This window comes from Shewanella sp. 30m-14 (genome assembly GCF_052977125.1).
The window spans coordinates 57,672-115,342 of the sequence record NZ_JBRILW010000012.1 but is presented as its reverse complement, the minus strand read 5'-3'; the positions used below and the strand labels follow the sequence as shown (position 1 = coordinate 115,342).

Sequence of the window (57,671 nt, the reverse complement as noted above, 5' to 3'; positions counted from 1 at the left end):
TATTGGTAGCCGTACTCTTGAAACTCTTGGGTGAGATCTTTGTCATCACGTACAAAGTATTGCGTACCTCCACCGAGCATAAGATCGGCCACGGGCCATTTATCTATAAGGTTACTCAAGTAACTGTCGGCTATCTGGTCGTAGTTACGGCGGCTTTCATTATGAGCGAGAAAACTTGCTGGAGTGGCGTGATTAATTTGCGAGGTGACCACTACCGCAGTGGTTTTCCCTTGGGATTTTGCCATTTCTAGCAGAGTAGGGAAATGGCTGTGTTGCTGGTCAACCGAAATCGCACCGTTGTAGGTTTTGTAGCTGGTTGCGAGCGCCGTCGCAGCCGCTGCAGAGTCGGTGACAACAGTGTCATCGTCAGGATAAGTGCTCGACATGCCAACTAACAGTTGGTCGAAAATAGTCTTCTCGACTCTTTGGGTTTGAGGGTTGTCGTTATAGTAACGGTAGGCTGTGGTATACGCAGGTCCCATACCATCACCAATCAGGTAGATAATATTCTTGGGTAAGTACTCTGCGGCTATGACAGGAGCAAATGGGTCATCGGTTTGTGCCATTGTGACTGAACTAAACAGGGCGCCATAAATGACGCTTGAACAAATTGCCGATATTCGTAGAGCGGTATCTAAACAAGTCATAGTCTGCTTATCCTAAAAAAGAGAAGACGTGGCTAAATATATTGCTGCATTGAAGTCCCACTCAACGCCTTGATAGACAGCAAGACTTTGAGTGGTTAACAAGGGTTTGTTTATTAGCCAATCGGTATGGGCTGCTCGGCTTAATAAGCCGAGCAATTAACCCTATCTTTATCGTGAGTCCGTGTTTGAGTCAGTAACTACAAATGAGTCAAACTCGGGTGGCTTAATGAAACGTAACGTGTGTTGGAGCGGGCTTGGCCTTGTTAAAGGCTTCACTGCCCCTGACAAGCTCGGTTGTTTTAAGGTGTTGCTCAAGCCAACTCTCTTGCTCCCAAAGCATGTGCATGATCGACTCCTTGGCCTTATAACTATGACTTTCATAAGGCAGAGTCACTAATCGTGCTTGGCCACCGAGTCCTCTGATCGCTTTAAATAGTCTTGCCGATTGCATTGGGTAGGTGCCAGAGTTTGAGTCCATTTCACCATGCATCAATAGCAGTGGTTCATCGATTTTATCTGCATGGGTAAAAGGTGATATTTGTTGATATAGGCTAGGGGCTTCCCAGAAATTACGTTTCTCATGTTGAAAGCCAAATGGCGTTAAGGTGCGATTATAGGCACCACTTCGAGCGATACCAGCAGCAAATAAATCTGAATGCGCAAGCAGGTTTGCGACCATAAAGGCGCCGTAAGAGTGTCCGCCGATAGCCACCCGTTCTCTGTCAGCTACTCCCATCTCGACCAAGGTATCAATGGCGGCGCTAGCGTTGGCGACTAATTGATGACGGAAACTGTCATTAGGTTTTTCATTCCCCTCACCGACTATCGGCATGGCAACCTTATCGAAAACCGCAAAACCCTTAGCCACGAAAGGCACTGGGCCTTTAGGGCTAATCTGGTTATATTGATTGGGCGAGTAGTTGATCTGGCTGGCGACCTCTGCATTTTTGTATTCACGTGGGTAAGCCCACATGAGTACCGGCAAAGGACCGTCATCTTTGCTATAGCCAGCAGGGAGATAAAGTACGCCAGATAAGGGGAGGCCGTCTTCACGATGGTAATTAATCAGTTGCCTGCTCATGCCTTGGTAGGCGTTTAGTTTATTTTGATTTTGGTACAGTAGCTGCTCGCGCCCCGAGTCGACATTAAGCATTACTAGGTGGGACGGCGTATCAGCGGTTTGCCTGCTAATGATAAGTGTTAGTGGTTTGAGGTTGACAATATATTTGATGCTTTCTAGCTGTAGAGGTGATGACTGCCACAGCGTTGTTGAATCATTGATTGCCAATGATGTTTTATCAATAACGAGGGGGGATGACTTTAAAAATGGCTGGTAACCCTCAGGGGATGCCCCTAAACCATAATGTAGCAGTCCGTTATTATGCAGCTTGATAACTCGGCCTAAGCTTTGACCATTGAGTTTTGCAGTCTGTCGATACAATTGGCCTGGGTCTTTATAAGTGTCGCGAATTGCCTTTTGGTACCAAAGCGCGAGTGAGTTATCACTGGCTTTTGAGGTATCTAAAAGACTTACTCGCATCTGTTTTTTATCTGATTGGCGCTCTGTGATAAGTGCCATGTTTTGCTCTGCCCACTGTATCTTACTTATGCGCCATGGCGTTTTAGTTAATGCTATTGCTGGTTGAGTAAAGGGCGCCTCAAGCTGCAGCAGCTCATCACGATAAGCGGTTTTTATGCGGCTATCACCTTTATCTAAGGCTTTAACAAAGGCGAGACTGCTGGGTTTATCGCTGCGCCAATGGATCATGCGTAGCCCTTTTCGCACTGAGTCACTGCCCGGTGGTCGATATTCACTGCTCTCTAATTTGGCAAGGGTTTGCAGTTGTTCTCCTGCGCGATTAAACAGCTCAACCGTTTGCGCAAAATCGTAATATTTCACCATATAGGAGAAAGGTGCAGAAATCCGCTTCACGATCAGGTATTGATCATCAGGCGACAAGCTATAGCTAATATTGATGGCGGGTTTGCCGATTGGAGTGATCTTGCCATCAAGGGCGATAAAACTCAGTTGGCTGGTGGTTAATGCTGAGAACTCTGCCTCATCCTGAGGGTTTTGCAATAGATCTTGATAGGTTCTACGAGGCGCTTTTTGCCCAGAGGTTTCGCTTATGTTGGGCGCGATAGGCGTGTGTTCTGATTCTAACAAGGAGGCTGTGACAGCTAAGTTAGTAAACACTCCCTTACTGTCATTTTGCCAGATGTACTTAAGCCCTAAAGTGGCATTGAGGCGCTGACTCGTTAGTTTGTGGCTGTGGCCATTTTTGATGTCGTAAACATAGATATTCGCGCCGGCTTGAGTAAGGCCAATGTAGCTTAAGTAGCGGCTATCTGGCGAAAAGTTCACACTGGCAGCTTGCATCCCCTTGGGTAAATGAATCTTAATAGGTTTTATTGCGGCGCCTTGCTTAGCAATATTGATAAGCGATATAGCGATATAGCTATATTTAACTCGGCTAGGTGTGAGTTGAGCCGTAGACACTCTAAGGCCTGCGAGTTTTCGCTCGCTGCGCGACAGTGCTTGAATTGATAAATGTTTTCTTGGGGTCAGTACCGCCAGCCATTGTTTGTCTTGAGATAAGCGAGTACTTACATTTTTAGTTTGCTCAACCACATTTTGCAGTGCCTGACTCGGTAATTGATAGCTATTGCTCAACGCATTTGAACTGAATAATAGCAGGCTGCAAATGGCTATCAGGGCATTCATTAAGAGCGGGTTTAGAGACATTCTTATCTCCTGATAATAGGGATAGTGACGATGTTCGTGGCGATAAAGATAAGCGCCCAACATTGGGCGCTTATTTCTCGTCATAAAAGGGAGATTTACGTCCAAACAACCTGAAGACACAACTTCAAGTCGTTTGGGTAACTACTTGTTTATATATCTACGAGATTAAAACTTCTGTGAATAACCAATAAACAGACTACGGCCAACGTTTGAGTAGCTGCTGTTGTCATCTTCATAGAAAGGCCAGTCATTATGCTTGTCGTTACGCTCATCGTACAAAGGTGGCATTTCATCGGTTAGGTTTTTAACACCTGCCGTGAATCGACCTCTCCAAGGTGCGTCGTAGCTCAAGGTAATGTTGACGATTTGATAAGCATCTAAGGTGTCAGTTTCCATTGACTCAACATCGTCACCGTTTTCATCCAGGTACTCGAACAGATCGACGCCTTGTGCTTCACCAGTGTAGTAGTAAGCAACCGTTGCGCTAAAGTCTTCATAATTCCAACTTAGGCTCGCATTACCTTTCCATTTAGGGAAGTAATCGGTCTCAGTTTGCTCTTCAATTTCACTATCGACGCGCTCTTGGTACTCTTTCTTAATTAAGTAAGAGGCTGCTAGCTTAAATTTAAACTCACCAGCGACCGTTTCAGGGAACCGATAATTGAAGCTAGTATCAATACCTTCAGACGCTTCATATGCACTGTTGATTGGGCCTTTACGCATACAAGCGATGTTTTCGATACCATCATCATCGTATTCTGTTAGGTAACCGACAACATCCATTTGGTCACAACTAGTGTAATTACCTGTTTGTTTATACTGCGCTTCATCAGCTAACATCTCATCGGTTGAGATCGTTTTTACCGCGCCATCAAGCTTGATGTTCCACCAGTCAACCGTGATGTCTGCGTTGTCGGTAATATTAGCGACCACACCAAGGTTCCAGAACTCACCCTTTTCTTCTTCAAGATTCAAGTTACCTTCACTGAGTGAGATGTAATCATCTTCGTAAATTTCATCAGGAATAGTTGGGTGTGGGTATTCAGTACCACCGAAACCGATAGTGCGGCCCGCGTAAAGGCGGTGCATATCTGGCGCTCTAAAGCTCTTACCCCAGTTAGCACGAACCATGACTTCATCAATCGGACGGTATGATAGGCCTACTTGTGGCGTGGTTGCGCCGCCTACATCTGAATCATCTAAATATTGGTCGTATCGCAGTGCTGCAGAAAGGTCTAGAGACCTAACCCCCGGCATATTAGCCAGTAGTGGGATCTGTAACTCACCCGCTACAGCGACGCGGTCACGGTCGCCCTTACCACCGGTACCACCCATACCGATATAACCGCCGCTTGAAGTCACTTCATCTAGGGTATCTTCATAGCTTTCACGTGCCCACTCGGCTGTAGTTGCAAAGCCTGCGGTTCCGGCCGGTAACTCCATTAAGTCTCCGGCAAACACTGCCTGGAACTGGTGCATACTAGAGTCTGAATTTTTAGTCGAATCACCAATAAGCATATTCGCTTGCTCGGTCGTAAGCTGATTATTTGGGTACCACTTAGCAGCATCTGTGTCATTTGGGTCGAAAGTGACAATGTCTAGCAGTGCATCCGCTTTCACCATATGATGATTTTGCTTCTCGTACTTGTTGTAGCTGCTTGACCAGGAGATATCTAACTCATAATCACCAATATTACCGTCAGCGCCAAATGAGACCGATGCCTTAGTATTTTGGGTATCGTAAGTACGTGGACCGTCAAACTCCTCCATACGGCGACGCATCTGGAATTTGTTGTAATCGTCAAATTCGTACTTGTCGTAGCTCATTGCACCAGTGGCTTCGTCTTCATATATGTATGCACCGAAACCTTTTTCATCTTTGTACTTGGTGGCTTCTTTGTATGATGCGTTGATCATGCCGTAAAGCTGCCAATCATCATTTAAGTCGTAAGTAGAGTTTAAAACTAAGTTTACGCGGTCATAAGCAGATTGCAGGCCGCGGTCAGCATATTTGTCATAGTAACAATCGTAAGAACCCGCTGGAGTGTAGATGCCTTTATCACCAAATAGGTTGGTGCATTGTGCTTCATCGACAGGGCTATATTTGTCGCTGGTATACACTTTACCGTAGTCACGAACCCATGAAGCCCAGCTAGATGCTGAAGCGTCACCATATGGGCCAGCGCCCCAGCGAAGGTCACCGTCTTCATCTTCATAGTAAGCTGGGCTGTAAAGATCATCACGTTGGTAGGTTTGAATTGACTCTACTTTCTTGTATTCAAGAATTAATAGCGTCTGGCTCTTATCGGTATTAAAGCCCTGCAGGTAAGACAGATCGAGTTGCTCACCACCGCCTTGAGTTGGATCATTATATTTAGCTGAAACTTTCGCGCCTTCGTACTCTTTTTTCAGAATAATATTGACTACACCACCAACGGCATCTGAACCATAAATTGCCGATGCACCACCGGTTAGAATTTCGATGCGTTCTACTGCTGCTGTAGGAATGTCTGATACATCAACAAAGTTTGAGGTGCCACCTGCAGCGCTTGGGAAAGAGGCTTGACGGCGGCTATTGATAAGAACCAAGGTTCTGTTGGCGCCCATACCACGTAGGTTAACTGAGCTAGCACTGTCTGTGAAACCATCGCTCTCACCATTAAGTGAACCACCCGTGTTAGCGACAGATGATTGCAGTACTTCTGAAATAGAGTTAAGACCGCTGTTGGCAATGTCGTCGGCTGTAATAACAGTAACAGGCAGGACACCTTCGAAGTCGGCACGTTTAATACGTGAGCCTGTCACCTCAATTTTTTCCATCTCTTGATCTGCTGCTTTCTTATCTGCGGCTTCAGCCGCGAATAAAGTTGATGGTGTTAGCGCGGCCATACTGATGGCCAGGCTTAATGCTGAAAGTTTCATCTTAGGTTTCATCTTCGATTTCATTGATTGCAGTCCTTATTTTTATAATTTTCCCAAACACGTTAATCATTTTTTGTAAAAATCTCAGATGATTTAAACGCGTCATTCCAGGGATGAATACTGTCGATTTTCCAATTTATCTACTGCTGGTTATCAACTGTAATCATTTGTAATTAATTTGTAAGTGAACGGCAATCGATGTTGGGTCGTTTATTTGTTGTTTATATGTCTATTTAATCTCTATTGTTTTTACTTTCACTGGCTTAGCGTGTATTTTGGTGCTGTTGTTAACGCAATATCTATGTTGAATAGATGTGAGTTTTAGGTCAGGTTTGAGATTGTGGATGACAGAAATATGAGCGGTAGCAGGAGTATTAATGAGAGAAATAAAAAAAGAGGCCATTTTTAGATTAGGACTTTGTGAGGTTAACCCTAGCGATAACAGTCTTAATTTTTTTGATGCTGCATTGACTGACGAACCTTCAAACAAAGTCTCCATTCAGCCAAAATTCATTGAAGTATTAAGCTATCTTGCCCGGCAATACCCTAAAGTGGTTACTCGAGAAGAGCTAATAGACAATATTTGGGAAGGTAATAGCTATGTTGGCAGTAAAGCATTAACTAATGCTATCTGGCATCTACGAAAACAGCTTAATCAAGGCAGTGTTCAAAGCAGTGATAGTGAGCAAGTTATCGAGACTGTACGTAAGATGGGCTACCGTTTGTTGCTTGAGCCCCAGTTTAGCGATGCTGACTTAGTCGATGAGCCAGACCTGTTTTTACAGGCTCAATTGAAGATTAGCCGTTTAACCCAGTTTAATCAAAGCTTGGCATTTGCTGGTGGGCTAGTTTTAGCTTTAATAGCAATATCTTGGGGCTATCATTTATATCAAGACAGTATTCGATACGTGCCGACAGTTAAGCAAAATTTAACCTCTGCTGCGGGATCTGAGCTTTACCCTGCGGTTTCCCCCGATGGTCGTTGGCTAGTGTATGGCAGTCGTGGTAATAACAAATACGCCAGCCTTTATCTTAAAGATCTGCAAAATCCTACCGAAACGCCAAAACGACTGACTTCAACAAAAACAGCAGAAATTAGAGCTGTTTGGAGTGCTACTGGCAGCGCGCTGTATTATGGTTCAGAGCATCGCAGTGAGGATAAGTGTTATTTGACTCAGCTTGACTTAGACAGTAATGAAGCTCGTAAACTCGGTGATTGTTACACCTATAGTTCGGCTATCGATATTGCTCCAGACGGTGGTCGCCTAGTGTATATCTGGGACGGGGGAGAGGGATTTGGTTCGGGTCTTTATGAGTTGTCTCTACTCACCCAAGGCGAAGAGCCTAAACGCTTATCTTGTACTGAGAATTGCAGCTACCGAGACCGAGATGTGGCCTTTAGTCCCGATGGCAGTTGGCTCGCTGTTGCGCGCCGATTTGGTAACATTTCGGAAGATATCTTTATACTACATACCCAAACAGGCGAGGAGCAACGCTTAACTTATGGCTTGGAAGATATTCGTGGCCTGAGTTGGCATCAAGATAGTGAGCGCCTGATTTTTAGCACAGAAAATTCAGGGGTCAGAAATGGCTATATAGTGGGCATTGATAATAAACAGATCTTGCCGTTAGATGTGGAAGGTATGAGCTACCCGCGCTCAATCCCTCATAGTGATGAGCTGGTCTACTCCAACTATATGCGCGACTATCAGGTGGCTTCGTTTGCACTAGAACAATCGATTCCCACAGCAACCTTTCCACTGTTACAAGTTGAATACAGCTATCGAAATCCAGATTACTCCTCGGTCACTAAGCGAATTGTCTATGTGTCCAACGAAACTGGGTTTAATGAGATCTGGAGCAGTGATGCAACAGGTCAGCAAAGGCGTCAGCATACTGACCTTAAGCGCCGCGTGGCTTATCCAAGCTGGTCCCATGATGGCACTAAGGTGGCCTTTTTAGCACCGGATGATAAAAATGAGGGCAATAAAATTCATGTGTTAGATATGAATACCTCTAATATCAGCATTCTTGCGACGCCGTACCTTGATCATAACCGTCCAAGTTGGGGCTGGAATGATGATATGGTGCTGGCAAGCAGTAAAGATGGCATCACTGAGTTCTATCTTGATAACCGTTTACCTCAGGTGATAAGCCCAATCGATATGCGTTTAGGCAAGATGATAGCAGAAGATAAATTAGTCTTTACCCAGCTTGGTAAAAACGGCCTGTGGATGCTGTCGCTGACAAATCCTGGTGAGTTAAACGAGCTGATCAGTGCCAATCATTTCGGAGAAGGCTATAACTGGGTCGCAACCGATAAAGGGGTTTATTTTAGAAAGAGTCGTAGTGGATTTCAGCTCATTAATTTTTGGCGATTCAATACTGGGCTTATCACGCCTATTTTGAAGTTACCATCGGGCAGTATTCCACGCTCAGGAGCGATGACTTATATCAGCAGTAATAACAGCTTGCTGATGACCTTATCGCAAAACTACAAGCGTGATGTGATAAAGCTACAGCATAAGTTACTGTATTAAATTGAATTGCAGGCAGATTAAAAATAACATTAAGTCGTTTTTTTGCAGTAAGGATAGCCAGTACAGATGAGCGTACTGGCTAATTGTATAGACTAATTCTATTCGCTAACTTTATAGGATAATAGATTAATCTGCAGGGTGGAAAGAGCCTAGTATTGCTTCTCTAGAGGCGCCGGTCACCGCAGGTAAGTTGCCCGGTAAACCATTGTGGTGTCTCATCGCCAGCCAAGCAAAAGCAATGGCTTCAACCCATTGTGGGTCCATACCTAGCTCTGCGGTCGTGACCACCTTGTAATTGGGGAGCAGCTTGCGTAAGCGGTGCATTAACTCGCAATTATAGGCTCCGCCGCCACAGACATAGAGCTCAGCATTATCTGATAACAATAAAGCGTCATTGGCGATGCTGTAACAGGTTAAATCAAGCAGGGTAGATTGAATATCGGCTTCAGTTAAATGACCAAATTCAGATAATTGCTGTTCGGCCCAGGCTTGGTTAAATAGCTCTCGCCCGGTACTTTTAGGCGCTGCAAGCGCAAAGTAGGGGTGTGACAGTAGATGCTGCAGCATCTGTTGATCCGTGGTTCCTGACTTTGCCCACTCGCCATCTTTATCAAAGGGTTGTCCAAGCTGATGCTGGATCCAGGCATCACTTAAGCCATTACCCGGGCCTGTATCAAAACCGGTGACATCTTGAGTGTTACCCGGCAAGAACGTCACATTAGCAATGCCGCCGATATTGAGGATAATGCGTGGGTGGTTTGGGCTAGCAAACACGTGTTGATGAAAAGCGGGCACTAAAGGTGCCCCCTGGCCACCAAGAGCCACATCTTTACGCCTAAAGTCAGCAATCACATTTATGCCAGTTTCAACAGCAATAGTATTAGGATCGGCGATCTGTAGGGTGAAGCCCATTTCAAGATTAGGCATGTGGCGTACGGTTTGCCCATGGCTACCGATGGCAATGACCTGCGACTTATCGACGTTGGCTTTTTCAAGCAATGCATTGACGGCCTTGGCGAATAGTTTTCCCATCGTGCGGTCGAGGTGACCAAGGCGGTTTATTTCATCGTTACCCGGTAGGCAAAGCTTTTGTAGGCTACTGAGTAAAGCACGGGGTAACTCTTCTGTATGAGTTGCAATAAGGCTTGGCTGGTCATGGTCAAAGTTCACTAGAACCGCATCAACGCCGTCCATACTGGTGCCCGACATCAAGCCTATGTAATAACTGTTATTCATCGTATTGGACCTATAAACCTAATGGGTACTTGTTGCCAGCAACGAAAAAACGCTGGCAGTGTTAAAGAGAACAGCAGCGCTAATGCGCTGCAATCTGTACCTGTTTGTTATGTTCAAGCTCTGCCATCATTGTCTTACTAAGCGTAGCAAATTGGGCCTTTTCTTTCTTTGCGATAGGCTCAGATTTAGGCAACTTAATGGTGCGAGGATTGCGGTGAACGCCGTTAACGATAAATTCATAGTGAAGATGTGGGCCTGTTACCCGGCCTGTGGAGCCAAGGGTACCAATAATCTGCCCCTGCTTAACTGATTGTCCGGTTTTTACATTACGCTTGGTCAGATGAAGATACTTGGTGGTATAGGTATCGTTATGCTTAATAAACACATAGTTACCATTGTATTTATTATAACTAGACTTAATAACTCGGCCGTTACCCGCCGCTTTAATCGGAGTTCCAACAGCGGCAACGTAATCAACACCTCGGTGGGCCTTAACCTGGCCCGTTACTGGATGCAGTCTACGGGGGTTGAAGCTTGAGCTGACATATTTAAAGTCCACCGGGGAGCGCAAGAAGGCTTTACGCATGCTGCGGCCCTCTTCTGAGTAGTAGGTACCGTCTTTATACCTAACCGCGGTATAGCGATCGCCTTGGTTGGTAAATTCGGCCGCCAGAATATTACCGTTTTTTAAGAACTCGCCATCGGCATACTCTTCTTCAAAGATCATCGCAAACTGATCGCCTTTACGAAGATCTAAGGCAAAATCGACATCCCAGCCGAAAATGGTGGCTAGCTGCATGATTTGATTTGGCGTCAGTCCTGCGTTAACTCCTGCATTCCAGAAGTTATTCTCAATGGTCGCACTGGCAAATTTAGAGCGCGCTTCAACCTTTTTAGTGACAATGTGCTCTTGATAACCGCTTGGGGCATTATCAACGATTAGGGTGGTGATTTTGTCGAGATGATACCTAAGTTGAACCAGTTTGCCGTCTTCACTTTTAGCAATAACTAAATTATCGCCAGGCATGATTTTCAGTAGATTTTTTTTAGCTTTAGGGAGCTGGGTGACATCATAAACATCTTTTGCCGTTAAGCCTGCACGAGTAAACAGTGCTGCTAGAGTATCGCCACTTTTAACTTGGAAACGTTTTTCGTTTAATGTTGGCGTAACAGCAATGGCAGCAAGGGGCTTCTCAGACGCTTGAGCGAGTGGCTGCTTATTGGTTTGTTCGAGACCGTTCTCTATGTGAGTGGCTATACGGGTGTTATTGCGCTCAGTCGGGGTCGACTCGCTCATCGCTGCCGATGGTGGTGTTGGTTTTCTAAAAGCCAGCGGCACGTCATAACGGGTATTAACGTCATATTCGCCATTTGCTGATGGCGTTTGCTTGGACGCTTGCACATCATCGGACGGCAAAAAAATAATGATTAGCGTGACAAAAACTAAACCGCACAAGAGCATTTGATGTAATTTTGGCAGTAATTTAAATAAAGTTATAACCTTTCCCATTGACCTTGATACCAAATTCACTCTTTCTTATTGATCCCTTTAGTGTACACACTTTCATTTGTGCTTGCTAACAAGTAACATGAGTGCCCATATTTTTTTGATTAGGCTCCCAGGAGTAAGCGCCGATATGGCTGATTTAGAGCAAGCATTAGCAGAAATAAAACGTGGCACCGACGAGATATTACTCGAAGCGGATCTACTGGAGAAGTTGAAAGAAGGTCGCCCGTTAAAAATTAAACTCGGTGCCGACCCAACCGCTCCTGATATTCATCTTGGCCACACGGTTATTTTGAACAAGATGCGTACCTTCCAAGAGCTAGGTCATGAAGTGATCTTTTTGATTGGTGACTTCACTGGTATGGTCGGTGACCCAAGTGGTAAGAACAGCACTCGCCCACCATTAACCCGTGAGCAAGTGCTTGCCAATGCTGAGACTTATAAGCAACAGGTTTATAAGATCTTAGATCCAGCTAAAACCCGTATCGAGTTTAACTCTACTTGGTTAGAGCCGCTTGGTGCTGCCGGTATGATCCGTCTTGCTTCACAGCAAACGGTTGCCCGCATGATGGAACGTGACGACTTTAAAAAGCGTTATGGTTCAGGTCAGTCAATTGCGATCCACGAATTCATGTATCCATTGCTACAGGGTTATGACTCGGTTGCACTAGAGGCTGATGTTGAGCTCGGTGGTACTGATCAGAAGTTTAACCTGCTGATGGGCCGTGAATTACAAAAATCTGCGGGTCAAAAGCCACAGACTGTGATCATGATGCCACTGCTTGAAGGTTTAGACGGCGTTAAGAAGATGTCTAAGTCAGCACACAACTATATTGGTGTGAGCGAGCCTGCAGGTGAGATGTTCGGTAAGATCATGTCGATTTCAGACGTGTTGATGTGGCGCTACTTTGAGCTACTGTCTTTCCGTCCGTTGACTGAGATTGAGCAGTTTAAAGCAGACGTAGAAGCGGGTGCTAACCCACGTGATGTGAAGATTGCACTGGCTAAAGAGATCATTGCACGCTTCCACGACGAAGCGGCAGCTGAAGCTGCGCATCAAGAGTTTATTAGTCGCTTCCAAAAAGGCAATATCCCTGATGATATCGAAGAGTTAGAGATTGCTGCTGGTGACGGTATTGCGATTGCTAACTTGCTAAAAGAAGCTGGGCTTGTCAGCTCGACTTCTGATGCAATGCGGATGATTAAGCAAGGTGCAGCTAAGATTGATGGCGATAAGATTGAAGATACTCGTCTTCAACTTAATGCCGGTACCTCAGCGGTATTCCAAGTGGGCAAGCGTAAGTTTGCTAAAATCACTCTGGTGTAGAAGCATTAAATCAGAGGGCTGCGCTGCGAAACCTATAAACATGTTTAGATAGTGTGCCCCTGTTTAAAAAGCTAAAACCATTAACTTGTCGTTAATGGTTCTGTGAACAGCGGTCTGTGCCAAAATGCAGGCCGTTTTTACATTGCCAAGTTAACCTTGCCGCATCTAAAACCCATTTATCTTTGTGTTTTTCCATCGAAATAATCAATAACATCTTAGGGTGTTCGCCTTTTGCCGCGCTGACGTTATACGTCACCACTTTGCCCTGGTATTGTTTAACTTTAGCGAGCAGGAAGTTAGTCCCTGCATAGTGAGCCGAAATCGATTCTGGTTGCGTGCTCCAGCTGCGTTTTTGGTGCTGGGCGATCTCAAGTTTTTGATTAAACTTAACGATAGGTTGGTCCGCAAAAGACACCACTATGGGCTGCTCTAGCGCAAAGGCGGAACCACATAGCAGTGGAAGCAAGATAATAATAGCTCGAAAAGCATTGATGACACTCATAACAACCTACGAAATACAAAGTACCTAATACTTTGACAGGTGAACGCAGAAAAGTTTCCACGTTGCGAGTAAATTGTGAGCTGAGTCGGTAAGTTATTGCGAGTTAAAACGGCTGTGAGGTTTAAGGGTTACTGAACAGAGAGTTGATCCGACATGGTTTGATAGTCCATCAAATCTTGATGCTCTTTTACCCGCTCATGAGTCATGTCTAAGCTTAGCGTTGTAACACCTGGAATGGCGATATTAATGATGCGCCCAGGCTTTCCAAATTGCTCGCCAGGGCCCTTGTAACGGTAATTACCTATCAAGACCACGAGTGAGCCGGAGTTAAACATATGCTCAATGTTAAAGTCATATTCAAGTACGCCGCTGTGGGCTCGTTTTAAAAATTGTAGAATGTGGCGTTTGCCAGTGTATTTACGTCCGGCCGTTTTATCGTTAAACACGCTATCACGATTGTAAAAAGCGCTCAGGCTAGAATAATCTTGATGAGTCAGCGCCTGAATATACTTGATCGCCAACTGCTGCTCTTTTGGCATGTCGCCAACATTAGCGAAAGCCGGAAAGCTAAACAGTACAAATACAAAACTCAAAAAAGCTAATCTCATTATTGTGGTGTCTTTAAATCAAAAGCAGGTAATGAAAGGTGCCAACGGATTGCCGCTAATCTAATCACGAGTGCGGTACTCATTGCAAATAATAAAGCAAACATATCGGCGGCTCCCCAATGTAGGCTAATGGTATAGCAGATCCCGCCCATTATCGATGCGGTTGCATAAATCTCAGTGCGAAGCACCATAGGAACTTGCTGACAAAGCAGGTCGCGAATAATACCACCGCCTACACCAGTGATTAAACCCATGATCACGGCAGTCATACCGCTGAGTTCTAAATTTAGTGCTTTCTCTACACCAATTACAGTAAATAGCGCCAATCCGAGCGCATCGGCAACAGGTAAAATATAGCGTGGTACTCGTTTAGGCTTACGTACAAAAATAAAGGTCAGTATCACGGTAATTAAAATCACCGTAATGTAGTTAGGGTCCTGGATCCAAAAGACGGGGGTGGCGCCCAACAGGGCGTCACGAATACTGCCACCGCCAATGGCGGTTACCGACGCAAGTACCAGTACGCCAAAGGGGTCCATTTTGTGCCTACCGGCAGCGAGTGCACCTGATAATGCAAATACTGCTGTACCGCAAAGGTCAAAAAAATAGATCCAATCGATCATTTATCCAACTCTTGTAGATGAATATTAAGTGCATCGACAGAGATACGAATTTCAATCACTGAAAGCAGTAGTGAATACAAGAGTAAGAATAGACTACAACCAAAGATAAACGCGCCGACTTTGTTAAAGCCAACGTAGATAAAAATCATGCACAGCACACACAGAGCGAAGCTTAATGCTCCAGACTCTTGCATACGCTTAATGATGCTAATTCGCTGACGAAGGTTTTTTAATTGGCTATGGTTTATGGGCTTGCCATCAGCGCTCAAATTACGGATAAGTGCCGCTAACGAAAAGAAACGGTTGGTATACGCCAGCAATAGCAAAGAGATGGCAGGAAAGAGTAAAGCAGGCGTGGTTAGCGAAACATGAATATTATCAAACAATGGATTCAGCCCTAAAATGAGTCAACACAACAAGTTTAAAGGATGATACCAACGCCAACAATTTATACAAGATGATTACAATCCGCAGGCTAAATAAACAGCGGTAAAGTGGGGTAATTAAATAAAATTCAATGCTTAGGTTTATAAGCCAGCGAAATCACCCCTGCATTACCCGTAACAGTGCCCATATTCCCGGCAAGACGACAATAGCCAAAGCCCAAAGGCTAAAGGCGATTGAGTTGAGTTTAATCGCGCGAACTAGATCATTTTCATCGGGGAGAGAACCGTAAGACACCTTCGGGGTATCTACCCTAAGTTCTTTAAATTTAATTGGTCCGCCAAGTTCAATCGCTAATGCACAGGCGACAACTTCGCAGGTTTGATATTCATTTAATGGGGTCGTATTCATTTTTGGGCGAAACAGGGTCGCAAGGCTTTTTGGGCCACCTTGAATGGCAAGGCTTAGGCTCCATAGTTTGGCTGGAATATAGTGGACTATAGTACTGAGTATATATATAGGCATACCAAAGAAGCGGTAAAGTGGATTATAAACCGGCCAGCAAAACTCAAGCTGTTTAATCATTCTTGCCACAATGAGCAGTGGGATGCCGCCAATAGCATAAAACAAGATGGCTGAAACAGTACCGTAGATTGAAGTGGTCGAGAGTCGTTCGATAGCGGCCTTACACAGACCAACGCTAGAAAGAGAATAGGTGCTGCGATTTAGCCAAGGCTCTAAAAGGCCACGGGCGCGAACTTTATTGTCCCCTTTAATCGAGATCATCACTTCATTGGCAATATAGCGAAAATGATCGTCCTGCAAGCACAGGTAAATCACCACGGCTTCAAAGAACCAGGGGAACTCAGCGAGTTCTATCAGAAAACTTATCACTGCCCAAAAAGGAACGATTAACAGTAACATGGCTAGGGAGCCGGCGATTAACTGCTGTGACGGGGCGCGGTCGACATGGTTAACTTTAGTGCTTAAGTTTTTAGCCACTTGAGATAACCATTCAAGTGGCTGCAGATTGCGCGGAAGAGGGGCAATTCGTGCCAACAAAATTGACACTAATAACACTAAGGCTCCAGTGTAAAGCTGACTATCTTGAGAAAAGATTTTAGTAAACTCTGGCACCATATCGCTGCGCTATCCTTATATTTTAGAGCTTTGCGTTACGCAGCTTATTAAAGCTGCTCAAGCAGAGCGATAACCATCAATGCTGAGTGATGACCTGCTTTTACAATGTACTCGTCAAAATCCACAGGCGAGTCGTTGTTAGCATTGTCAGACAGTGAGCGGATAACCACAAACGGCACACCAAACTGATGGCAAACTTGTGCAATCGCCGCGCCTTCCATTTCACATGCTGCCATTGTTGGGAAGTTCTCAAGCATGGTCTTAGTGCGCAGCGGATCGCAAATAAAGCTATCGCCAGTACAAATCAGACCTTCAATCGCTTTTACTTCGCCAAGACTTGCCACGGCTTTTTGCGCTGCAGCAACCAATTTTGCATCAGGGATAAACGCTGCAGGTTGCTGCGCCATCTGGCCAATTTCATAACCAAACGCAGTCACATCAACATCATGGTGACGCACTTCAGATGAGATAACGATATCGCCAATGGCTAAATCATCAACAAAACCACCGGCTGAGCCCGTGTTAATAATGGCATCTGGCGCGTACTTTTCGATAAGTAGCGCAGTCGCAACACTTGCAGTGACTTTACCAATACCAGAGCGAGTGACGATTACGTCTTTACCCGCAAGTTGACCCGCAACAAACTCGATACCCGCAATGGTTGTAGAGCTTGGATTTTGCATCGACTCAACTAAGTGCGCAACTTCTGGCTCCATAGCGCCAATAATACCGATTTTCATGAAATGACCTTTTTACTACCTGAATGAATATGGGCGCTAATATACCACGGCGCTTTGCGTTAGTGAAAAAGCCTTGAAGGTAAGATGAGAGGTGGCGTGTAGATTGTTTCACTTTGGTCACAGTGGTAGGTTTATAATATTCATTACAGTCAATCATTCTTCATCTTGATTGAAAAAGGGATTTTAGCGAAATATGGTACCATTTCCGCAGTTAGAGACCGACAGGCTAATGTTAAATCAGCAAGTGCTTGCTGATTCAAAACTTATTTTACAGATGTTTTCAGACCCCGAAGTGATCCAGTTTTATGATTTAGATTTTAGTCATGAAGCGCAAGCCGTTGAGTTAATCAATAATGATACTAAGCGCTTTGAACAAGGCGAGGGTATTCGATGGGCCATTCGCGATAAAGTAACCCACAAGCTTTTGGGGGGATGTGGAATTAATCGCTTTGAATGCAGTAACCATGTTGCCGTTATTGGATATGAATTCTTTAAAGAGTATTGGGGCAAGGGTTATGCAACTGAGGCGATAGCTAAACTTATCGAGTTTTCATTTTCTGAGCAGTGCCCTGAGCATGTCAATAAAATCGAAGCCTATACCATGATTGGTAATCATGGCTCTGAAGCTGTCTTGAAAAAGTTAGGTTTTAAATGCGACGGTATTTTAAGAGAGCACGGTTATTGGAAGGGGGCTTACCACGATTTAAACGTATTCTCTTTGCTAAGATCTGATGCAGTTATAACCTGAATCATTTTGTTGATTACATAATCAGGGCTAAAAAGATTTTTTAACTAGTTTACAAGGAGGGCCAAGTGAACCTAAATCAAGTTACCTTGGCAGTAGACAATATGCCTCAGGCGGTACAATTTTATTTGACCTTAGGGTTTGAGCTGATTGTCGATACGCCGCACTATGCGCGTTTTGAGTGTCCAGAGGGGGAGGCAACATTTTCGTTGTCTTTGGAAGAGGGTGATTTCGGTAATAATAGAAAAGCCTGTGGAGCCATAATCTATTTCGAACATGAGAAGCTCGATGAGTGGGTTAGCGAGCTAAAGCAAACGGGCATTGAGTTTGCTCAAGAGCCAACGGATCAAGATTATTTGTGGCGTGAGGCGGTATTGCACGACCCATCAGGCAATAAAATTAAGCTCTACTGGGCGGGCGAGAACCGACTGAATCCGCCGTGGCGAATATGAACAGTTAGATAGAGATTGAGAGAAAAATGCAAATCAAACTAGGCTTATTACGTGACGAGCAGGTGCTGTCACTATTAAAAGAGCACCATCAAGATATGGCGTCTCACTCTCCGCCTGAAAGTGTTCATGCACTCGATGGTTCTGGGCTGGAAGCTGACGATGTCAGCTTCTGGAGCCTTTGGGCATCAGCTCAAGATAATAATGAGGGGGAGCAACTCGCAGGTTGCGGCGCTCTAAAACAACTGGATCGTACCCATGGTGAAATTAAGTCGATGCGCACATCCACTGATTTTTTACGTCAGGGTGTTGCACAACAATTATTAGCGCACATCATTGCAGAGGCGAGATTACGAGGTTACCAAAGACTCAGCCTTGAGACCGGCTCTATGGCAGCGTTTATACCCGCCAAGAGGTTGTATGAGCAATTTGGTTTTAGCGAGTGCGCGCCGTTTGCCGATTATAAGCAAGACCCTTACAGCAGCTTTATGACATTAAAGCTTACTTCACTTTAGATAAAGGTTAGAGCAGGCATCTGTTAAGTTTGTTCATCTGCCTGAATTTGGCCCACCAACAGCACTGGGGCGGCGTCGAGCTCTTCGGCGTCCATCATGGCGGCAATGCGCTCAACTGATGACAACAGTTGGCTTTGCTCCCACTGTTCAAGATTTTGATAGCGTGTAATAAAGTGCTCTTGTAATGGCTTAGGCGAGCTGCTCAGTAATGCTTTACCTGCCTCACTCAGTGATAGGATAACTTTGCGTTTATCGGTCTCGCTGCGGGTTCTAACGACGAGTTCACGGCTTTCTAGCCGATCAATAATGGTTGTCACAGTTGCAGGACTGAGTGCGACCTCTTTAGCGACGTCTTTTGCTAGCGGAGTTTCAAGCTGTTCAATACTTTGCATCACCATTAGCTGCGGACCCGTTAAGCCAGATTGCTTGTTGAGTTGGCGTGAATGGATATCAATAGCCCGGATCACTCGGCGCAGTGAAATCAATAATTGTTCGTACTTTTCCATCTGTTTTCCTTGGCCAAAAGGCCTTTGCCGGTATGCTTATACTGATAGGTATTAATGAGCGAATATGATTGTCTTTTATCGCTGTAATTAAAATAGTGCGGTACAACGACCAGCGTTATACCGCACTATTTATGCTAGGTGCAAGCTTCAGTGTGCGACGAGTCCTTTAGAAGTTAAAGGTTCTTGCAACCGATAACACGGCGCGAGTATCGGCTGTGTCTATGTCCATGCTGGTATCTTCAACGGCTAGGTTAAAGTCAAACCCTTTCCAGCTTGTCATGTATTCTGCGCGGTAATGGTTATAAGATTTATTGCCATCCCAAGACCACTTGTTCACATCCGTTGATGTTGAACGGTCAAAACTGATACGAATGTCGTGACCTTCGGCAATGCTAAATGTGTGCGCTGCCATCATGATGTAATGACCCGCATCTACACCAAAATAATCCCATGTGTACCAGAAGTTTAGCTCTGTTTGACCAACCGATGACCCATAGCCAAATTTAGTGTATACCTCTGGATACTGGTACTCATCTGAGAACGAGTCACCATGGTAAGTGTAATAAGCGATACCGGCATCGAGTGATACGCTTTCGCTGAGCTGGAAGAACATTCCGCCGTAAAAATCGAGTTCTAACCAGGTGTCATCGCCTGAACCGTAATCAACGTTCGATGCCCAAGTACCCACATACCAACCCGCATCGGCGGCGTAATCTAGGCTTGCCTGCAAAGCAGGGCCATTATCTGTTTGGCTTACACCGTTAAAGGTGTAGTCAGAAGTGGCATTAATCGTTGAGCTAACACCGGCTATAGCCGTTGTTGGCAATGCGATTAGACCCAGTAGCGCTAGATTTTTAATTGTTGTTTTCATCATTTATCTTTCTTTTCCTTTGTTTCTTTTTAGTTAGCTAATTCAATTTTGCTGAAATCAATTTTGTTTTCTGTAGGAGAGTGCTCAATTGCAGCCACTTTCTTATATTTTGTCGCCATGATGTATCCAAAACAGCCTAGGATAAGACCGATAGCAAGTGCGCCAACCCATTGGATCTCTAAGAAATTCAATTGGAACAGTAAGGTTAGGGCACTCATCAAGGCAAGGTTACCTATGATGTATTTAGTCTTGCCGAAGCGCTCAACGGTTAGGTTTAGGTTATCTGTGTAAAGACGGATCAAAGAGTCGAGTGAGTTAATCACAAAGGTGACACCGACCAAGACCATGGCGAGGTTATAAAAGCCTGTGGTGGCGATTTCATTGGCGCTGTAGTAGTACAAAACGGTAAACCATACGGCAATTGGCAAAGATGGAAATACCATCATGGCAATCAGTACTTGATAGGTCTTCATGCCACCGACAAAGCGTGACGTGAACTGACCAATCATGATGCTCCAAGCAAACCACCAGAATAGGTAGAACTCATGGTAATCATTCATCGGCAGTACGAAGTGGTGGATATTGCCAAAGTAGTCACCAATTAAGGCAAAGGTATTGACGAATTCGCCCGCACCGGACTCTTTTGACATAAACGCGCCAGCCCACATCAGTACGATTAAACCCAAGAATAACCAGGTGCTGGCTAAGCTAAGTAGGCGTACATAACGGATGCTGGTGCTTGAGTATACGGCGGCAGCGATAATCACAAAGACGATCAGATAGAAGCTACTGACAATTGACTCACCATCGCCCATCTCGGGCAGATACCAAGGTAGATTGGTCAATAGCAGATAAGCGGTAAAGGCACAGGTGCCGATAATCACTAGGTTGTTAATGAACTTAATCACTGGGATCTCGAAAAACTTAACTCGTGGCTCGATGACACAAAAGTAGAAACAAGTTAAGAAGTAAAATGCCCAGATTAAAAATGCCCAGAAACCAAATTCAATCGCCAGAGGGTTGGTAAAACCATATTCAGGACTCGCGCTTAAATCGGCGTAGCCTGCAAACTCTGTTAGCGGGAACATGATTAGACCAACGTCCAAACCTGAGGTAAACAGGATGGCGATAAAGGTAAATGTGCGCACCGGTGTGACACCAACACACTTGACGTTACCCCAGCGGTAGATCACAAAGGCAATGGCAGCGAATGTAAATAATATCCCTATAGTTAGCCAAGTGGTCATTATTGAACTCCTGACTTATTTGTATTAAACAACTCTTGATTAAAAAGCATGGTTATCCCTTGTTTTTATTATCGTTATGCCCGCTTTTAGCCAAATTTTGGCTGCAAAAATCCCTCAAGCCTTAATTGCCGCTTTTACGACAGTTAAGGTTTGATAAATTAAACGTGGCGATTAGTGCCATTTAGCCTCAGTGGCTTAGGCTGGCTACCTATACGTAAACAGTTTGAAGAGGCGGCAGAAGGATTGCCGAACATCTTCATCTCGTTTGTGGAGGGGCTTGGCTTAGCGCTAGTCGCGTCACAGTTACTGACGCGTCCTACTAAGCCGAAGCGATTATCTTGCTGGTGGCCTTTGTCTTTGCTGCTGTTGCCAGTTCTTGCTAATCACGACTTCTGCAGCACTTGGCGCTAATGGCGTATTGCCCAAAATCAGATCGGCAGCGCGCTCGGCTAACATGATCGTCGGCGAATTCAAATTGCCATTGGGGATGGTCGGGAAAATAGAGGAGTCAACCACTCTAAGATTCTGCAGCCCATGGACTCGTGTTTCAGAGTCGACAACCGCCATCGCATCTTCGCCCATTTTGCATGTGCAAGAGGGATGGTAAGCGCTCTCAACAGCGCTTCTTACAAAGCTGTCTATCTGCTCATCTGTCTGTACCTGAGTTCCCGGTTGAATTTCTTCACCGCGGTATTCATCGAGCGCAGGTTGATTGATGATTTCACGGGTTAGACGCACGCAGGCACGAAAACCTTCGATATCGTCTTGATGAGACAGGTAATTAAATAAAATGCTGGGTGCCTGCTTAGGATCATCTGAGATGAGTTTGACACTGCCGCGACTCTTGGGCTTATTGTGGCCAATGTGCACCTGAAAACCATGCCCGGCAAACGCTTCTTTGCCGTCATAGCGCATTGCGGCAGGTAGAAAGTGATATTGTAGATCTGGCCACTCTAGACCCGCTTTAGAGCGGATAAAGCCGCAAGACTCGAAGTGATTGGTCGCGCCTAAACCAGACTTGTTTAAGATCCAGCGGCTACCAATAAACAGTTTGTTAAGTGGGTCTAATTTGCCGTTAAGCGATATCGGCTTTAGGCACTTGAACTGGAAGTAAAACTCAAGATGGTCTTGCAGGTTTTCACCCACACCCGGCAGCTCATGTACTTGCTCGATGCCTGCCTTGGCTAAGGTATCAGCCGCCCCAACACCTGATAGTTGCAGGATATGCGGTGAGCCGATTGAGCCTGCGGACAGCACTACCTCTTTGCTGGCGTTCACATCAAGCATTTTTCCTTTACGCTCAAAGCGCACACCCACGGCTTTGTTCGTTTCACCTTGCTTGGTTGAAAACAGTACCTTGTGCACCTGAGCATGGGTGATAACCGTTAAGTTTTCACGCTTCATCGCAGGTCTTAAGTATGCATTGGCTGTTGACCAGCGCACGCCATTTTTAACCGTCATGTGCATTGGGCCAAAGCCCTCTTGCTGGGCGCCATTATAGTCATCAGTTGCCATGTAACCGGCATCAACACCCGCAGCAACAAATGCCTTGTATAGCGGGTTTTTCATGTTGTTGCCGTTGTTAACGCCGAGTGGACCATCAATGCTGCGATAATCATCGCCGCCAAATGCCCAGTCTTCCGCTTTTTTGAAATATGGCAGGCAATGGGCGTAATCCCAGTCTTTTGCACCGTGCTGTTGCCATTCATCAAAATCGCGAGCATGGCCACGTACATACACCATACCGTTAATCGATGATGAGCCACCTAGTACCTTACCGCGTGGGCAATGCATACGGCGATTATCGAGATGAGGCTCTGCATCAGTTTCAAACTGCCAAGCGTACTTTTTAGTATTCATGGGGATTGAAAGCGCAGTAGGCATCTGGATAAAGATGCTTCTGTCGCTACCGCCAGTTTCAAGCAGCAGCACACGATTATTGCTATTGGCTGATAGACGGTTGGCTAACACGCAGCCTGCACTGCCTGCGCCAACGATAATATAATCATATTGTGAATTATTCGTCGTCATATCAGCTCCTTAAAATGGACTTTCAAGAGGCTGCATACCAACGTATACGGCTTTTATTTGGGTATAGGCTTTTAGGGTCTCACTACCGTTTTCACGGCCAATCCCTGACATCTTATAACCCCCTACTGGCATTTCAGCAGGTGAGGCGCCATAGGCGTTGATCCAGCATATGCCAGCTTGCATCTGGTGAATAACGCGGTGCGCACGAGTAATGTCTTGGGTAAATACACCAGCGGCAAGTCCTAAACGGGTATCGTTAGCACGGCGAACCACTTCCTCTTCATCACTAAAGGGCAGCACTGACATTACAGGGCCAAAGATCTCTTCTTTACTGAGTGTCATCTCATCAAGGCACTGACCAAAGATGGTTGGCGCGACAAAATAGCCATTAGGGCTATTTTCTGGTGTTAGCGCATGGCCACCCGCTAATAACTCGGCACCCTCTTTTTTACCTATCTCGATATAGCTCAGTACTTTTTCTTGGTGGGCCTTTGAGATCAGCGCGCCAAAGTTAGTGGCTGGATCCATAGGATCGCCACAGATGATATTGTTTTGAGTGCGTGTTAGTAGCTTTTCAATAAACTGCGGGTAGATATCTTGTTGCACAAATACGCGCGTGCCGTTGGTACAGATCTCACCTTGGGTGTAGAAGTTGCCTAACATGGCTGCTGAAACGGCGTTATCGATGTCGGCGTCATTGAAGATAATTAGCGGTGATTTACCACCAAGCTCCATGGTGACTTCTTTGAGTGAACTTGCCGCTGCAGCCATCACTTTTTTACCTGTGCCCACTTCGCCAGTGAATGACACTTTGGCAATGTCATCATTGTTTGTGAGCCAAACGCCAACCCGACCATCGCCTTGAACAACGTTAAACACACCATCGGGGACACCTGCTTCGGTAAAGATTTCGGCTAGCTTTAGCGCTCCTAGCGGAGTTTCTTCCGATGGCTTAAAGATCATTACATTACCGCAGGCCAGCGCGGGAGCGGCTTTCCAGCAAGCGATTTGTAGCGGGTAGTTCCATGCACCAATGCCGGCGCAAATGCCCAGTGGCTCTCGGCGAGTGTAATAAAAGTCATCACCCACAGTTTGCTGATTGCCTTCAATACTGGGGGCAAGACCGGCAAAAAACTCAATGGAGTCTGCGCCTGTGACAACATCGACCACAGAGGCTTCTTGCCAAGGCTTGCCTGTATCTTGAACTTCGATGGCTGCTAACTCATCGTTGCGCTGTCGAAGCAGTGCTACGGCTTTAAGTAGAATGCGACTACGTTCTATGGCGGTCATTTTTGACCAGGTTTCAAAACCTGCTTTAGCGCTTTCAATCGCAGCTTGTTGGATTGTTTCATCGGCGACTTCGACTAAATAATTCACCTCTCCATTAGCTGGATTGATAACTTCGAAGGTTTCGCCTGTGGTATTTTTGAGAGCTTTGCCGTGAATATAATTGCGGTAAACGACTAGTGACATCGGTTTTCTCCGTACTGCATGATCACTGCCTCGATAAAGGCTTTAGATAGAATTTGGGCCTGCTGAAACTCTTTCTCTGGAGTAGGGCTTAGCGCACTACGTAGCCAAAAACCATCGATCATCGCGGCTGTCTGCTTGGCCGCGGAAATGGCGTTGGCTTTAGGGAGGAGTTGTTTAAAAGAGAACAGAAGGTTGCTGTATAAGCGCTGGCTATTAATGTGTTGTAGCCTAGCAAGGCCTGGCTCGTGCATGGCTTGTGACCAAAAGCTTAACCAGGTTTTTGTTGCGGGTTTTGAACGCTGCAGCTCAGTAAAGTTGGCTTCAACAATGGCGTGCAGTCGCTCTAGTGGTAATAGTGTTGTGCCTGCGGTACGGCTCAATAATGCTTGTTTTAGTTGATCTAGCAGATACTTTTGCGTTGCTTCAATCAGTCCTTGTTTACCGCCGAAGTAATGACTAATTAGCCCAGAAGATAAACCTGCCAAACCGCTGATAGTATTGATAGTCGTATTGTGCAACCCATGACGTTCTACAGAGACAAGAGTGGCTTCGATGAGCTGTTGTTGGCGGACGGTTTTCATTGGCGGACGGGGCATATAAAAGCAAATTCCTGAATTTAATTCTTATTGTTATTTTTTGTTTACTCTTGTGAAAAATTTGTGCTTTTGAATGTTGATTGAACGTTCAATTAATAACAACTCTAATGGTTAGAGCTATAACGATCAAGCTTTATCGGGAAATGAGATCTGCTTCACAGATTTAATTTAGTGAATTAAGCGTGTGGTTAATTCCTCTCAAGTTATTGTTTATATAGTGATAAATCACCAGCTTTAATTTTGCTTAAACAGGTCAGACGAGCTGAAAATTAATTTTGAATAAAAATTAGTTTTAGCTGTAATCGTTATTAAAGTCGCCTGGTTTGGGGCAAGTGGTGAAGCTGATAAATTTGACGCTTTGCTTTGATAGTGCTCTTTTCTGGTAGCTATTTAACGTATAAGGATTTTGGTGGGACTGGACGGGGCTGAGAGTGATAGAGATTAACAGACTGCTAAAAATAGCAGGCAAAAAAAGGCGCTCCACTGGGAGCGCACAATCATAAGCGCATAATTACAAGTAACTAGGTATACATCTCTTAAATACATGAGGCTTTTAAGCCATCATTTTTAAAGATGATTTAGCTTTTTAAGTAATTTACTCTTCTAAGTAATAGTGCTCTTCTAGATATTTAGTCTTCTAAGTAATTTAAAATGCCCATGGCGGCATCACGGCCCTCTGCGATAGCTGTAACGACCAAGTCAGAACCGCGCACCATGTCGCCCCCAGCAAACACCTTAGGGTTACTGGTTTGAAATGGATTATCGGCGACTTTTGGCGCTTTGACTAAGCCCCAGTCATTAAGCTCAATGTTGTAGTCATCAAGCCATTTTGCTGGGCTCGGTTGGAAACCAAAGGCGATAATGATGGCATCGGCATCAAGCACCTGTTCACTGCCTGCTATAGGCTCTGGGCGGCGACGTCCACTGTCATCGGCTTCACCGAGCAGGGTCTCGATAAATTCGATCCCCACCACATTACCGTCGATGGTTTTAATTTCACAGGGTTGACGATTAAACAGAAAATCAACACCCTCTTCGCGAGCATTTTGCACTTCACGCCGAGAACCGGGCATATTCTCCTCATCTCGGCGATAGGCACAGATGACTTGCGTTGCACCTTGACGTACTGCAGTGCGTACACAGTCCATTGCTGTATCACCACCTCCTAGCACGACGACGCGTTTGTCTTTTAGGCTGAGGTAGGGATTATCTAAGCATTCAGTCCCCATGACATTATGGGTATTACCAATTAAGTAAGGCAGTGCCTGATGTACGCCACTTGCATCTTCCCCGACAAGATTGGCTTTCATGGCGGTGTAGGTACCCATGCCAAGAAATACGGCGTCGTACTGTTCAATTAATTGCTTAAAGTCGATATCTTTGCCTACAGTGACACCTAATTTAAACTCGATGCCCATACCCTCAAGTACATTGCGGCGAATTTGCATCACCTCTTTATCGAGCTTAAATGACGGAATTCCATAAGTGAGTAGGCCGCCAATCTGCACGTTTTTATCAAACACTACAGCTTGAATACCGTTGCGAGCTAAAATATCGGCGCAGCCAAGACCCGCAGGTCCTGCGCCGACAATTGCCACTCGCTCTTTACGTGGCGTAACCATTGACATATCGGGGCGCCAGCCTTGTGAGATGGCCGTATCGGTAATGTACTTTTCAACATTACCGATAGTCACAGCCCCAAACTCTTCGTTAAGGGTACAAGCCCCTTCACAGAGCCTGTCTTGTGGGCACACTCGGCCGCAGATCTCGGGCAGGGTGTTGGTCTCGTGGACCAAATCAGCCGCTTCCATAATACGTCCCTGTTTGGCCAGTTGCAGCCAGTTGGGAATGTAGTTATGCAGTGGGCATTTCCATTCACAATAGGGGTTACCGCAATCTAAACAGCGGTCAGCTTGCTCTTTCACCTGTGGTTGGGCAAAGGGCTGGTAAATCTCAATAAACTGCGTTGCACGTTGTTTAGCTGCATGTTTAGTTGGGTCTTTACGTCCAACTTCAAGAAACTGAAAATCATTGCTCATGTTATTTACCCCGCTCTGACTGCAAGTGCAGGTTCTGATTGCGCTAACTTTAATAGATCATCTAGTGCAACACTTTTTGGTTTCACTAAAATGAAGCAATCTAGCCAGTTTTCGAAATCGCTCAAGATCATCTTGGCATGATCGCTATTGGTTTCTGTTACATGCTGCTCTATCAAATCGCGTAGATGCTGCTGATGTATTGGCGATTGTACTTTGTGTGTATCGACCATCTCGGTATTGACTCGGCGGTTAAAGTGACCATATTGGTCAAATACATAGGCAAACCCACCGGTCATACCTGCACCGAAGTTAACGCCGGTTCTACCGAGCACAACAACAATGCCGCCAGTCATGTATTCACAACCGTTATCACCCAAGCCTTCGACAACGGCAATGGCACCTGAGTTACGCACCGCAAAACGCTCGCCAGCTTTACCTGACGCGAATAACTTGCCGCCAGAGGCCCCGTACAAACAGGTATTCCCTAAAATCGCCGAACGCTCGCTCTTGAATGGGCTTCCCAGTGGTGGATAGACACAAATTTTACCGCCAGACATGCCTTTACCGACGTAATCATTGGCATCACCGCATAGCATTAGCTCAAGACCCGGTGCGTTCCATACTCCAAAGCTTTGGCCTGCGCTGCCGTTAAATTTCAGGGTGATAGGGGCTTTCGCGCCGCTTTTACCAATGTGGGTTGCGATATAGCCTGACAAGCTCGCTCCTACAGAACGGTCGGTATTGTTGATGCTGAACATCTCACAAATGGATATACCGGCTAATACGGCCTCTTTACAATCTGCGACCAGACGTTGGTTTAATTGACCTTTGTCTGATGGAGGATTGATTTCGCGCCATGTAACCGCTGAGTTTTCTGGCACCTTAGGGCGATATAGGATCGGTGCTAAATCGAGATGTTGTTGTTTAGCCGTATCGCCCTCAATGGCTGCTAACCAGTCGCTGCGCCCTACCATCTCTTCAAACTCTGTTACACCCAGTGCCGCCATGTACTCACGGATCTCCTGTGCCACAAACTCAAAATAGGTCATGACGCGTTCTGGTAATCCATGGTAATGCTCATTGCGCAGTTTTGGATTTTGGGTAGCGACACCCGTCGCGCAGTTGTTGAGGTGGCAAATACGTAGGTATTTACAACCTAGAGCAATCATAGGCACAGTTCCAAAACCAAAGCTTTCAGCGCCGAGCAGTGCTGCTTTGATAACGTCCTTGCCAGTTTTTAAGCCGCCATCCACCTGTAAGCGGATTTTATGACGCAGACCGTTTGCGATCAGAGACTGATGTACCTCGGCAAGACCAAGCTCCCATGGGCTTCCGGCATACTTTACTGAGGTGATAGGGCTGGCACCAGTACCACCGTCGTACCCTGAAATGGTAATCATATCGGCGTAGGCTTTAGCGACACCGGTGGCAATGGTGCCGACACCGGGCTCAGATACCAGTTTGACTGATACTAGCGCTTTGGGATTGATTTGTTTCAAATCAAAAATCAGCTGAGCTAAGTCTTCAATCGAGTAGATGTCATGATGCGGTGGTGGTGAAATCAGTGTCACACCTGGGCGAGCATTACGTAGCGCGGCAATCTCAACGCTGACTTTATCGCCAGGAAGTTGTCCGCCTTCGCCTGGTTTTGCACCTTGAGCAACCTTGATTTGTAATACTTCAGCATTGACTAAATAATGTGCCGTTACGCCAAATCGACCCGACGCAATCTGCTTAATTGCCGAGTTACCTTCGGTATTGAAGCGGCGTGGATCTTCTCCACCTTCACCGGAGTTTGAGCGACCGCCTAAGCGGTTCATCGCAACGGCTAGTGCCTCATGAGCTTCAGGGCTTAGGGCTCCGATACTCATTGCGGCGCTGTCAAAGCGTGGGTATAGGGTTTTAGCTGCTTCTACTTGTTCAATTTTAACGGGGGCAAGTTCACCTTTGACTTCAATTAAGTCACGCAATGTTGCAATTGGGCGATTATCGACAAGTTCAGTGAAACGTTTATAACTTGGGTAATCTTGATCTCTCAAGCTTGCTTGTAAGGTGTTAACCACATCAGGGTTAAAACAATGGTATTCGCCACCCTCAACATATTTGAGCAATCCGCCTTGGGTCAACGGCTGGTGCGCTCTAAATGCATTTTTGTGTAGCAGTTGCTGATCTTGTTCGATTAAATCGAACGTCGCTCCTTGAATTCGGCTAATCACGCCATTAAAACACAGCTCGACGACTTCATCTGCAAGACCGACTGCTTCAAATTGTTTACTACAGCGGTAAGAGGCGACGGTACTAATGCCCATCTTAGACATGATCTTACGCAGCCCCTTGTCTATGCCATGACGGAAGTTAAGCATCAAGTCACGGGTATTTTCAACACCGTTACGCTTAGCGAGATCAGAGATGCACTCATACACAAGGTAGGGGTAAACAGCCGTAGCGCCAAAGCCTAGCAGCACTGCAAAGTGATGAGGATCGCGGGCTGATGCGGTTTCAACAATGATGTTGGTGTCACAGCGAAGGCTATTATCAACCAGCACTTGCTGTACTGCTCCAACCGCCATAGCAGCTGGGATCACTTGCTTAGATTTAGCGGTTGCACGATCTGAAAGCACTAATAAGGTGGTACCCGATCGCGCTAAACGTTCAGCTTCATCACAGATACGTTTAACGGCAGCTTCTAAACCTTCACTGAGGTCATAGTTTAAATCGACGGTATTGGCACGGTAGTAGGTGCTATCGAGTGCCATTAGCTGGTTGAAGTCGCTATATAGCAACACTGGCGAGTTAAACATCACACGGTAGGCATGACCTGTGGTCTCGTTGAATAGGTTTTGCTCACGACCCGCGCAAGTGGTTAACGACATCACGTGCTTTTCACGTAGCGGGTCAATAGGTGGGTTGGTTACCTGGGCAAACTTTTGGCGAAAATAGTCATAAAGGGTACGTGATTTTTTCGACAACACTGCCATCGGCGTGTCATCGCCCATAGAGCCTGTGGCTTCTTCACCTTTTTGAGCTAGCACCCAAATAACTTGCTCTAACTCTTCACGAGAATAGCCAAAGTGTTTTTGATATTGCAGCAGCTGGGCATCATCAAATTCACGTCTACCTTGATCGTTCGGTCCAAAATCTTCTGCAGGTTTAAGCACTTTACTATTTTTAGCCATCCACTCTTTGTATGGGTGGCGACGCTTTAAGTCGTTATCAATTTCAAACGATGAATAAAGTTGCCCATTAAGGGTGTCGAGTACTAACAACTCACCGGGTCCTACGCGACCTTTCTCGATCACTTCATCTGCAGCGTAATCCCAAATGCCGACTTCAGAGGCTAAGGTTAGTATACGGTCTTTAGTGATGACATAACGCGAAGGGCGCAAGCCATTTCGGTCAACGGCACAGGCCGCGTGACGGCCGTTAGTCATTACGATACCGGCAGGACCATCCCAAGGCTCCATATGCATCGAGTTAAAGTCATAGAAGGCCTTTAACTCTGCATCCATTTCAGGGTTACTTTGCCATGCTGGTGGGATCAATAGACGCATTGCGCGATATAAATCCATACCGCCAGCAAGTAGCATCTCTAACATGTTGTCCAGAGATGATGAATCAGAACCCGTTTCATTTACGAAAGGTGCTGCCTGCTGTAAATCAGGTAGTAATGGTGCGTGAAACTTATAAGCACGCGCTCTTGCCCATTGACGGTTACCGGTAATGGTGTTGATTTCGCCATTGTGAGCTAAATATCTAAATGGCTGAGCCAGCGGCCATTTAGGTGATGTATTGGTTGAAAAGCGCTGGTGGAATAAGCAGATTGCACTTTGGAGGCGGATATCTGCCAAGTCACTATAAAAAGCAGGCAGGTCGGCAGGCATCATCAGACCTTTATAGACGATGACCTGGCCTGAAAGACTCGCTACATAGAAGTCTTTATCGTGAGTAAGCTGTTGCTCTACACGCCGCCTTGCCATATATAAGCGTCGTTCTAAGTCTTTTTCTCGCCAGCCAATGGGGGCGTTAATCAATACTTGAACTATCTGTGGTTGACTCGCTTTACCAATTGGTCCAAGTACGTCGGCATTAACTGGCACATTTCGCCACCCTGCAACACTTAAGGTTTCCTTTTGGAGTTCTTGTTCAAGTAGCTGCTTGGTTTGCGAAGCTAAGATAGTATCTTGACTAAGGAAAAGCATGCCAACGGCGAAACGACGGCTTAAATGCCATTCATTTTCTTCGGCTATCGCTTTAAAGAAGTTAATTGGTAATTGCATTAATAGACCACAGCCGTCGCCAGTGCGGCCATCAGCAGCAATACCGCCACGATGCTTCATTCGGTCTAGGCCATGGATCGCGGTACGTACAATACGGTGGCTTGCTTCACCGTCCATCTGGGCTATTAACCCAAATCCACAATTGTCCCGCTCAAAACTTGGATGATATAAGCTCATTACTACACTCCCTAACCTCAACTGATACAACTCGGGAGATAAAGCAAAAAATCTCTATAGATATGCACCCGAATCAATCAAATTAACCTCAAGCGGGTTAAAGGTCAAACCAAATTATTGCATAAAAAGTAACTTGCAATTGATGTTTAATACACCTGTATTAATCGGTTTACCTTAACGTAAACTGCAGATCTTCACGTATAACGTTATGAATAAAAAGGATTTTGAAATTTACGGTTTTTTCTAGTCGCCTATTTGTAACTAAAATGTTGATTATATCTGTTTTCGGTAAAGTGATTTTTATTGCACATACAGTGAAATGATAACCACTCTTACTTGTGAGTATTTATGCATAAATAAACATGAGTGTAGTAAAGGTTAGTCGTTAGTAACGTAAAGAAATCATTAATAGTAAAGCGTGGTCTTTACGGTTATTTGAGCTAGCGCTAATTAATGAATTGTGGAACTGGTTAAAATAGCGCAAATTTTTTCGCAAGGTGATAGAGCAGTTGGGACTGGATAGTTACGTTAATACCTTCGGTGGTGTATGCAAACAAAAATATGGTGAGCGGATCCGTAAGCTGACTATTGATGCTAAGTTCACTTGTCCAAATCGTGACGGCACTTTGGGTAAGGGCGGTTGTACCTATTGTAATGTGGCTTCGTTTAGTCATGAACATAAAACAGAGCTTTCTATTCAAGAGCAACTTAATCAGGGGCGTGAGCGCTTATCATCTAAGTCATCGAAATATATTGCATATTTTCAAGCCTATACCAGTACTTATGATGAGTACCTAGTATTAAAGCAAAAGTACGATGAAGCGATACAAGATAGTGATATTGTTGGGCTCTGTGTCGGCACTCGGCCTGACTGCGTTCCTGATGACGTACTGGAGCTATTAGTTGGCTATCAAAATGATGGCGTTGATGTATGGCTAGAATTAGGCCTGCAATCGGCTAATGACAACACCCTAAAGAAAATTAACCGCGGACACGACTTCGCTGCCTATGAAGATACAGTTAAGCGCGCGCGTCATTTAGGCATTAAGGTATGTACTCATTTGATTTTGGGGCTGCCAGGTGAAAGCCATAAAGACTATCTTGAAACCTTAAATAAGGTGTTAGCCGTCGGCGTTGATGGCATTAAGCTGCACCCGCTGCATATTGTGGAAGGCAGCACCATGGCCAAAGCATGGCGTAACGACAAGATGAGTTTACTTGAGCTTGAAACCTATGCTTTTAGCGTGGGAGAACTGATACGCTGGACCCCCAAAGAGGTGATCTTCCATCGAGTTACCGCTTACGCCAAAAAACCTATGTTGTTAGCACCAGACTGGTGTGCCTATCGTTGGAATGGTCTTGTGGCAATTGTTGATGATCTGAAGGCAAAAGGCGGTCAAGGTACCTATTTGAAAAATAGCGTTTAAACTGTTAGGGGCTTTGTGCGAAAAACGTTCAAGTATCAGATTGGCAAGGTAGCCGCAAGGTTACTTTATTTAATGATAGGTTGGTAAAGTGTTAAAATCGGTGTAAATTTAACCTCGTGTGACAGTAGTTGTTGCACCGGTGATTTTAGCGGGTATTATGTGGTAAATTCGTATTTTTGTATACATGGCAATATTTTGAGAGGTGCCTAAATGGCAACGGCTGAATTAGAATCAATTCTGGATCTTAATACACTGGAGCAATACTGCAGTGCAATTGGTGCAGGTACGCTACTTAAAAGCGTCGTCTTGTTTGAACAACTGATGCCAGAGTACGTTGGCAACCTAGTCAGTGCACAAGAAGCTAACGATAAAGATACGCTTTGTAGCGAAGCGCATAAGTTCAAAGGCGCAGCGGGTTCAGTTGGCCTTAAACGTATTCAGCAATATGCCCAGCTATTACAACATGGCGAAGAAGCATCTTGGGAACAAGAGCACCAAGCATGGTTGAATGAAATTGTTGCATACGCTTCAAAAGACTTGCAGCAATTAAAAGAATACTTGGAGTCTAAGGCTTAAATTAACCTAGCTTCAATATTAATAGCGCAGTTTGGATTATCCACTGCGCTATTTTTTTATCTGTCGTTAAACAGTATCAATAGATTATCTTGTACATTTTTGATTCAGTTCACAGTCTAACCGCTCTAAATCAGAGTTGGCTTAGCGTTTTATGGTAGAGTTAGATTGAACGATTAGATAAATAATGTCACTGGTAATCTATTTTATGAAACATCTACCAAGTTTAAAGAATCTGTTCTATCTGGTGAATCTACACCAAGAACAGAACTTCAACAGAGCCGCTAAAATATGCCATGTCAGCCAATCGACCTTGTCTAGCGGCATTCAAAACCTTGAAGAGCAGTTAGGTCACCAGCTTATTGAGCGTGACCATAAGTCATTTATCTTTACCGCGATAGGTGAAGAGGTGGTGATGCGCTCTCGTAAGCTGTTGACTGATGTTGATGATTTGGTCGAACTGGTTAAGCATCAAGGTGAGCCTATGACTGGTGAGATCCGCTTAGGTTGTATTCCTACTATTGCGCCTTTTTTGTTGAGTAATGTGGTTCAACATTGCAAGCAGGCTTACCCAGACTTAACGCTATTCTTAAAAGAAGACACAACCGATCGTCTGATCGACGCGTTAGGTAAAGGTGAGCTCGATCTGTTGTTGCTGGCTCTTCCGGTCGATACGAGTGGCTTTCATAGCATGAAGGTTGGTATTGATCCCTTCAAAATGGTAGTGCATAAAGATTTGAGCGATGAGATCCATGAACCCATCGACTATCAAGATTTACCGGATGAAAGTATTTTTTTACTGCAAGCAGAGCACTGTATTACAGGCCATGCCATTTCGGCTTGTCAATTAGGTGAGAGTATTAAAATCAACCCATTTGCAGCGACGAGCCTGCACACGTTAGTACAGATGGTGAACTGTAAACTAGGCACAACATTCTTACCGCAGATGGCAATCGATGCGGGGATTTTGAATAACACAGACTTAACGACGATGGCCCCGCCTGGTGAGACGCCTTACCGCGACATCGGATTAGTTTGGCGCCAAACATCAAGCCGAATTTTGACCTTTAGAACGATAGGATTAGAGATCCAAAAGTTATTAGAGCAAGCTGATAAATAGGTCGTTGGTATAAATAATAAAGCCGATAAAATTATCGGCTTTTTTATTGCTAAGAGTTAGCGAGTTTAGGTGTGACACCAAAGACTTCGATGGAGTGTTGCTTACCTTTTAACTTGATTGGTCCTAAGCTATTTAGGTTGTACTGTGAGTCGCTATATTCAAGACGTGATTGTAGCGAGCCAGAGATCAGCATTCGCTGACCCAGTGGGTTACATTGGTCTTGTAACCGAGCTAAGGTATTAAGTACATCGCTAAAGAAGCTAATCTCTTGCTTCTGCACACCTACAACGGCAGCAACAACTTGACCGCAATGGGCCGCAGCCTTAAATTTAGGCACAAAGCCATATTGTTCTTCAAAGTAGCGTCTTTGCCAGCTGAGTTGCTGACTAAACTCATGATAAATATTAAAGCATCGATCTTCTTTAATACCGTCTTTTAATGGCCAGTGGATAAGAACTGCATCCCCCATATAACGATAAATTTCAGCCTCGTTATTGGTTACCGTATCGGCTAATAAACTAAAACTGTCTTGGATTAAGCGGCTAAAACGATAGTCTCCAAGTGATTCAGCATGAGTGGTTGATGCCACCATATCTAAATACAAAAATAAGCGCTGTTCATATCTTGGCTTATGATATTTACCTAAACCAATATTAAGTAGCACTCTTGGGCCAACTAATAGTGCCATCTGCTCAATAAATGCTAGGCCGACACGCACCACAACGAGATAGACAATCAATGCCTGGAATGAAGGACTATAAAGAATGTGCGCTGTTAACATTTGGCGCAATGTAGTCATATGGTTTTCAATGGCCCACATGTTGAGGTATTGGGTGATATAGGCCAAAGTTGTTGCGCCGAGCAATAAAAACAGGCCTTTAAAAACAACTGAAAAAACATATGGTAAGCGATTGATAGCACTGAAATCTGCAATTAAGTTCGACATCCAGTGAAGGCTGCCGAAAATCAGGCCCATATAAATTGAAAGCGTGGCTAAATCAGCGGAGCCAATGGCCCACTGTGGAAGTTCTGGAGTTTGCGCGTATCTAAAAAATACGAAAGCCGCCATGGCCAAAGTCCAAGCGAATATAGCAAAGGCTAATTTTTTCGCTTGTATATGTGCTTTCACTATTAAGGGGGTATCCAAATACTACACGATTTTAGGAGGCGCTATTTTATAGAATATTCCCCTACTTTGACTAGTAGTATTTGTGATCTAGGTCAAATGAGTGTGAGTTTTGGCCAAAAAAAGACTTAAAGCAGCTGTGAAAGTATTTTTTGGGTAAATTGGGTCTTTAAATAAAAGCCTCTAGGGTTGGTTTGGGTGAGTTGTCCATCACGGCCAATGCTATCTGTAACGACCTGACTATTCGCGGCTTTAGGGCGTAGCTGTAGCACTTCTCCATGTCGAGCTGTGACTTTGTCGACTTGGCCCATTGCTATTAACTCCATGATCTCCTCCCAGTCTTGTTTTAGGAGTTCACTCTCTTCACTAGATGGTTGCCATAAAATAGGTGAGCCTATCTGGCGCTCGGCTAAGGGGATCTCTCGGTCACCTTGAACAGGGATCCACAATACCTGTTGGAGCTTATGGCAAACCACGCTATTTTCCCACATTAACCCTTGTATATTGGTCAGTGGCGCTACCGTTACATAAGTCGTTTCGAGCACTTTTCCTTGTCGGTTGACTGGAATCGTCTTGAGCTCTACGCCTAAATGAACAAAGTCTTGTTCAGGCCTTGAGCCCGCTAAGGCACCTAACTCTAATTCAATTAGTTGTCCGACCCAGCCTTTATGACGTTTTAAGTCATTCGGCATCTCAATATCGTGATAATTTGCAAGCTGGCCTAAGGTTAAACCTGCCATGGCTTCGGCGCGTTGCATCAGTTCTTCGATGCTTTCTGGGGAGCTAAGTGATTTCTTCATAGGCATAATTTTACCTAAATAGTCAGTTATATCAAATAAGAGTGAAAAACGAACAGCTAGTTAAACACTGGGCGCTAACGGTAGAAATTATACCTAAGTAAGTGAATTGCATGGGGAACTTTATTGTTGTTCATATCTGGACTTGAGTTTTTACTAAGTTACACCACTGCTTTCCCTGTTTTTCCAACATAGTTATCCACAGAATTGTTGGATAACTTATATTTATTCAATAACTACTGCAATCAAAGTGATCTGTCAATCTATTAAAAGGCGGTTTTTTTGCTTTTTTTAAACGGAAAATGGTTGCACTTGTGAATAACACCTTTCGGCTATCTAGCGATTCAAGCTATTTAAATGCGCTGGTTAAAAAGTGACCGCTTTTGGCTTTCGCCAGTGTTTTGGTTTTTATACCTCAGTGTAAGTCTTTGTTATTGTGTGTCTTGTTGTTTGCTTTTCTCCTAAGGTAAAATTAATAAACCAATAGTAAATGCGCAAGTTATTAGACTTTAATTGAGTTTCCAACAGAGATATCCACAGTTTTTGTGGATATCATGAGTTATTCATTTGGCTCTCTGTTGATAAGGTTGATAGAAAAGTCATTTTATCCAACGATTGGCGTGTAACAGATATTTGCCGCCGGACACGCTTTGTGAAACAATCAAAAGATTAATAGTTAATAGTTCGGAGTCCATGTGATTGATAGTGACGGCTTTCGCGCAAATGTGGGCATCATTATCTGTAATCGCTTTGGGCAGGTTATGTGGGCAAGACGTTTTGGCCAACATTCCTGGCAATTTCCTCAGGGTGGCGTTGACGATGGAGAGTCAGCAGAAGAAGCCATGTATCGTGAGTTATACGAAGAAGTAGGATTAAAGCCAGAACATGTGCAAATTCTAACATCTACGCGATCATGGTTACGCTACCGATTACCTAAGCGGTTAATCAGACAAGATAGTAAACCCGTGTGTATAGGGCAGAAACAGAAATGGTTTTTGCTACAATTGAAAAGTGCCGAAAGTGCTATTGACCTAAATGCCAGTGGTCACCCAGAGTTTGATGATTGGCGTTGGGTCAGTTATTGGTACCCAGTAAGACAAGTCGTTTCTTTTAAAAGAGATGTTTACCGAAAAGTCATGAAAGAGTTTGCTGTGACCACTTTACCTTTGCAGGTTAAAGAGTCGAACAATAGAAGACGAGGTATGCGTAGAAGCTAAATAGGGAGGTTTGCAGTAGTGCTAAAAACACTGAGAGATATAACACAGGCGGTTGCGTCAGCTCGCGACCTTCAAAACGCGTTAGATCTGCTTGTTACGCAAACCAAGCAAGCTATGGCTACAGAGTGTTGTTCTATCTATATATTAGAAGAACAACAACTCGTACTTTCTGCAACTGATGGCCTAGAGCCCACAGCTGTTAATCGCGTAAAAATTCCCATTACACAAGGTCTCGTTGGTTTAGTTACTCAGCGAGAAGAGGCTATTAACTTAGCCGATGCCTCATCTCATCCAAGATTTAAATTACTCCCAGAAGTCTCAGAAGAAGCTTATAGCGCCTTTCTCGCTGTGCCGATCGTTTATCAAAAGTCGGTTATTGGCGTTATCGTGGTTCAGCAAGTGCAGGCTCGTCAATTTAGTGAAGGAGAAGAAGCCTTCTTGATGACACTAGCTGCTCAGTTAGCCGTTGCAATTAAGGGGGTCACTCATAGAGTTAAATCTGCCACTAACTTGCAGCAGCGTTACTACACTGGCACTCAGGCTTCCAAAGGTATTGCGATAGCTCAAGCTTTGGTGCTTGGTGGACAGATTTCATTTGATCTTGTTGAGCGGCAGGCCAAATCAATTGATGAGGAGGAGAGGCGCCTTCAAGATGCAATGAACCGGTGCAAAGATCTGCTTGTTGGGCTATCTCAACGCTTCGATAGAGAAAAAGATGAAGAAGCTGCCTCGATTTTTAGGGCATTACTGCTATTGCTTGAAAAAGCGAGTTTAGGCGGAGAATACATAAAAGAAGTTAGAGCCGGCTGGAGCGCGGAAACGGCAGTTTGTCTGGTTTCCAAGCGTTACATCGTACACTTCGGCTCGATGACAGACCTCTACCTTAAAGAACGCGCTAATGATATTAGAGATCTCGGCCAACGTGTGCTGAGGCAGTTAATTGAACCGGATAAGATTTTTTTAGAGCCTCAAACGCCAGTGATCTTGATTACTCGTGAAGCCACTACCACCTTATTAGCGGAGTTTCCCAGACAAAAATTAGCAGGGATCGTCACCGAGCTTGGCGGTGCTAACTCTCATGCGGCCATTTTAGCGAGGGCTATGGGAGTACCTGCGATTATAGGTGTTGAAGGCATATTAAGCGCCAATATAGAAAAGTCGCAGATTATTATTAACGCCAATCGTGGTCAGGTCATTATTGAGCCATCAGGAATCGTACTGTCTGAATATCGAAGCTTAATAGCGGCGCAAGAGGAGCAGCAAAGACAATACGCGCAAGAACTCTCTCATAAAGCGGTGACAATTGATGGTAAGCGTATTTATCTTTACATCAATAGCGGGTTGTTAAGTAGCGTTGATTCAGAAACTGGCGCCGACTCAGATGGTATCGGACTGTATCGCACTGAGATCCTGTTTATGATCAAACAGTGCTTTCCTGGTGAAATAGAGCAGTTAGAAATTTATCGCAAGGTGCTAAAGGCGGCCGGTAATAAGCCTGTGGTGATGCGAACATTGGATGTGGGTGGCGATAAGCCGCTAGATTACTTCCCAATTATTGAGGATAACCCGTTTTTAGGGTGGCGCGGTATTCGATTATCGCTGGATCATCCTGAGTTATTCCTAGTTCAATTAAGAGCGATGCTACAGGCGGCAATTGATACTGAGCAGCTACATATCTTGCTGCCAATGGTCAGTAATCTTGAAGAGATTGATTTAGCTTTGATCTATTTAGAACAGGCTTGCCAGGAGCTGACTTCAGAACTTGGTAAGCAGATCACTATGCCGAAAGTGGGCATCATGCTTGAAGTTCCAGTGTTGCTATATCAGTTAGATGAAGTGGCTAAACGGGTAGATTTTGTTTCAGTAGGCTCCAATGACTTAACGCAGTATCTATTAGCAGTCGATCGTAATAACCCTAGTGTTAGCCCATTATTTGATAGTTATCACCCGGGCGTTCTCAGAGCGCTCAAATTTGCAGTCGAACGCTGTAATGAGCTCGAACTGCCAATTAGTGTTTGCGGCGAGCTTGCGGGTGAACCTATTGGTGCTATCTTGCTGGTTGCTATGGGATATGAGCAATTAAGTATGAATCAGGCTAGTTTAGCGCGAATTAATTACTTATTAAGACGTGTTTCACAGCAAGAGTTAAGCTTATTATTAGCAAAAGTATTATGCCTAAATAGTGGCGATGAAGTGAGAAAACGAGTCAGTGATTATTGTGAGCAACGCGGTCTTTTATCGGTGATAAGTTAAAAAGCCTCAATAACTTGTTATTCCGTTAGTGAATAATTTAAGCTTAATCAATAATAATAACGAAAGGTCGTACTTGTGGAAAGCTGGCTATATATATTGTGTATTTGCTTAGTGCTAGGTGCAGGCATTGGTTTTATGGCTGGGCTGCTCGGGATCGGCGGTGGACTGATTGCTGTTCCTGCGTTACTGCATATTTTACCCCAAGTTGGTATTACACCTGAAAAGTTACCCCATGTCGCGATTGCAACCTCTTTGGCGGCCATCATCCTTACCTCGCTTTCATCTGCCCGTGCGCATCATAAAAGGGGTAATATTCCTTGGCCGTTATTTAAGTCTATGCTGCCAGGCTTTGTGCTGGGCGCGTTATGTTCAGGTTTTATTTCTGAAATGATTGCCGCGAAATCACTGCAACAAATATTTGCTGTATTTGTTATCTTGATGGCTGTGCAGATGGCCTTTCCATTTAAGACCGAATCAAACCGAGCAATGCCATCGCCTATGAGTTTGTTCTTTGCAGCGACCGCGATAGCTATTATCGCAGCGCTTATGGGAATTGGTGGCGGTGTACTTTTGGTACCCTTCTTAACTTGGTGTGGGCTACAAATGCGCAATGCGGTTGGGTTTTCTGCTGCAACAGGTTTACTCATCGCATTATTTGGCAGTATCGGATATACACTCGCAGGTTGGGATGCTGCTGGTTTACCAGAATGGACCTTAGGTTATATCTATTTACCGGCATTGATTGGTATTGTATCGACATCGATGTTGATGGCCCCTGTGGGCGCAAGAGCCGCAACTAATTTACCTACGGCAAAATTAAAGAAGTTTTTTGCCGTATTCCTTGCTCTTGTGGGCCTGAAACTTGTTTTAGCATAATGTTATACTGGGTAAATGTCGGTAGTATTTCTTCGTTTAGCGCTGGGAGACAACCCAGCATCTTTTTTTATAGGTAGATAGTCATGAAACAGTATTTAGATCTTTGTCAGCGAATCATTGATGAAGGGACTTGGGTTGAAAACAGCCGTACAGGTAAGCGTTGCCTTACCGTTATTAATGCTGATTTGGTTTATCATGTCGATAAAAATGAATTCCCACTTATTACTACGCGTAAAAGTTTCTATAAAGCGGCAATTGCTGAGCTGCTGGGTTATATCCGAGGATATGATAATGCTGCTGATTTTAGAAAAATTGGCGCAAAAACCTGGGATGCTAATGCCAATGATAATCAAGCATGGTTGAACAACCCTCATCGTAAGGGCGTTGATGACATGGGGCGCGTTTATGGCGTGCAGGGCCGTGCTTGGAGTAAGCCAGATGGTGGCACTGTCGATCAGTTACGTAAAATTGTTGATGATTTGTCAAAAGGCATAGATGATAGAGGCGAGATCTTGAGCTTCTACAACCCTGGTGAGTTCCACATGGGATGTTTAAGACCTTGCATGCACACTCATAACTTTTCCTTAGTTGGTGATACGCTTCATTTGACCAGCTTTCAGCGCTCTTGTGATGTCCCGCTAGGCCTTAATTTTAACCAAGTTCAGGTGTTTACCTTGCTAGCCTTGATGGCACAAATTACGGGTTATAAAGCAGGCAAAGCATTCCATAAGATTGTTAACGCACATATTTATGAAGATCAGCTAGAACTGATGCAAAATGTGCAACTAACACGTGAACCTTTTGCTTCGCCGAAATTGGTGATTAATCCGGACATTAAGTCACTTGAAGATTTAGAAACGTGGGTGACAATGGAGGATTTTGACGTTACGGGTTATGAACATCATGAACCGATTAGTTATCCATTTTCAGTGTAGATTTTTGCTATTCATGGTCGTCTATAAACTCGCTTAACGGCGAGTTTTTGCTTTAACATTTTATTAAACCACTGAAAGTGGATTTGCTACCTCCCTTTTATACTCCGCTTGAAACTCTCTACTAATAAATTACTATTATCTTAGTGGTTTAAGCTTATATTAAGTCTTTATTCAGCATTTACCTGACGAAAAATTGAGTAAATACTCGTTATTTTCGAATCGTCAAAAGTTTGTTTTTTAAATTGTTATATTGTGTGAATAATAGGCTTGTAATATAGATCACCGTTTTACTTCCTAAAAAAGTGTGATCTCCAACGCTTTATTGTTATTGTGGCTTTATAAAGCGTGATTATTCTATTGATGTTTGGTACTTATGCATATTAGGATTTAAATCAATACTTCGGATATACCGATGTTTGTAGTTGGCGCAAACGATTATTCAGGTTAATCGTATTCAGCTACACTCGGCAGTATTGAGATTTTATGGAGCGTATAAATGGAACGGGCAATTAGGAATTTTTTAAGCCAGGAATCGGCAGGCGGCATTATTTTAATGGTTTCCGTCGCATTAGCGATGATTTTGGCGAACTCACCTTTATCAGGTATGTACCAAGGCTTTCTGGAAACAGAAATGCAAGTCCGTGTTGGCAGCCTAGATATCGATAAAACACTGATCCATTGGATCAACGATGGCCTGATGGCGATATTCTTTTTACTTATAGGCTTGGAAGTCAAGCGAGAGCTATTGGAAGGCGCATTATCGAGTCGAGCGCAGGCTTCTTTGCCGACGTTTGCAGCAATTGGCGGTATGCTTTTCCCTGCTGCTGTTTACCTAATATTCAATTATTCAGACCCTATCACTCAGGTAGGCTGGGCAATTCCTGCCGCAACTGATATTGCGTTTGCATTAGGTATTATGGCGCTATTGGGTAGTCGAGTTCCTGTTGCGTTAAAAGTGTTTTTATTGGCGCTAGCAATTATCGACGATCTTGGTGTTGTTGTGATTATCGCACTTTTCTACAGTACGGACCTGTCGACAATTAGCTTAATCATTGCTGCGGTTGCAATTTTAGGTTTGATAGGGCTTAACGTTAAAGGTGTAACAGCATTAGCGCCATATGGAATACTCGGTCTGATATTGTGGATTGCAGTATTAAAATCAGGCGTTCATGCCACACTTGCTGGCGTTATTATCGCATTCTGTATTCCGCTTCGTGCAAAAGATGGTTCGTCACCTTCAGAGAGTTTAGAGCACGGGTTGCACCCATGGAGCACCTTCATGATCTTGCCGATATTTGCCTTCGCAAATGCGGGTGTAGATTTAAGCGGCATGAGCTTGAGCTCGTTACTATCGCCTGTTCCGTTAGGTATTGCACTTGGACTACTGATCGGTAAACCATTAGGTATCATGCTATTTAGTTTCATAGCAGTAAAACTTAAACTGGCAGTATTACCAGATGGCATGGGATGGAGACATATTACTCCTGTAGCTGTTATGTGTGGTATTGGTTTTACTATGTCTATGTTTATCTCGTCACTTGCATTTACTGGTGAGGGCCAAATGTACGGAGACTATGCAAGACTTGGGATTTTATTGGGATCACTAGCATCTGCAACCATAGGTTATTTCTGGTTATCTAAGGTGCTACCTGAAAAAGGAGAGAAAGTATGAGATTAAGGTTATTAGCATTAGTCGTTGGTCTGGGTTTTACTTCAATGGCATCGGCAACACAGGTTGAAGTGTGTAATCAAGATATCAATAGTGTTGTTTGTCATAACTACCTTGAAGGTGTCGTTGATGGAGCCTTGATGTATAAAGGGGCGGCAGTGGGTAAACGATTAGAAAGTGATGGCTACGAGTCTCGCGCGCTTAAATACCGAGGTGGTAAGCGTTATCAGGAAGCTAACCGTACCTTTTGTGAGGATAACCTCCCAGACCGTGATGCGCTTGTTGCTGGATTAGCTGAAGCATTCTCAAGCGGTGAAATAAAACGTACTGATGATTTGACGAGTGTTATGTCAGGCTTATTGGACTGTCAGCGTCTTAAATAAGTCACAGTCAATTAACGAGGCAACTGAATAAGTTGCCTCTTTTTTTATTTTCAATACTGTGGCGTTAATCATGGCAAATCTAAACTACAATCACCTTTACTACTTCTGGATGATCCAGAAAAAGGGCACGGTTGCTAAGGCTGCAGAGGCATTATGCTTAACTCCGCAGACGGTTACTGGTCAAATACGTGTATTGGAAGCTAGCCTTAATGGCAGCTTGTTCAAGCGAGTGGGACGGTCATTAGAGCCGACTGAGTTAGGTGAGTTGGTATTTCGTTATGCCGATAAAATGTTTAGCTTAAGCTATGAGATGCTCGATCTGCTGAACTACCAAAAAGATGAGAACATCTTGTTTGAGGTCGGTATTGCTGCAGCGCTGTCAAAAGCATTGACCAGCCGAGTCTTATTGTCTGTAGTACCCAGCGATGGTTCAATGCATTTAGCGTGTTATGAGTCGACTCACGAAGACTTGATGGCACGATTACGCGAACATAAACTAGATATGATCCTATCGGATTGCGCGGGTGAAAGCCTTAAATACCCTGAGATTTTCTCTAAGCAGCTAGGTGAGTCTGGCGTGGCATTTTTCTCCGCTGAAACTTACTCTAAGCCTTTTCCGCAATGTTTAGAGCAAGGCAAGTTATTGATCCCAGGTAGACGGAGTTCTCTTGGGCAGCAATTAGTGCGTTGGTTTGACGAGAAAGCACTTAATGTGAGTATTCTCGGTGAATTTGATGATGCCGCCATGATGAAATCATTTGGTTTTTTCAAGCAGGGAATATTTGTAGCACCGTCAATTTATAAGCAAGATATATTAGCTCACGGTATGACGCTGCTAGGTGAAACATCTGAAATTAAAGAGGTTTACCATGTGATGTTTGCAGAAAGAATGATCCAGCATCCAGCGGTTAAGCGGCTTTTAGAGACTGACTTTAGCGATCTATTTGCAGGTAATGACCTGACCGTACAGCAGTTATAAGGTATTAATATTGGCTAGTGTTTAACGCTATATTGGACGGTTTTTTCACGTTATGGCCTAGCTGCAAGGCTCTAAAAGTAAAACGTTTATTGAGTTACGACACTAAGGCTAGGCAAGCGTTATAAGCAACTGTTACACTAGCGGCACTATCAAAGATTGGAGTTTTACTTTGTCTGATTCAAGCCAAGAACCTATGAAATTACCGAGAGTTAAGTGGGCGTGCCGCAGAGGTATGCTTGAGCTAGATGTATTGTTTCAACCTTTTGTTGAACAGCAATATGAAGCTATGTCGGTCAAAGATAAAGACACTTTTGTCAGACTACTCGAATGCGAAGATCCTGAGCTGTTCGCTTGGTTTATGGGCCACGAAGTGTGCAATGATCCTGAGTTTGCAGAAATGATTATTAGGGTTCGTGGACGTCCAGCAGCATAGTTTTGATGTTCGAACCTCTTTCGGTCAACGTCTCTCGTTGGCCGTTATTGCTCTTGTTTGTCTAAGCTCTTTTCTTATTTGGCCTTACGCTGAAAACATCTCTTATATCTTACTCAAAGCATTGCTGTTTATTGCATGTTGTATTTTCTTTATATGGCAGATATGGCGCTTAAAAACCTGGCGTTGTCGCTTTGTTCTTAGAGCCGACGGCGGTGGTAAACTTGAGGGGAACATAGGTTTCGTAGTAAAAGGCAAACCTGTTATTACGCCTTTTGCGGTGATGTTTGATATTAGTTTCGCGAAGCGAAGTACAAGATTAGTGGTGTGGGCGGATATGCTAGACGACACAAACTATCGACATCTATGTCGTCTGCTTCAGTTAGCCAGTCAGAGGTGAAAGGCTAACCGCTATAGTTAACGGCAATGCTTTATTAGCATTACATAGACTGCAAGGGTTAACGACTGGGGCTAATCGGGCTGTAGAATCGTTGGTTTTGGTGATGCATCCTTGTTTGGATGATCTATGTTGTAATGCAAGCCCCGGCTTTCTTTACGCTCCATAGCGCAGCGAATAATAAGCTCTGCAACTTGGACCAGGTTACGCAGCTCTAACAAGTTATTACTGACTCTAAAGTTGCTGTAATACTCTTGAATTTCCTGTTGCAACATGACACAGCGGCGTAATGCGCGCTCAAGTCGTTTATCAGAACGAACAATGCCGACATAATCCCACATAAATAAGCGTAACTCGTGCCAGTTATGGGCAATAACCACTTCTTCATCAGAATTAGACACTTGGCTTTCATCCCAAGCGGGTAAAGTGCCCGGCATCGGGATCTTACCTAGCTGACTTTCAATATCCTCTGCAGCGGCCCTAGCAAATACCAAACACTCAAGTAGTGAGTTGCTGGCCAGACGGTTAGCACCGTGAAGTCCTGTGTAAGCGACCTCGCCAATCGCGTACAAACCATTAAGGTCAGTTTGTCCATGTAGGTCTGTCATTACCCCGCCACAGGTATAATGCGCAGCAGGTACAACAGGGATCGGCTCTTTGGTGATATCGATACCGAGTTCTAAACAGCGCTTATAGATAGTTGGGAAGTGCTTAATAATAAAATCAGCAGGCTTGTGGGTAATGTCCAGATAAACGCAATCTGAACCTAAGCGTTTCATCTCGTAGTCGATTGCACGGGCAACAATATCACGCGGTGCAAGCTCTGCGCGCTCATCAAATTCTGGCATAAAGCGGGTGCCATCGGGGCGACGTAGAAACGCGCCTTCGCCGCGCAGCGCTTCGGTCAATAAGAAATTTCTCGCATCAGCATGATAGAGGCAAGTTGGATGAAATTGGTTAAATTCCATATTGGCGACACGACAACCTGAGCGCCATGCCATGGCAATGCCGTCACCTGAAGCGATATCAGGGTTAGATGTATACTGGTAAACCTTAGAGCTGCCACCAGTTGCTAGCGCGACAAATCGTGCCTTAACGGTTTCAACATGCTCTTCATCTCGGTTCCAAATATAGGCACCTTGCACGCGATTTCCTGGGCGACTTAATTTTCGGGTGGTAATTAAATCAATGGCATTATAACGTTCGAGCACTCGAATATTCGGGTGATTACGTGCCTGGTCTTGCAGGGTGACTTGGACCTCTTTGCCTGTGGCATCGGCGGCATGTAGAATGCGTCGGTGACTATGGCCACCTTCACGAGTCAAGTGATAAGGCGCTTCAGCTGTACTGCCTGCAGGAACTTCTTCTTTATCGAATGCGACGCCGCAGTTAATTAACCACTGCATTGCAGCTTTGGCATTTTCAGCTGTAAATTTCACGACAGGCTCGTCGCAAAGCCCTGCTCCGGCAACGAGCGTGTCGGCTACATGAGACTCAATGGTGTCGTCTTCGTCAAAGACTGAAGCGATACCGCCTTGGGCATAATAGGTAGAGCCTTCGCTAAGTGGACCTTTGGAAAGCAAAATAACTTTTGATTTTTCAGCAAGATGCAAAGCTAAAGTGAGACCGGCAGCACCACTGCCGATAACCAAAACGTCAGATTGGTGTTCAACTACTTGTTTCATCAGGTATCATAGAGTTATCTGGGAGTCCGACTATGTTAAACCATGGCGCTGAATATGGATACTTTCATAGGTCGCATATAAAAAATCATTGCTTCCATAAAAGAAAATCACATCTTTGCAAAATTTTTTAGAACTTTTTTGAAACGCGCTAGTCTACATAAGTGAATATGATTCGAGCGGCTGAGAAATCAGTATTAGATTTAGGAGTAGTCGGCTCGGATGAGTGGACAAATAAGTGATCAACAGTTAGTTGAGCGCGTACAGCGTGGAGACAAAAACGCTTTTAACCTTTTGGTACAAAAATATCAAAACAAGGTCGCCAATCTGATATCTCGTTATGTACGAAATCAGGCCGACGTTGCAGATGTTTCGCAGGAAGCTTTTATTAAAGCTTACCGTGCACTACCAAATTTTCGTGGTGAAAGTGCGTTTTATACTTGGTTGTACCGCATCGCAGTTAATACTGCGAAAAATCATCTGGTCGCTCAAGGGCGTCGCGCCCCAGCGAATGATGTCGATGCTGAAGAAGCTGAATATTATGATGGCAGTGATGCGTTAAAGGAGTTTGCCTCCCCAGAACGTCTCGTATTGTCAGAAGAAATTCAAAAGGTTGTTTTTGATACCTTAGACACATTACCAGAAGAATTGAAGATGGCTATTTCACTCAGAGAACTTGATGGTATGAGTTACGAAGAGATAGCCAATGTTATGGATTGCCCTGTAGGCACTGTGAGATCGCGGATCTTCAGAGCACGAGAAGCAATCGATAAAAAGCTTAAGCCGTTGCTAGAACGTTAGCATCTTAAATAAAGATAGGTGAATAATGGATAAATTAGGTCAGGAATGGGTATCTGCTGCTGTCGATGGTGAAATTGATGAGCACACGTTAGCTGAATTAGCGGCTGACGCAGATTCACATGAGCAGTGGCGTGATTATCATATGATTGGTGATGCGATGCGTGGTGAGCTGCCAAAGACGATGTCTTTGGATCTTAGCGCTAGCATTATGGCTGCTATTGATGAAGAGCCTGCAATTGTTGCGCCTCAGCCAACTATTGCAGCTAAGGCGTCAACAAGCACATCGAGTGGTAAAGTTATTCCACTGTTTAAGCAATTTGGCCAATACGCTATTGCTGCTACTGTTGCTATGGTTGCGGTTGTCGGTGTGCAAAACTATAACCAAGATACATTAATGGACAACTCTCCGTTGCCTGTGCTTAATACGCGCCCATTAATTGGTAGTGCATCTCCAGTTAGCCTACAAACTGGTGCCGTACAGCAGAACCAAAGTTATACTAATGATCAGGTTGTCGACCAGCGTCGCCGTATTAATGCCTATATCCAAGATCATATGTTGCAACAAAGATTGAATAATGGAGTGAATATCGACGACAATAGTGAGGTCGATACCACACCTGTTGCTCAATAATGAGGAGTTAGCTTGCGTCTAATCCTATTGGCTATTTTAGCCATGAGTTTTCCCGCGATGGCGCGGGAAGATATGCCCGCCAAAGCTTGGCTAGAAAATATGAGCCAAGCCCTGCGAGAACAAGAATTTAAAATATCTCTTATCCAACTTCAAGCTGATCATATCCGCCCGCTGGTTTATGTACACGGTAAAGTTAATGACGAAGAAGTGGCTTTTTTAGAGCATCTAAACGGACCGCCTAAAAATGCTGTGCGAGTGGGAAATACTGTCACTTTTATCGAGCATGACCAACCTGCTTACAGCGTGTATGCATCTCGAATTCAAGGGGTTATACCTAGCGCGTTTGCCGACGACGTCTCTAAGCTTGAAGCCGGTTATCAATTTGTCTTAGGCGGACGAAGCCGAATAGCGGGTCGGCCAGGACAACTTGTGCGCATTATCCCTAACGATAACAATCGCTATGGATACCAGATCTGGTTAGATATGGATACCTATTTGCCGCTGCGTTTCGATATGATAAGCGGCGACAAACAACTACTGGAGCAGCTGTTAGTTGTTGAGTTGCTAGTGCTTGATGAAGTCCCTGCTATTTTAAAAGAAGCCTATAAGCAAGAGTGGCCAGCCGTAATGTCTCAATCAGACCGAGAGGGTGGTGAGAATTGGCAATTTAGTTGGCTACCTGCAGGTTTTAAAGTGTTAGTCAAAGATCAGCATAGGTTAATCGGTAGCAAAGAAGCGGTAGAATACATTGCCATTAGTGATGGATTAGCCAATATATCTGTTTATGTGGCTAAGGCCGGTGAAGCACCACTACCTGAAGAGTTAGTTACCCGTAATGGCCTATCTCTAGCTACCGAGCGAGTCGGTAATGCTGAGGTGGTCGCTGTCGGTAAAGTCCCCGCTGAAACGTTAAGCCGAATTGCTAAAAGCATCATGTTGCAATAATGAAGGTGTTATCATGATGGAAGAAGTCGCTAGAGTTGTCGCCAATGGCAACTCTGGTTGGGTCGTTGTAGAAGTTGAAATGAAAAGTGCCTGTAATCACTGCGAGAGTGGCGATTCCTGTGGCACTTCTGCTGTGTCAAAAGCTTTTGCTCCTAAAGTACAACGCTTTTCAATTCAAAGTGATAAGCAGTTTATTAAAGGTGAGCGCTTAAAACTGGGTTTACCAGAAAGTGTGATCTTAAAAGCGGCAACGCTAGTCTATATTTTACCGCTAATCGGTTTATTTATTGGTGCCTTTGGCGCAAACCAAATCGGCTCATTATTGGGCGGTGCTTCCGATCTGTTATCGATATCGGGAGCGCTAGGCGGTAGCTTCTGTTTCTGGGCCATCGGCAAAAAAGCGGCCAAGAGATTAGAAGCACAGGCGCAGCCTGTTATCATCAAGTCCTTAGGCAAGCCAATCGAGATAACTAATTAACTACACCATATTACAGTCCATTAGTTATTTTCCTCAGTAATCACACTATAAAAATTGGTATTAAAGCTGCGATCGGGTACAATTCTGCACTTTAAAATTTTTATCAACTTCGAGTTAAGTCATCCCAGCATAATGAAGCATATTAGAAACTTTTCAATTATTGCCCATATTGACCACGGCAAATCAACACTCTCAGATCGCCTTATTCAAGAATGCGGTGGCTTAACTGATCGTGAAATGGCGTCACAGGTTCTCGACTCGATGGACATTGAGCGTGAGCGCGGCATTACCATCAAAGCCCAAAGTGTCACTTTGGATTATTTAGCCAATGATGGTGCAACTTACCAGTTAAACTTCATTGATACGCCAGGCCACGTTGACTTCTCGTATGAAGTATCACGTTCGCTTGCAGCATGTGAAGGCGCATTATTAGTGGTTGACGCGGGTCAAGGCGTTGAGGCACAAACCCTAGCAAACTGTTATACCGCTCTTGAGATGGATATGGACGTAGTTCCTGTTCTGAACAAGATCGATCTACCGCAGGCTGATCCAGACCGTGTCGCTGAAGAAATTGAAGATATCGTCGGTATTGAAGCGACAGACGCTGTGCGTTGCTCTGCTAAAACCGGTATCGGCATTAAAGACGTTCTAGAAGTGATTGTGGCGCAGATCCCACCACCACAAGGCGATCCAGAAGGACCACTTCAGGCGCTGATTATCGACTCTTGGTTTGATAGTTACTTAGGCGTCGTGTCTTTAGTACGTATTAAAAATGGCGTATTAAAGAAGGGCGATAAGTTTAAAGTGATGTCTACAGGGCAGAACTATAATGCTGATCGTGTCGGTATTTTTACACCTAAGCAAACTGATACTACTGAGCTAAAAACCGGTGAAGTAGGTTTCGTTATCGCAGGTATTAAAGAGATCCATGGTGCCCCCGTTGGTGATACCTTGACTCACTCTAAGCACGGCGCAGAAACAGCACTAGCGGGATTTAAAAAGGTTAAACCGCAAGTTTATGCTGGTTTGTTCCCTATCTCTACCGACGATTACGAGAACTTCCGTGACGCGCTGAACAAGTTAAGCCTTAATGATGCATCTCTATTTTTTGAGCCAGAAACCTCATCTGCACTAGGTTTTGGTTTCCGTATTGGCTTCTTGGGTCTGCTCCATATGGAGATCATTCAAGAGCGTCTAGAGCGTGAATATAACCTAGAGCTTATCACTACAGCACCAACAGTAGTGTATGAAATTGTTCAGACCAATGGTGAGACTATTTATGTCGATAACCCATCTGATCTGCCAGCGATAAATAACATCGCCGAAATGCGTGAGCCGATTGTTGAAACTAACATTCTGGTACCTAAAGAGTATTTAGGTAACGTTATTACCTTATGTATTGAAAAACGTGGCGTACAAACTAACCTGGTTTACCACGGTAACCAAGTGGCTTTGACCTACGAATTGCCAATGGCTGAAGTGGTAATGGACTTCTTTGACCGTCTAAAATCAACCAGTCGTGGCTACGCATCGCTTGAGTATAACTTTATCCGCTTTGAGCCTGCTGACATGGTACGTCTAGATATCTTGATTAACGGTGACAGAGTCGATGCGTTAGCGATGATCATTCATAAAGGATTGATCCGCTCTAAGGGTCTCGCCCTTGTGAATAAGATGAAAGAGCTTATTCCTCGTCAGATGTTTGATATTGCGGTTCAAGCGGCTGTTGGTAGCCAGATCATCGCTCGTTCATCGATTAAGGCTATGCGTAAAGATGTAACGGCTAAATGTTACGGTGGTGACGTATCTCGTAAGAAGAAACTACTGAACAAGCAGAAAGAAGGTAAGAAGCGTATGAAGCAAGTTGGTAACGTTGAAGTGCCACAAGAGGCATTCTTAGCGGTACTGAAGCTTAACGATTAAACTAATTCGTTAAGAATTGTTAATATATCGCTAGACTGAGCGCCGCAATTTGCGGCGCTTTCATTACTGGCGTATAACCTTAATGACAATGGCATTTTTGCCATAAAACTGACTATGTTCGGCAGGAGTTAATTAATAATGGCAGCCTATTTTTCTCTTATATTGGTGTTAGTGACATTAAGCAGTGGCTTAGTGTGGATGGCTGATGCCCTATTTTTTGCGCCTAAGCGCCGTGAAAAGTTGGCAATGGCTCAAGCTGCACAAGCTGACTTGAGTGAAGAAAGTGTTGATAAGATCATGCGCGAATCTGCACTAGTTGAAACATCGAAGTCTATCTTCCCTGTTATCGCGTTTGTATTGATCTTACGCTCTTTTATATACGAACCCTTTCAGATCCCATCGGGCTCTATGATGCCAACTCTACTGGTTGGTGATTTTATCTTGGTTGAGAAGTTTAGTTACGGGATTAAAGATCCTGTATGGCGTACAACGCTAAAAGAAACTGGCAAGCCTGAGCGCGGTGATGTTGCAGTATTTAAATATCCGGTGAATCCACAAATCGATTACATCAAACGTATTATCGGTTTGCCGGGGGACCGTATCATTTACAGAAATAAAGAGCTTTATATCCAGCCAGCGTGTGCAGAGGGGCAAAGTCCTTGTCCTGAGCTTAAGATGGTTGATAGAGCCTTGGTAAATCGTGGCGAGTTTTCTCAAAATGGTACACCGTTAATTCGTTACAAAGAGCAGTTGGGTGATATTAGTCATGACATTCTTATCAACCCATCTATACCCGATAGAATTAGCCATTACTTCCGTCAGCAAAACGTGCCATTAACAGAGTTTGTGGTGCCAGAAGGCCAATACTTTGTAATGGGTGATAACCGCGACAATAGTACGGATAGCCGTTTTTGGGGCTTTGTTCCTGAACAGAACTTAGTGGGTAAAGCTGTCGCTATTTGGATAAGCTTTGAATTTGACAGAGCACCAGCGGACTTTTTGCCGACCTGGATCCCAACTGGGGTTCGCTTTAACCGTGTAGGCGGAATTGAGTAATATGGAACCGATTAAAAATATTCCACGTTTGTGCCGTACCTTAGGGTATGAGTTCAACGAAAAAGCATTATTAGACCAGGCGTTAACGCATCGTAGTGCGTCTAATAAGCATAACGAGAGATTAGAGTTCTTAGGGGACTCAATTCTTTCAATCGTCATTTCTGATGCTTTATATCATCAATTTCCAACAGCGACAGAGGGCGACTTAAGCCGTATGCGTGCCACACTGGTTTGCGGTAAGATGCTGGCCGAAATTGCGATTGAGTTTAAGCTTGGCGATTACCTCAAGCTTGGACCTGGTGAGCTTAAAAGTGGCGGATTTAGACGTGAGTCTATTCTTGCTGATGCGGTGGAGGCCATTATTGGCGCGATTTATCTTGATTCAGAAATTGAGAAGTGTCGCTCATTAGTGCTTAAGTGGTATGAATCACGTTTAATGGTGATTGAGCCTGTAAACCAAAAAGATCCCAAAACTTTGTTGCAAGAGCATTTGCAGAAGTTTAGAAAACCACTACCAATTTATAAAGTGGTCCATACTGAAGGTGATGCTCATGAGCAGACTTTCACCGTTGAATGTATTGTTGAAGACTTGAGCCAAGTTGCTGTTGGAGTAGCCAGTTCACGCAGAAAAGCCGAACAAAGTGCTGCTGCTCAAGTGTTGGAGTTAATGAAGAAATGAGTGACAACAAAGATTTACCTGAAAGCCACGAGCCAAGCTTAGACGAATTACTGGCTAATATGAACAATCCGTCATCAGCAGTTAAGTATGCTGTGACTTATTGTGGCATGGTCGCTATCGTTGGTCGTCCAAACGTGGGTAAGTCAACGCTACTCAACAAGTTGTTGGGCCAGAAGATCAGTATTACCTCTAAGAAGCCACAAACAACTCGTCACCGTATCATGGGTATTCATACCGATGGTCCGCGGCAGGTGGTGTTTATTGATACGCCGGGTCTTCATATGGAAGAGAAGCGTGCGATTAACCGTTTGATGAACCGCGCTGCGGCAAGTTCACTGGCAGAAGTCGCTCTAGTGGTATTTGTTGTTGACGGTATGAACTGGACGCCAGATGATGAAATGGTGCTGCGTAAGCTTCAGAGCCGTGATGATGGCCGTAAAACGATTCTAGCAATCAACAAAGTCGATAATATTAAAGATAAAGAAGCGTTATTCCCATATCTTGAAGAATTATCGAAGAAGTTTCCTTTTGATGAGATCTTGCCGATCTCTGCAACGCAGGGCACTAACGTACAGCGTATTCTCGATATGTCTGTGGCATCACTGCCAGAATCGGCACATTACTTCCCTGAAGATTATGTGACTGACCGTTCGCAAAAGTTTATGGCATCTGAAATTGTTCGTGAGAAGTTAATGCGCTTCTTAGGTGATGAGCTGCCATATGATTGTACGGTAGAAATCGAGCAGTTTAAGATGATGGAAAACGGTGTCTATCAGATTAATGCCTTGGTACTTGTTGAGCGTGAAACGCAAAAGCGCATGGTCATCGGTAACAAAGGTGAGCGTATCAAGAAGATCAGCTCTGCAGCACGTGTTGATATGGAAGTCTTGTTCGATAACAAGGTTTTCTTAGAGATGTGGGTGAAAGTCAAATCTGGTTGGGCTGATGACGAGCGTGCACTGCGTAGCTTAGGTTACGGCGACGAGTAAAGCGTAAGTTTACGATCGGGGCTGAATTTTCAGTCTTTATATCGATACTTAGATTTGAGAAAGTGCCTCTTTTTAGCAATAAGAAGAGGCATTTTTATATTCTGCTCTGTCAGTTTAATCGCGCAGCTTTCTAGTTAACTAGTTTTGGTCACGACAAGGTTTGGCTTTATGATGTTAGTAACTGTCTTGGTTTATTCACTTATTGGAATGAGATAATCATGGAGCGTGGCTACGTTCTTCACAGCAGACATTTTCGTGACTCCAGCGTCATCGTTAACTTACTGGTTGACGGTAAAGGCCGTGTCGATGCTGTGGCGCGACTCGGTAGTGCTAAGAACTCGATTCGCAGTATTTTGCAGCCTTTTCAACCGTTGATTTTTCAGTTACAAGGAAAGTCAGAACTTAAGAACTTAAAGCAAGTAGAAGCTGCAAGCCCGGCTGTGCCACTAACGGGTGATTGTCTATATTCGGGGCTGTATCTAAATGAACTACTGATCCGTTGCTTAAGCGGGCAGCATAACGCTGAGAACTTGTTTTATGATTACCATCGCACCTTAATCGGTATGGCGACTCGATTTGATCAAAGTTTGCTTCGGTATTTCGAACATGCACTCTTAAAAGAACTCGGCACTATGCCATCACTGGATTTCGATCCCAGTGATGCGCCAATCACTGCCAGTGGCTTTTATCGATTAGAGCAGGCGCATGGTTTTACACCTGTGATTGCCACAGCGTTTAATCAGCATAAGTTTTTTACCGGTGAAATGTTAGTGGCGTTAAATCAGCAGACATTAACGGCTGAGCACTATGGCGAGGCAAAAAAATTGATGCGGCAGTTGCTCGCGCCAATACTTGGCGATAAACCACTGTACTCGAGAAGCTTGTTTATTAAGCAAGACAAGACTTAGAATAAGATTAGACTGAGAACAAGATAAGATAAATTCAATACCGTTCTTACCCATGGACTGGCTAAACCGTCACCCTATTAGTACAATATCTGCTTTCATTTCAGCTTATTATTTAAGGAACAATCATGGGCCGGATCTTATTGGGCGTTAACATCGATCATATTGCGACTTTACGTCAAGCACGCGGTACAAACTATCCAGATCCAGTTCATGCTGCAGCCGTCGCTGAACATGCTGGCGCAGAAGGTATCACTATTCACCTGCGTGAAGATCGTCGTCATATCATCGACCGCGATGTTTATACATTGGCGAAAACCTTAAAGACGCGTATGAATTTTGAGATGGCGGTGACACAAGAGATGCTCGATATCGCCTGCGATATTAAGCCTGCTTATGTGTGTTTAGTACCGGAAAAACGTGAAGAGTTAACTACCGAAGGCGGGCTTGATGTTGCAGGCCAGCAAGATAAAATTGTAGCTGCGGTAGCGCGACTGACTCAAGAGGGGATTAAAGTATCTTTGTTTATTGATGCTGATAAAACTCAAATTGATGCCGCTGTTACGGTAGGCGCACCTGTGATTGAAATTCACACCGGTTGTTACGCCGATGCCAAAAACGATATAGAGCAAGCGGCTGAGCTACAACGTATTACCGAAATGGCGACGTATGCTCATGGAAAGGGCTTGGTTGTTAATGCTGGCCACGGCTTACATTATCATAATGTAAAAGCGATTGCGGCAATCCCTGAGCTCTACGAACTAAATATTGGTCACGCGATTATTGCTCGTGCAGCCATTGATGGTTTAGCTACAGCCGTACGTGATATGAAGCAACTTATGCTTGAAGGACGTCGCGGCGAATAAGCTGCAGTCCAATACTGTTTATTAAAGCCGAGACATGCGTTCTCGGCTTTTGTTTATTCAGAAGCGCTATTCGCTCTGAAAACATTGGCTCCGTTTAAATAGGTAAAGGTTATGATTGTAGGTTTAGGCACTGATATTGTGGAGATTGCTCGGATTGAGGAGCGTATTCCTGCTGCTGGCGATGCCGCGTTATTAACTTGTCGTTTGGCCAAGCGAGTGTTAACGGAAGCCGAGTTTACGCTCTTTATTGCATCATCCCATCCTGGGCGATATCTGGCTAAGCGTTTTGCCGCTAAAGAAGCTGCAGCTAAGGCGCTTGGCACCGGCATTGGCCGCGGGGTGTCGTTTCAGCATATTGAGATCAGCAATAATGAAAATGGCGCACCACTTATCGCTTTTAGTGACGGAGCTGCACAAAGGTTAGCTTTATTGGGTGGCAAGCATGCACACATCTCTATCGCTGATGAGGTGCACTATGCTACTGCCACGGTGATCTTAGAATCTTGATCTTGAGTTTGTAATGAATTTAGAAGCATTACATGCTCACCATTGATGTCCTGCTCGCCGGTAAACTCGAAACCTAGCTTACGATATAAAGCGATAGCCCCATGGTTATTAGGGTAAACGCTTAAGAAAATTTGCTGGCATTGAAAGTGGCTAAATAGAAACGCTAACAGCAATTGAGC

51 protein-coding genes (2 of these 51 cut by a window edge) are annotated in these 57,671 nt (G+C 44.5%); 28 read left to right on the top strand and 23 right to left on the bottom strand.

Features of this window, described 5'->3' with window-relative positions:
* From ACVBIU_RS10915 to ACVBIU_RS10905, 3 genes are all read right to left on the bottom strand, one after another.
* Window positions 1-566, bottom strand: the start of a protein-coding gene (locus tag ACVBIU_RS10915; protein WP_447163749.1) for an alkaline phosphatase. It extends 766 nt beyond the left edge of the window; the window shows 566 of its 1,332 coding nt (coding positions 1-566); it begins with the start codon at window positions 564-566; its stop codon lies off the left edge, out of view.
* A 304-nt stretch (window positions 567-870) separates the two neighbouring features.
* Window positions 871-3,393 carry a prolyl oligopeptidase family serine peptidase gene (locus ACVBIU_RS10910; protein ID WP_447160379.1) on the bottom strand — a complete coding sequence of 841 codons (2,523 nt, stop codon included), beginning with the start codon at window positions 3,391-3,393 and terminating at the stop codon, window positions 871-873.
* A gap of 165 nt (window positions 3,394-3,558) precedes the next feature.
* The gene (locus ACVBIU_RS10905) at window positions 3,559-6,339 is read right to left on the bottom strand and encodes a TonB-dependent receptor domain-containing protein (RefSeq protein WP_447163737.1); all 2,781 of its coding nucleotides are present in this window, start codon (window positions 6,337-6,339) and stop codon (window positions 3,559-3,561) included.
* Between the two features lie 353 nt (window positions 6,340-6,692).
* On the opposite strand from ACVBIU_RS10905, the gene ACVBIU_RS10900 reads away from it, so the two are divergent.
* Window positions 6,693-8,855, top strand: coding sequence for a winged helix-turn-helix domain-containing protein (locus tag ACVBIU_RS10900; protein ID WP_447163736.1), 2,163 nt, complete (start codon window positions 6,693-6,695; stop codon window positions 8,853-8,855).
* A gap of 126 nt (window positions 8,856-8,981) precedes the next feature.
* Here ACVBIU_RS10900 and ACVBIU_RS10895 read toward each other — a convergent pair whose 3' ends face one another.
* Window positions 8,982-10,091 (bottom strand): anhydro-N-acetylmuramic acid kinase, encoded by a 1,110-nt coding sequence (locus tag ACVBIU_RS10895; protein WP_447160382.1) that lies wholly within the window; start codon window positions 10,089-10,091, stop codon window positions 8,982-8,984.
* A 79-nt stretch (window positions 10,092-10,170) separates the two neighbouring features.
* Entirely contained in the window at window positions 10,171-11,601 is a 1,431-nt protein-coding gene (locus ACVBIU_RS10890) for a peptidoglycan DD-metalloendopeptidase family protein (RefSeq protein ID WP_447160383.1), read from the bottom strand.
* 127 nt (window positions 11,602-11,728) lie between these two features.
* On the opposite strand from ACVBIU_RS10890, the gene tyrS reads away from it, so the two are divergent.
* Window positions 11,729-12,925, top strand: a complete 1,197-nt coding sequence (tyrS, locus tag ACVBIU_RS10885; protein ID WP_447160384.1) for a tyrosine--tRNA ligase — start codon at window positions 11,729-11,731, stop codon at window positions 12,923-12,925.
* Between the two features lie 91 nt (window positions 12,926-13,016).
* Here the strand turns inward: tyrS and ACVBIU_RS10880 are convergent, their stop codons facing one another.
* The 6 genes from ACVBIU_RS10880 to ACVBIU_RS10855 form a co-directional block, all read right to left on the bottom strand.
* The gene (locus ACVBIU_RS10880; protein ID WP_447163735.1) at window positions 13,017-13,427 is read right to left on the bottom strand and encodes a hypothetical protein; all 411 of its coding nucleotides are present in this window, start codon (window positions 13,425-13,427) and stop codon (window positions 13,017-13,019) included.
* A gap of 128 nt (window positions 13,428-13,555) precedes the next feature.
* Entirely contained in the window at window positions 13,556-14,035 is a 480-nt protein-coding gene (locus tag ACVBIU_RS10875) for a nuclear transport factor 2 family protein (RefSeq protein ID WP_447160386.1), read from the bottom strand.
* Window positions 14,035-14,658, bottom strand: a complete 624-nt coding sequence (locus tag ACVBIU_RS10870) for a trimeric intracellular cation channel family protein (protein ID WP_447160387.1) — start codon at window positions 14,656-14,658, stop codon at window positions 14,035-14,037. The genes ACVBIU_RS10875 and ACVBIU_RS10870 overlap by 1 nt, the downstream gene beginning before the upstream one ends.
* Window positions 14,655-15,032 (bottom strand): DUF2721 domain-containing protein, encoded by a 378-nt coding sequence (locus ACVBIU_RS10865; protein ID WP_447160511.1) that lies wholly within the window; start codon window positions 15,030-15,032, stop codon window positions 14,655-14,657. The genes ACVBIU_RS10870 and ACVBIU_RS10865 overlap by 4 nt, the downstream gene beginning before the upstream one ends.
* A gap of 169 nt (window positions 15,033-15,201) precedes the next feature.
* Window positions 15,202-16,182, bottom strand: coding sequence for a cobalamin biosynthesis protein CobD/CbiB (locus ACVBIU_RS10860; RefSeq protein ID WP_447163734.1), 981 nt, complete (start codon window positions 16,180-16,182; stop codon window positions 15,202-15,204).
* Between the two features lie 47 nt (window positions 16,183-16,229).
* Window positions 16,230-16,922 carry a 5'-methylthioadenosine/adenosylhomocysteine nucleosidase gene (locus ACVBIU_RS10855; RefSeq protein WP_447160389.1) on the bottom strand — a complete coding sequence of 231 codons (693 nt, stop codon included), beginning with the start codon at window positions 16,920-16,922 and terminating at the stop codon, window positions 16,230-16,232.
* 193 nt (window positions 16,923-17,115) lie between these two features.
* Between ACVBIU_RS10855 and ACVBIU_RS10850 the strand changes: the two genes are divergently transcribed.
* The 3 genes from ACVBIU_RS10850 (at window position 17,116) to ACVBIU_RS10840 (ending at window position 18,631) form a co-directional block, all read left to right on the top strand.
* On the top strand, window positions 17,116-17,670 hold the full coding sequence (locus ACVBIU_RS10850; RefSeq protein ID WP_447163733.1) for a GNAT family N-acetyltransferase: 555 nt from the start codon (window positions 17,116-17,118) through the stop codon (window positions 17,668-17,670).
* 65 nt (window positions 17,671-17,735) lie between these two features.
* On the top strand, window positions 17,736-18,119 hold the full coding sequence (locus tag ACVBIU_RS10845) for a VOC family protein (RefSeq protein ID WP_447163732.1): 384 nt from the start codon (window positions 17,736-17,738) through the stop codon (window positions 18,117-18,119).
* A gap of 26 nt (window positions 18,120-18,145) precedes the next feature.
* A complete protein-coding gene (locus tag ACVBIU_RS10840; protein WP_447163731.1) occupies window positions 18,146-18,631 on the top strand; it encodes a GNAT family N-acetyltransferase in 486 nt (161 codons plus the stop codon).
* Between the two features lie 23 nt (window positions 18,632-18,654).
* Here the strand turns inward: ACVBIU_RS10840 and ACVBIU_RS10835 are convergent, their stop codons facing one another.
* The 8 genes from ACVBIU_RS10835 to gltB form a co-directional block, all read right to left on the bottom strand.
* On the bottom strand, window positions 18,655-19,137 hold the full coding sequence (locus ACVBIU_RS10835) for a MarR family winged helix-turn-helix transcriptional regulator (RefSeq protein ID WP_447160392.1): 483 nt from the start codon (window positions 19,135-19,137) through the stop codon (window positions 18,655-18,657).
* A gap of 166 nt (window positions 19,138-19,303) precedes the next feature.
* Entirely contained in the window at window positions 19,304-20,008 is a 705-nt protein-coding gene (locus ACVBIU_RS10830; RefSeq protein ID WP_447163748.1) for a TorF family putative porin, read from the bottom strand.
* Window positions 20,009-20,037: 29 nt separating this feature from the next.
* Window positions 20,038-21,255 (bottom strand): BCCT family transporter, encoded by a 1,218-nt coding sequence (locus ACVBIU_RS10825; RefSeq protein ID WP_447160393.1) that lies wholly within the window; start codon window positions 21,253-21,255, stop codon window positions 20,038-20,040.
* A gap of 333 nt (window positions 21,256-21,588) precedes the next feature.
* Window positions 21,589-23,286 (bottom strand): choline dehydrogenase, encoded by a 1,698-nt coding sequence (gene betA, locus ACVBIU_RS10820; RefSeq protein WP_447163730.1) that lies wholly within the window; start codon window positions 23,284-23,286, stop codon window positions 21,589-21,591.
* 9 nt (window positions 23,287-23,295) lie between these two features.
* On the bottom strand, window positions 23,296-24,759 hold the full coding sequence (gene betB, locus ACVBIU_RS10815) for a betaine-aldehyde dehydrogenase (RefSeq protein WP_447163729.1): 1,464 nt from the start codon (window positions 24,757-24,759) through the stop codon (window positions 23,296-23,298).
* Entirely contained in the window at window positions 24,750-25,355 is a 606-nt protein-coding gene (gene betI / locus ACVBIU_RS10810) for a transcriptional regulator BetI (protein WP_447163728.1), read from the bottom strand. The genes betB and betI overlap by 10 nt, the downstream gene beginning before the upstream one ends.
* 629 nt (window positions 25,356-25,984) lie before the next feature.
* The gene (locus ACVBIU_RS10805; RefSeq protein WP_447163727.1) at window positions 25,985-27,394 is read right to left on the bottom strand and encodes an FAD-dependent oxidoreductase; all 1,410 of its coding nucleotides are present in this window, start codon (window positions 27,392-27,394) and stop codon (window positions 25,985-25,987) included.
* A 5-nt stretch (window positions 27,395-27,399) separates the two neighbouring features.
* Window positions 27,400-31,848, bottom strand: a complete 4,449-nt coding sequence (gene gltB, locus ACVBIU_RS10800) for a glutamate synthase large subunit (protein ID WP_447163726.1) — start codon at window positions 31,846-31,848, stop codon at window positions 27,400-27,402.
* Window positions 31,849-32,357: 509 nt separating this feature from the next.
* Between gltB and ACVBIU_RS10795 the strand changes: the two genes are divergently transcribed.
* From ACVBIU_RS10795 to oxyR, 3 genes are all read left to right on the top strand, one after another.
* On the top strand, window positions 32,358-33,275 hold the full coding sequence (locus tag ACVBIU_RS10795) for a TIGR01212 family radical SAM protein (protein ID WP_447160399.1): 918 nt from the start codon (window positions 32,358-32,360) through the stop codon (window positions 33,273-33,275).
* Between the two features lie 210 nt (window positions 33,276-33,485).
* Window positions 33,486-33,851 carry an Hpt domain-containing protein gene (locus ACVBIU_RS10790; protein ID WP_447160400.1) on the top strand — a complete coding sequence of 122 codons (366 nt, stop codon included), beginning with the start codon at window positions 33,486-33,488 and terminating at the stop codon, window positions 33,849-33,851.
* Window positions 33,852-34,056: 205 nt separating this feature from the next.
* Window positions 34,057-34,968, top strand: a complete 912-nt coding sequence (gene oxyR / locus ACVBIU_RS10785; protein WP_447160513.1) for a hydrogen peroxide-inducible genes transcriptional activator OxyR — start codon at window positions 34,057-34,059, stop codon at window positions 34,966-34,968.
* Between the two features lie 49 nt (window positions 34,969-35,017).
* On the opposite strand, the gene ACVBIU_RS10780 is transcribed toward oxyR, so the two are convergent.
* Together ACVBIU_RS10780 and mutH are read right to left on the bottom strand one after the other, a co-directional pair.
* Window positions 35,018-36,097 carry an adenylate/guanylate cyclase domain-containing protein gene (locus ACVBIU_RS10780; RefSeq protein ID WP_447160401.1) on the bottom strand — a complete coding sequence of 360 codons (1,080 nt, stop codon included), beginning with the start codon at window positions 36,095-36,097 and terminating at the stop codon, window positions 35,018-35,020.
* A gap of 125 nt (window positions 36,098-36,222) precedes the next feature.
* Window positions 36,223-36,894 carry a DNA mismatch repair endonuclease MutH gene (mutH, locus tag ACVBIU_RS10775; protein WP_447160514.1) on the bottom strand — a complete coding sequence of 224 codons (672 nt, stop codon included), beginning with the start codon at window positions 36,892-36,894 and terminating at the stop codon, window positions 36,223-36,225.
* Between the two features lie 692 nt (window positions 36,895-37,586).
* Here mutH and rppH point away from each other — a divergent pair.
* The 9 genes from rppH to ACVBIU_RS10730 all read left to right on the top strand — a co-directional run bounded on the left by rppH (window position 37,587) and on the right by ACVBIU_RS10730 (window position 46,033).
* Window positions 37,587-38,108, top strand: coding sequence for an RNA pyrophosphohydrolase (gene rppH / locus ACVBIU_RS10770; RefSeq protein WP_447160402.1), 522 nt, complete (start codon window positions 37,587-37,589; stop codon window positions 38,106-38,108).
* 18 nt (window positions 38,109-38,126) lie between these two features.
* The gene (ptsP, locus tag ACVBIU_RS10765) at window positions 38,127-40,361 is read left to right on the top strand and encodes a phosphoenolpyruvate--protein phosphotransferase (RefSeq protein WP_447160403.1); all 2,235 of its coding nucleotides are present in this window, start codon (window positions 38,127-38,129) and stop codon (window positions 40,359-40,361) included.
* 75 nt (window positions 40,362-40,436) lie between these two features.
* Entirely contained in the window at window positions 40,437-41,237 is an 801-nt protein-coding gene (locus ACVBIU_RS10760) for a sulfite exporter TauE/SafE family protein (protein WP_447163725.1), read from the top strand.
* 83 nt (window positions 41,238-41,320) lie between these two features.
* Window positions 41,321-42,172 carry a thymidylate synthase gene (locus ACVBIU_RS10755; RefSeq protein WP_447160405.1) on the top strand — a complete coding sequence of 284 codons (852 nt, stop codon included), beginning with the start codon at window positions 41,321-41,323 and terminating at the stop codon, window positions 42,170-42,172.
* A 496-nt stretch (window positions 42,173-42,668) separates the two neighbouring features.
* Window positions 42,669-43,844, top strand: coding sequence for a Na+/H+ antiporter NhaA (gene nhaA, locus ACVBIU_RS10750; RefSeq protein WP_447160406.1), 1,176 nt, complete (start codon window positions 42,669-42,671; stop codon window positions 43,842-43,844).
* Window positions 43,841-44,224 (top strand): hypothetical protein, encoded by a 384-nt coding sequence (locus ACVBIU_RS10745; RefSeq protein WP_447160407.1) that lies wholly within the window; start codon window positions 43,841-43,843, stop codon window positions 44,222-44,224. Before nhaA ends, ACVBIU_RS10745 begins: the two co-directional genes overlap by 4 nt.
* A 70-nt stretch (window positions 44,225-44,294) precedes the next feature.
* Entirely contained in the window at window positions 44,295-45,203 is a 909-nt protein-coding gene (gene nhaR, locus ACVBIU_RS10740; protein WP_447160408.1) for a transcriptional activator NhaR, read from the top strand.
* Between the two features lie 193 nt (window positions 45,204-45,396).
* A complete protein-coding gene (locus ACVBIU_RS10735; protein WP_447160515.1) occupies window positions 45,397-45,636 on the top strand; it encodes an FAD assembly factor SdhE in 240 nt (79 codons plus the stop codon).
* Complete coding sequence (locus tag ACVBIU_RS10730) at window positions 45,617-46,033, top strand: protein YgfX (RefSeq protein ID WP_447163724.1); 417 nt, start codon at window positions 45,617-45,619, stop codon at window positions 46,031-46,033. The genes ACVBIU_RS10735 and ACVBIU_RS10730 overlap by 20 nt, the downstream gene beginning before the upstream one ends.
* 71 nt (window positions 46,034-46,104) lie before the next feature.
* Here the strand turns inward: ACVBIU_RS10730 and nadB are convergent, their stop codons facing one another.
* On the bottom strand, window positions 46,105-47,715 hold the full coding sequence (nadB, locus tag ACVBIU_RS10725; RefSeq protein WP_447160410.1) for an L-aspartate oxidase: 1,611 nt from the start codon (window positions 47,713-47,715) through the stop codon (window positions 46,105-46,107).
* A gap of 219 nt (window positions 47,716-47,934) precedes the next feature.
* Between nadB and rpoE the strand changes: the two genes are divergently transcribed.
* The 11 genes from rpoE (at window position 47,935) to acpS (ending at window position 57,492) form a co-directional block, all read left to right on the top strand.
* Window positions 47,935-48,513 (top strand): RNA polymerase sigma factor RpoE, encoded by a 579-nt coding sequence (rpoE, locus tag ACVBIU_RS10720; RefSeq protein WP_012154289.1) that lies wholly within the window; start codon window positions 47,935-47,937, stop codon window positions 48,511-48,513.
* Window positions 48,514-48,538: 25 nt separating this feature from the next.
* A complete protein-coding gene (locus tag ACVBIU_RS10715) occupies window positions 48,539-49,144 on the top strand; it encodes a sigma-E factor negative regulatory protein (RefSeq protein WP_447160411.1) in 606 nt (201 codons plus the stop codon).
* Between the two features lie 12 nt (window positions 49,145-49,156).
* Window positions 49,157-50,089: a MucB/RseB C-terminal domain-containing protein gene (locus tag ACVBIU_RS10710; protein ID WP_447160412.1), complete on the top strand. Its 933-nt coding sequence runs from the start codon at window positions 49,157-49,159 to the stop codon at window positions 50,087-50,089.
* A gap of 13 nt (window positions 50,090-50,102) precedes the next feature.
* The gene (locus ACVBIU_RS10705) at window positions 50,103-50,567 is read left to right on the top strand and encodes a SoxR reducing system RseC family protein (protein ID WP_447160413.1); all 465 of its coding nucleotides are present in this window, start codon (window positions 50,103-50,105) and stop codon (window positions 50,565-50,567) included.
* 132 nt (window positions 50,568-50,699) lie between these two features.
* Complete coding sequence (gene lepA, locus ACVBIU_RS10700; RefSeq protein WP_447163723.1) at window positions 50,700-52,490, top strand: translation elongation factor 4; 1,791 nt, start codon at window positions 50,700-50,702, stop codon at window positions 52,488-52,490.
* Between the two features lie 138 nt (window positions 52,491-52,628).
* Window positions 52,629-53,546 (top strand): signal peptidase I, encoded by a 918-nt coding sequence (gene lepB, locus ACVBIU_RS10695; RefSeq protein ID WP_447160415.1) that lies wholly within the window; start codon window positions 52,629-52,631, stop codon window positions 53,544-53,546.
* 1 nt (window position 53,547) lies between these two features.
* Window positions 53,548-54,225, top strand: a complete 678-nt coding sequence (rnc, locus tag ACVBIU_RS10690) for a ribonuclease III (RefSeq protein WP_447160416.1) — start codon at window positions 53,548-53,550, stop codon at window positions 54,223-54,225.
* Complete coding sequence (era, locus tag ACVBIU_RS10685) at window positions 54,222-55,214, top strand: GTPase Era (RefSeq protein ID WP_447160417.1); 993 nt, start codon at window positions 54,222-54,224, stop codon at window positions 55,212-55,214. The genes rnc and era overlap by 4 nt, the downstream gene beginning before the upstream one ends.
* A 218-nt stretch (window positions 55,215-55,432) precedes the next feature.
* Window positions 55,433-56,122 carry a DNA repair protein RecO gene (gene recO / locus ACVBIU_RS10680; protein ID WP_447160418.1) on the top strand — a complete coding sequence of 230 codons (690 nt, stop codon included), beginning with the start codon at window positions 55,433-55,435 and terminating at the stop codon, window positions 56,120-56,122.
* A gap of 125 nt (window positions 56,123-56,247) precedes the next feature.
* Window positions 56,248-56,985, top strand: coding sequence for a pyridoxine 5'-phosphate synthase (gene pdxJ / locus ACVBIU_RS10675; protein ID WP_447163722.1), 738 nt, complete (start codon window positions 56,248-56,250; stop codon window positions 56,983-56,985).
* Between the two features lie 111 nt (window positions 56,986-57,096).
* The gene (acpS, locus tag ACVBIU_RS10670; RefSeq protein WP_447160420.1) at window positions 57,097-57,492 is read left to right on the top strand and encodes a holo-ACP synthase; all 396 of its coding nucleotides are present in this window, start codon (window positions 57,097-57,099) and stop codon (window positions 57,490-57,492) included.
* Here acpS and ACVBIU_RS10665 read toward each other — a convergent pair.
* Window positions 57,459-57,671 carry the 3' portion of a GNAT family N-acetyltransferase gene (locus tag ACVBIU_RS10665; protein WP_447160421.1) on the bottom strand. 294 nt of this gene lie beyond the right edge of the window, so the window shows 213 of its 507 coding nt (coding positions 295-507); its start codon lies off the right edge, out of view — the gene reads right to left on this strand; it ends in the stop codon at window positions 57,459-57,461. The genes acpS and ACVBIU_RS10665 overlap by 34 nt on opposite strands.

Coding starts and splice junctions, on each gene's coding strand:
- lepA (WP_447163723.1), top strand. CDS start 50,700: ATGAAGCATATTAGAAACTTTTCAATTATTGCCCATATTGACCACGGC.
- ACVBIU_RS10850 (WP_447163733.1), top strand. CDS start 17,116: ATGGTACCATTTCCGCAGTTAGAGACCGACAGGCTAATGTTAAATCAG.
- betB (WP_447163729.1), bottom strand. CDS start 24,759: ATGTCACTAGTCGTTTACCGCAATTATATTCACGGCAAAGCTCTCAAA.
- oxyR (WP_447160513.1), top strand. CDS start 34,057: ATGAAACATCTACCAAGTTTAAAGAATCTGTTCTATCTGGTGAATCTA.
- ACVBIU_RS10805 (WP_447163727.1), bottom strand. CDS start 27,394: ATGAGCAATGATTTTCAGTTTCTTGAAGTTGGACGTAAAGACCCAACT.
- ACVBIU_RS10745 (WP_447160407.1), top strand. CDS start 43,841: ATGAGATTAAGGTTATTAGCATTAGTCGTTGGTCTGGGTTTTACTTCA.
- gltB (WP_447163726.1), bottom strand. CDS start 31,848: ATGAGCTTATATCATCCAAGTTTTGAGCGGGACAATTGTGGATTTGGG.
- ACVBIU_RS10890 (WP_447160383.1), bottom strand. CDS start 11,601: ATGGGAAAGGTTATAACTTTATTTAAATTACTGCCAAAATTACATCAA.
- acpS (WP_447160420.1), top strand. CDS start 57,097: ATGATTGTAGGTTTAGGCACTGATATTGTGGAGATTGCTCGGATTGAG.
- ACVBIU_RS10705 (WP_447160413.1), top strand. CDS start 50,103: ATGATGGAAGAAGTCGCTAGAGTTGTCGCCAATGGCAACTCTGGTTGG.
- ACVBIU_RS10840 (WP_447163731.1), top strand. CDS start 18,146: ATGCAAATCAAACTAGGCTTATTACGTGACGAGCAGGTGCTGTCACTA.
- ACVBIU_RS10905 (WP_447163737.1), bottom strand. CDS start 6,339: ATGAAATCGAAGATGAAACCTAAGATGAAACTTTCAGCATTAAGCCTG.
- ACVBIU_RS10830 (WP_447163748.1), bottom strand. CDS start 20,008: ATGAAAACAACAATTAAAAATCTAGCGCTACTGGGTCTAATCGCATTG.
- rpoE (WP_012154289.1), top strand. CDS start 47,935: ATGAGTGGACAAATAAGTGATCAACAGTTAGTTGAGCGCGTACAGCGT.
- ACVBIU_RS10870 (WP_447160387.1), bottom strand. CDS start 14,658: ATGATCGATTGGATCTATTTTTTTGACCTTTGCGGTACAGCAGTATTT.
- tyrS (WP_447160384.1), top strand. CDS start 11,729: ATGGCTGATTTAGAGCAAGCATTAGCAGAAATAAAACGTGGCACCGAC.
- ACVBIU_RS10855 (WP_447160389.1), bottom strand. CDS start 16,922: ATGAAAATCGGTATTATTGGCGCTATGGAGCCAGAAGTTGCGCACTTA.
- era (WP_447160417.1), top strand. CDS start 54,222: ATGAGTGACAACAAAGATTTACCTGAAAGCCACGAGCCAAGCTTAGAC.
- nadB (WP_447160410.1), bottom strand. CDS start 47,715: ATGAAACAAGTAGTTGAACACCAATCTGACGTTTTGGTTATCGGCAGT.
- betA (WP_447163730.1), bottom strand. CDS start 23,286: ATGACGACGAATAATTCACAATATGATTATATTATCGTTGGCGCAGGC.
- ACVBIU_RS10880 (WP_447163735.1), bottom strand. CDS start 13,427: ATGAGTGTCATCAATGCTTTTCGAGCTATTATTATCTTGCTTCCACTG.
- ACVBIU_RS10910 (WP_447160379.1), bottom strand. CDS start 3,393: ATGTCTCTAAACCCGCTCTTAATGAATGCCCTGATAGCCATTTGCAGC.
- recO (WP_447160418.1), top strand. CDS start 55,433: ATGGAGCGTGGCTACGTTCTTCACAGCAGACATTTTCGTGACTCCAGC.
- nhaA (WP_447160406.1), top strand. CDS start 42,669: ATGGAACGGGCAATTAGGAATTTTTTAAGCCAGGAATCGGCAGGCGGC.
- ACVBIU_RS10755 (WP_447160405.1), top strand. CDS start 41,321: ATGAAACAGTATTTAGATCTTTGTCAGCGAATCATTGATGAAGGGACT.
- mutH (WP_447160514.1), bottom strand. CDS start 36,894: ATGAAGAAATCACTTAGCTCCCCAGAAAGCATCGAAGAACTGATGCAA.
- ACVBIU_RS10900 (WP_447163736.1), top strand. CDS start 6,693: ATGAGAGAAATAAAAAAAGAGGCCATTTTTAGATTAGGACTTTGTGAG.
- nhaR (WP_447160408.1), top strand. CDS start 44,295: ATGGCAAATCTAAACTACAATCACCTTTACTACTTCTGGATGATCCAG.
- ACVBIU_RS10860 (WP_447163734.1), bottom strand. CDS start 16,182: ATGGTGCCAGAGTTTACTAAAATCTTTTCTCAAGATAGTCAGCTTTAC.
- ACVBIU_RS10895 (WP_447160382.1), bottom strand. CDS start 10,091: ATGAATAACAGTTATTACATAGGCTTGATGTCGGGCACCAGTATGGAC.
- ACVBIU_RS10835 (WP_447160392.1), bottom strand. CDS start 19,137: ATGGAAAAGTACGAACAATTATTGATTTCACTGCGCCGAGTGATCCGG.
- ACVBIU_RS10825 (WP_447160393.1), bottom strand. CDS start 21,255: ATGACCACTTGGCTAACTATAGGGATATTATTTACATTCGCTGCCATT.
- ACVBIU_RS10875 (WP_447160386.1), bottom strand. CDS start 14,035: ATGAGATTAGCTTTTTTGAGTTTTGTATTTGTACTGTTTAGCTTTCCG.
- betI (WP_447163728.1), bottom strand. CDS start 25,355: ATGCCCCGTCCGCCAATGAAAACCGTCCGCCAACAACAGCTCATCGAA.
- lepB (WP_447160415.1), top strand. CDS start 52,629: ATGGCAGCCTATTTTTCTCTTATATTGGTGTTAGTGACATTAAGCAGT.
- ACVBIU_RS10790 (WP_447160400.1), top strand. CDS start 33,486: ATGGCAACGGCTGAATTAGAATCAATTCTGGATCTTAATACACTGGAG.
- rnc (WP_447160416.1), top strand. CDS start 53,548: ATGGAACCGATTAAAAATATTCCACGTTTGTGCCGTACCTTAGGGTAT.
- ACVBIU_RS10735 (WP_447160515.1), top strand. CDS start 45,397: ATGAAATTACCGAGAGTTAAGTGGGCGTGCCGCAGAGGTATGCTTGAG.
- ACVBIU_RS10715 (WP_447160411.1), top strand. CDS start 48,539: ATGGATAAATTAGGTCAGGAATGGGTATCTGCTGCTGTCGATGGTGAA.
- pdxJ (WP_447163722.1), top strand. CDS start 56,248: ATGGGCCGGATCTTATTGGGCGTTAACATCGATCATATTGCGACTTTA.